Here is a 57671-nt window from a genome sequence, read left to right as displayed (position 1 = left end):
CCGGTGCGGGCGCGTGCCGCGCTCGCGCTCCACGAGGCCCTTCTTCTCGAGACGCGAGAGAACGGTGAGGACGGTCGTGACGGCGAGGTCCTTGCTCTGCACTTCGCTCTGCGCGAGACGATCTCGGAGCTCGTTGGCCGTTGCGGCGTCCGCTGTCGACCAGAGCTGGTCCATGACCGAGCGCTCGAGCTCCCCCAGGCTTGCCATCGTTGTGTCCTTCCGTGACGGGCGATGCGGGTCTCAGTTGGATGACATCGCAGGTGATGTCCCATGAGTCCCGCTATCCATTCTACGCGAGGTAGAAGAAAAAGTGTTCAAGAGCACGCGCGTCGTGCCCCTCCTCGGCCTAAGTGGAAGCTCCACGAGTTCTTGCGTGCCCTGCGAGTGTTCTACACTTTGTAGAAGTCAGTCTTCTACGAATTGTAGAAGACGGCTTTCCGCCCCCGACAGGAGCGCACATGGACGCCTTGGAAATCGCCCGCTGGCAGTTCGGCATCACCACCGTCTACCACTTCATGATGGTCCCGCTCACGATCGGCCTCGGCCTCGTCGTCGCAGTCATGCAGACCGTCTGGTTCCGCACCCGCAAGCCCGAGTACCTCCGGATGACGAAGTTCTGGGGAAAGCTCTTCCTGATCAACTTCATCATGGGCGTGGCGACGGGCCTCGTGCAGGAGTTCCAGTTCGGCATGGCCTGGAGCGAGTACAGCCGTTTCGTCGGGGACGTGTTCGGCGCCCCCCTTGCCCTGGAGGCGTTGCTCGCCTTCTTCGTCGAGTCGACATTCCTCGGGCTCTGGATCTTCGGCTGGAAGCTCCTCCGCCCGGGTCTCCACCTCGCCGCGCTGTGGTGCGCAGTCGCCGGCTCCGCCATCTCGGCCTACTTCATTATCGTGGCCAACAGCTGGATGCAGCATCCCGTCGGCGTCAAGGTCGTCAATGGCCACCCGGTCATGACGGATGCGTGGGCAGTATTCACGAACAACACCGCTCTCGTGGCCGTGCCGCACACGCTCCTGGGTTCGCTCGGCGTAGCCGGCGCGTTCCTGCTCGGCATCTCCTGGTACCACCTCTGGCAGCGCCGCAAGGACGGGATCGATACGGTGGGTGAAGACGGCCGCGTCATCCCCGGCGAAAACCCGGACCTTCCCGGACGCGATCGCATCGATCACCGAGTCTGGCTGCGAAGCCTGCGCATCGGGGCCGTTGTAGCGATGATCTCCTTCGCGGGAACAGCCGTCACCGGAGACATCCAGGGCAAGCTCATGTTCGTCCAGCAGCCCATGAAGATGGCGGCGGCAGAGGCAGCGTGCCACGACGGCACGAGCTTCTCGGTTCTCTCCGTGGGCGACGTCGGCTCCAAGGACTGCTCGAATGTCGCCGCCGTCATCGAAATCCCGGGCCTGCTCTCGTTCCTCGCCCACGGCGACTTCAACACCGACGTCAAGGGCGTGAACAGCCTGATCCCGCAGTATCAGGCCCAGTACGGGAAGAATCTGCCCAACAACCCGATCTACGGTGATCGCGCTGGCGAGGCGATCCAGTACGTCCCCGTCATGGAAGTCACCTACTGGGGCTTCCGAATGATGATCGGTTTCGGGGGGCTCGCCGCGCTCGCCGCCGCCGTCGCGCTCTACCTCACGCGCAAGGGCACGGTTCCCCAAGCCCGGTGGCTCATGCGGCTCGCCGTCGTCGGCATTCTCGCTCCTTTCGGCGCCAATGCCGCGGGCTGGATCTTCACGGAGATGGGCCGCCAGCCCTTCGTCGTCGCCCCGAATCCATCGATGGCAGGCAGCTTCGACCAGGTCTTCATGTTTACCGCCGCCGCCGTCTCGCCGGGCGTGAGCGCGGGGGAACTCCTGACCTCGCTCATCGTCTTCTGTGTGGTCTACGCAGCGCTCATGGTCGTCGAGGTACGGCTGCTCTGGCGCTACACGCGCGGCGGCGTAGCGTCCGCCATGCCTGAGCTCGCCGAGAAGCACGACGACGACGGCGAGCACAAGCAGTCCGACGACGTCCTGGCCTTCGCCTACTAAGGAGTGAGTGGATCATGAATCTCCCCACGGTCTGGTTCTGTGCGGTCGCCGTCCTCTGGATCGGCTACCTCTTCCTCGAAGGCTTCGACCTAGGCGTCGGCATGCTCATGAAGCTCTTCGCCCGCGACGATGACGAGCGCCGTGTCCTGCTCAACACTGTCGGTCCGGTCTGGGATGGCAACGAGGTGTGGCTCATCACCGCGGGAGGCGCCACGTTCGCGGCGTTCCCTCGGTGGTACGCATCCTTGTTCTCGGGCCTGTACCTTCCCCTCACGCTCGCGCTCGTCGCGCTGATCTTCCGCGCCGTCGCCTTCGAGTACCGGGGCAAGATCGCCTCGGCGCGCTGGACGGCCGCGTGGGACTGGGCGATCGTCTTGGGTTCCTTCTTCGCCGCGTTCTGCGTCGGCGCCATGCTTGCCCTCACGACGACGGGCCTGCCGCTCGACGCCAACGGCGACCGCGTCGGGGGAGCGTTCGCGTGGTTCAGCGGCTACGCAGCGTTGGGAGGCGCCGCCGTCGTCGGCTTTGCGCTCGTGCATGCGCTCGCGTTCCTCGCCCTCAAGACCGACGGCGAGATCCGGCTCCGCGCTCACCTCGCCTTCCGTCGCTGGATGCCTCTCGGTGTCCTCCCGCTCGTCGCGTGGGTGATCGCGATCCAGCTCCGGAGCGGCGCGTGGTGGAGCTGGACCCTCACAGCTGTGGCGGCCATGGCTGCCGTGGCCTCGTGGATGCTTGCGCGCCGCGGCTCCGAGGGGCGCGCGTTCCTCCTCATGGCGCTGTTCCTGGCCGCCGGTGCGGCGGCGATCTTCAGCGCCGTCTACCCGGTGGTGCTTCCCTCCACCTTGGATCCGGCCAACAATCTGACCGTCGCAACGGCCTCGTCCTCGCCGTACACCCTGGGCCTCATGTCGATCGTGGCCCTCATCGGTCTTCCGCTCGTGCTGGTCTACCAGAGCTGGACGTACTGGGTGTTCCGCAAGCGCATCACCTTGGGGAGCATCCCGGCAGCCCACAACGTCGTCCCCGCTTTCCTCACGCGCCTCGTGACGGGCCGTGAGGTGCCGGAACCGCCAGTGGGGGCCTGACTCATGCGCCCCCACATTCCCAACGGCCGGGCGACCAAGGCCGCGCTCGCGCTCCTGAGCGTCCTCGCCGTCGTCAAGGCTGCCGCGCTCATCCTCATCGCCCAAGGCGTCGCCTCTGGCCTCGCCGGGGCGTTCGCCGGACACACCGACTGGCGCGGGGCAGCCCTCACCGCAGCGGCAGGCGTGCTTCTCCGGGGCCTCTCCGAATGGGGGTCACTGCAGGCCGGGCGATGGGCGGCTGTGGGGGTCCGGGAGGACTTGCGGGCGCGGCTGGTCGGCGCGGCACTCGAGCGCGGCGGGAGCGTCGGCGGGGGAGCGGACGACGCCGACCGGCGCGTTGCGTCGTCGGCCGCGGCGACCGCGGTCCTCGCCGTGCGAGGACTCGACGGCCTCGATTCCTTCTACACCGCGTACCTTCCGGCCCTTGTCCAGTGCGCCGCCGTCCCGCTGCTCGTGGGTCTGCGGATCCTCGGCGCCGACTGGGTGAGCGCCCTCATCATCGCGCTCACCCTCCCGCTGGTCCCGATCTTCATGATCCTGATCGGCAAGCACACCGAGGACCGCGTCTCCGTGGCGCAGCAAGCCTTGGCCCGCCTCGGATCCCACCTCGTGGAACTTGCCCAGGGCCTCCCGGTCCTCGTTGGCCTCGGACGCGCAGCCGAGCAGCGCAAGGCCCTGCGCGCGCTCTCCGAGGATTTCTCGAACCGGACGATGGGAACCCTGAGGGTCGCGTTCATGTCCTCCCTCGCCCTCGAACTGCTCTCGACCATCTCGGTCGCGGTCGTCGCCGTGTTCATCGGAATCCGCCTCGTGAGCGGCGACATGCCGCTCGAGGCGGGACTGCTCGCCCTCGTGCTCGCTCCCGAATGCTTCCAACCGGTCCGCGACCTCGGGGCGGCCCACCACGCGAGCGAGGACGGGGCTGAAGCACTCCGGCGTGCAGAGGATGCGATCGCAGCTCCAGCCGGGACGCGTCTCTCAGCCGCTGACGCGGCCGGACGCGCGGACGCGGGCCAGGACGAGCGTCAGGACGAGGGGTTGCCGAACGGACCGGCCGAGCTCTGCGTCGAGCGGCTCACCGTCCGCTACGACGGCCGGGCACGCGCGGCCGTGCAGGGCTTGTCATTCACTGCGCCAGCGGGGGAGGCCACGCTGCTCGCGGGCCCGAGCGGTGCAGGCAAGACAACGGTGCTCTTGGCCCTCGCAGGCCTCGTACGGGATGGCGCAGGGGCGACGGTCAGCGGTCGGGTGTCGGGCGCCGAGGCGCGCCGCATCGCGTACGTCCCACAGCACCCGCAATTCACGGAGCCGACGGTCGCGGCGGAGCTCGAACTCGCCGCAGATGGACTCGCACCCAAGAGCATGGGATCCGCCGTGTACCGGGCCCTCGAGGCGGTGCGCTGCGCCGATCTCGCCGAGGCGAGTCCCGCCGAGCTGAGCCCCGGACAGCAGCGGCGCATCGCCGTCGCCCGCGGGCTCCTCCGAGTCGAGGCCGGCGCCACGCTCGTCCTCTTCGACGAGCCGACCGCACACCTCGACGCCCGCTCGGCGAGCGCGGTCGAGACGGCCATCGCGAGCCTGAGAGGCCGCGCCACGGTGGTGCTCGTAGCGCACGATCCCCAGACCGCTGCCCTCGCCCGGACGCGCATCGAGTTGGTTCCGACCGAAGGGATCGAGGACCACGAGTCGCCTGCGCCCTCCAGCAGGTTCGCGGTCTCGGAGCGCGACGTGGATGCCGCTCCGGCGCGGCGCGGCGAGGTCCCCGACTCCGAAGACCGCCCATGGCTTGGAAGCCTTTGGCGGCTCATCCGCCCGGATCTCAGCCGCTACGCCCTCGCAGCACTCTCGGGCGCCGGAGCCGCTGCCGCGGCTGCAGCCCTCGCCGGCCTCTCCGGCTGGCTCATCGTCCGCGCCGCGGAGCATCCGCCCATCCTCTACCTGCTTGCGGCAATGGTCGGGGTCCGCTTCTTCGGCATCACGCGGGCCGCCCTCCGCTACGCCGAGCGGCTTGCCACCCACTCGGCCGTGTTCTCGACGCTCACCCGCCTCCGAGACCGGCTCTGGGAGGCCCTCACGAGCAAGGGGCTGAGCGCCCGGCGTCTGCTTGTCCCCGGAGCCGCTCTCGAAAGCCTCGTCGCGGACGCCGAGTCCGTCCGCGACGAACTTCCGCGGATTCTCCAGCCAATCGCGACCGCCGTGCTCCTCGCCATCGGTGCCCTCGTCGCCGTCGGCATCCTCCTGCCGGCACAGCTTCCCGTTCTCGCGCTTGCCATCGTGGTCTCGGTCGTCGTCGCGCCGCTTGCGACTGCCTGGGCCGATCGCCGCGGTGCGCGCGCCACCCAGCAGGGCAGCGCGCGCCTTCTCGAGTCCATCGGACAAGCGCTTGCGGCGGCCCCTGACCTTGCTGCCAATCGACTCGTGGGACCCGTCCTGGCTCGCCTGCGCGCTGAGGACAAGCGGCTCACGGCGCTCGAGCGGCGCGGCGTCGCTGCGGAGGGGCTTGGCCGAGCGCTCGTGATTCTCGCGACCGGCCTCGCCGCTGCCGCGACGCTCGCCACACCAGCCACCGCAGGCGTCGCCACAAGCACGGCCGCAGCAGTCGTGCTCGTGCAACTCGCGCTCGCCGAGCCCCTCGCCGCCGCGAGCAGCGCTGTCCAGCGGATCCCGGCGCTCGGCTCGGCTCTTGCTCGGGTCGGGGCGACCTCCGACGACGACGCTCCGCGCCGCACCCGCAGCGGCGGGGGCGCGCCCGGCCCCGCGAATGCCGGCCTCTCAATCGATCGGCTCTCGGCCGGTTGGCCGGGCCAGCCGAACGTCTTGGCGAACCTCTCGGCCAAGGCCGCGCCGGGGGAGTGGCTTGTGGTTGCAGGGCCGTCGGGAAGCGGCAAGACAACGCTCCTCGCCGTCCTCCTCGGCTTTCTTCCGCCTCGGTCCGGGAGCGTGGAGGCCAGCGGCAGAATCGCCTGGTGCCCCCAGGAGTCGCACCTCTTCGATTCGACCGTTCGCGGAAACCTTGCGATCTCCCGAGACCGTACCGAGGTGCCGAGCGATGCCGAGCTGTGGGAGGTGCTGGACCGCGTGGGCTTGGGCGATCATGTCCGGTCTCTCCCCGGCGGCCTCGATTCCCGCATCGGGAGCAGGGGCTCAGAGCTCTCCGGCGGCCAGCGGCAACGGCTCGCTGTCGCCCGCACGCTCGTGGCGGATGCCGCCGTCGTGCTCCTCGACGAGCCGACGGCGCACCTCGACCCGCAAGCGGCGCAAGAGCTCATCTCGGGCCTGCACTCGGCGCTCGTGGATCGCAGCGTCGTCATGGTGACCCACCGCGCATCCGAGCTCAGGGACGGGGATCTGCTCGTGCGGCTGGATGCGCTGGACGACGGCGTGCGGAGGCTCGCGCTTGTTGGCTAGCCGCGGACGTCGTGCAGGTGATGTTCGACGTCGTGCAGGAAATACCGCGCGAGGGTCAAGACCGTGAATTCTGAGCCGTTGCTCCGCAGCCCGCGGCGCTCGTAGGCGTCCTCGGGGACCTTCGCGAAGGCATCTCTGGTCCGCGCGCCCTGGGCTGCCAGTTCCTCGCGCACCACCGCCGGGTCGGCGTCCGCGTACGCCTTCTCGACAGCGGCGGCGTCTTGGTCCCAGTCATCGAACCGCGCTCCGTCCTCGGCGAGGATAAGCGCGAGACGCCCCCGGAACACCTCGAAGACGTCACGCACGTGGTAGGCGTACTCCAGAGGTGACCAGGTAGCGGCATCCGGGCGTTCCAGTACGTCGTCACGGCCCAGCACGGCATCCCATCTCGGCAGGGCCGTGTCGAGCCTTCGTGCAACGTCCTGAGGCGTGAGGCTGTCGGCATCGAAGCCGCACTCGGGGCAGACGCGGTCCAAGACCCACGTCCAGTCTTTAGTGTCCGGAATGATCGCCATGACCGGAGTTTAGCCGTCCGGGGGAAGGGAGTGGCCGTGCTCACAATTCCGTGGAAGACCGTCCCCGCGTCCTCTCCTTTGATCACGAAAAGATAACGTTGGGTGCGTTCTGCCTTCGCTGACCCGACGCCTTGTCCAAACGAAGGCTGCTCGGGCCCCGATCCCTTTCGTTATGGGAATTCTCGTGGAGTCGTCGAGGCCGCCGTCCCGTCTCTTCGGAGCCAGAATCGACGCGGAGTGTGATTCCGCTCATTCTCCTTCCGGCTCATCCGAGGGTGCTCAATCACTTGCAGCTACTAGACTCGTTGGCTGCCCGACAGTGGGCGGCAAAGAGTCACAGCAAGACAGCCTCATCGATAAAGCCTCGAGAGAAGAGAGAATGCCGAGAGACCTCGACCAGACCGCCTCCGGTCGCGTGAGCGAGCCGGGAACCGACAAGTCGGCCTCAGACGAGAGGGCGCGGCGTGCGACGCCGCGGCGCCGCATCTCATTCCGGAAGCGCAAGCTCAGGGTCGACGACGTCAACGTCGTCGACCGCTCGATGCTTCACCGCGCGATCGGTGGGACCATCGTCGGCAACACCATGGAGTGGTACGACGTCGGAGTGTTCGGCTATCTCATCACGACGATGGGCCCGGTCTTCCTCCCGGAGGCGGACGCCTCCGTCCAGACGCTCTTCCTGCTCGGCACGTTCGCGGCAACCTTCGTGGCCCGCCCAGCCGGGGGAGTCTTCTTCGGCTGGCTGGGCGACAAGATCGGACGCCAGCGAGTGCTCGCCGCGACGCTCATCATGATGGCAGCGTCGACGTTCGCCCTCGGCCTGCTGCCCGGCTACGACCAGATCGGAGTGTGGGCGGCGGTCCTGCTCGTGATCGTGAAGCTGGTCCAAGGCTTCTCGACGGGTGGAGAGTACGCCGGGGCCACGACGTTCGTGAGCGAGTACGCCGCGGACCGCCGTCGCGGCTTCTTCGCGAGCTTCCTGGACATGGGCAGCTACCTCGGCTTCGCAGTGGGTGCCGCGCTTGTGTCCGTCCTGCAGATGACGCTTGGCTCGGCCGCCATGGGTGAGTACGGCTGGAGGATTCCGTTCCTCGCCGCGGGCCCGCTCGGGGCGATTGCGATCTACTTCCGCCTCCGCATCGAGGAGAGCCCGACGTTCCAAGCCGCACTCGAGGCGCAGGAGCGCTCCGTGCACGAACTGGCGGCCAACGACGAGGCTGCGACCAAGGGCCCTATCGGCATCGTCCGCTCCTACTGGCGGCCGATCCTTGTCGCGATGGTCGTCGTAGCTGCGGCCAACACCGTCGGCTATGCCTTGACGTCCTACATGCCGACGTATCTCACGGAGTCGAAGGGCTACGACGAGCTTCACGGCACCCTTCTCACGATCCCGGTGCTCGTCGTCATGAGCCTGTGCATTCCGCTCACGGGCAAGCTCTCTGACCGCATCGGCCGGCGCCCCGTCCTGTGGATCGGCGCCGTGAGCACGATCGTCCTGTCGATCCCGGCATTCCTCCTGATCGGCGTCGGCAGCGTCCCTGCCACGCTCGCCGGACTTGCCCTGGTTGCGTTCCCCGTGACGTTCTACGTCGCGAACCTCGCCTCGGCGCTGCCCGCACAGTTCCCGACCGCAAGCCGCTACGGCGCGATGGGCATCGCCTACAACTTCGCCGTCGCGATCTTCGGGGGAACGACGCCTTTCATCGTCGACGCCCTCATCAAGGCGACGGGCAACGACATGATGCCCGCGTACTACCTCATGGCCACCTCACTCGTGGGCGGTGCCGCGATCTTCTTCCTCCAGGAGTCTGCGGGGCGGCCTCTTCCGGGATCGATGCCGAGCGTCGAATCGGACGCGGAGGCGCTAGACGTCGTCGAGAACCAGGAAGAGGACCCGCTCATCGACCTCACGCACATGCCGCTCGCCGACGTGCCGGTCGTCGTTGCTGCCGACGGCGAGGCCGTCCAGCTTCCGCTCGACCACCCGGCCGCGGTTGCGGCCGCGGAACAGGCAGGCATCGATCTCGAAGCGACCGCGCTGGAGGCACAGGTCTCCGGCGAGGACCCGGTCGCCTCGGGTACCTCGGCCTAGGGGCGGAGGCTACCGCCGCTAGGGTTCGTACCGCTCATGCCGCGCGGACTGCGAGGTCGGTCCGGGTTTCGGGGATCACACGAAGCTCGGGCCGACCTCTTCTACTGGCTGTGAGAGCGGGACTCCGGAGCCGTCCCTTCGGCCGGGCTCGGTCGGCAAGGAGCGCGCGACGCCGGCGGTCGAGGAGGCCTTGGCAGGACCGTGCCCTGCCCAGGCGACGAGCAGCACGTCCTCGCCCTTGAGGTAACGGTGAGCCCGCACCCCTCCGGTCGCGCGGCCTTTCGCGGGGTATTCGGAGAACGGTGTGATCTTCGCGGTTCCGGGCGCGGTGCCGGGGAGGGCATCTCGGCTCCCCGCGATGGTGACGACGACGGCGCTCTCGTCACCTGATGCGACGACGCCGAAGTGCAGAGCCTTGTCCCCGTCCCCGAGTCGCATGCCTGCCATGCCGCCGGCGGTGCGCCCTTGGGGCCGGACGCTGGAGGCGGGGTAGTGGAGGAGCTGTGCCTGCTCGGAGATGAACACGAGGGAGTCCTCGTCGCTCGCCGGTGCGGCGCCGATGATGCGATCGCCTGGCTTGAGCGTGATGGCCTCCCAGTCCTCCCTGTTGAGGGGGTACTCGGGGCTCAGGCGCTTGACGATTCCCTGCTCAGTCCCCAGTGCCACGACGGTGTCGAGCGGTACGAGCGCGACGAGGGATTCGCCCTTCCCCAAGGAGACGAAGTCCTTCGCAGGGACGCCTCCCGCGAGGTTCGGAAGGCCCGCGGCCGGCGCGAGGACCGGGAGGTCGACCGCCTGAAGGCGGACCATGCGCCCCGTCGAGGTGACGGCACCCAGCTCGCCGCGCGCCGTCGTCCGCACGACTGAACGGAAGACGTCGTGCCGCACGCGTGGACCGCCCTCGGCGAGAGCGTCCGCATTCGCCGTGCGGGCGATGTTGCCAGACGCGGTAAGGATCGCCCAGCACGGTTCGTCCGCGATCTCCAGAGCCAGTGCTGTTGCCTTCCCAGAGGCCTTCTTCTCGCCGTCCTTCGCATTGTTTGCGGCGGCGAGGGCGCGCGCGGCCGCGGGCGCCTGATCCTCTGCGTCGAGAAGCAGCGTGCGCCGCGGAGTGCCGTACTTCGCGGCGATCTCGCCGAGCTCACCGGACACGAGTTGGCGAAGGAGCGTGTCGGAGCCGAGGATCGCTTCGAGCTCCGCGATCTCGCGGCGCAGCTCGTCCTGTTCCTTCTCAAGTTCGATCAGGGAGTACTTCGTGAGCTGCCGAAGGCGCAGTTCGAGGATGTAGTTGGCCTGGATCTCCGTGAGATCGTAGACCGCCATGAGCCGTGTGCGCGCCGCAGCGGCCTCGTCGGAGGTCCTGATGATCTGGATGACCTCGTCGATGTCCATAATGGCCACGAGGAGGCCCTCGACCAGATGGAGCCTGTCCTTGCGCTTGCCGAGCCGGAAGGCGGTCCGGCGCCGAACGACCGAGATCCGGTGCTCTGCGTAGACCCGAAGAAGCGGGAGGAGCCCGAGCGTCTGTGGCTGCCCGTCGACAAGGGCGACGTTGTTGATGCCGAAGGAATCCTCGAGCGGGGTGTAGCGGTAGAGCTGCTCCAGGACGGCGTGCGGATTGAACCCGTTCTTGAGCTCGATCACGAGGCGCAGGCCGTGGTTGCGGTCGGTGAGGTCGATGACGTCGCTGATGCCCTGGAGCTTCTTCGACCCGACGGCGTCCTTGATCTTCTCGATCACCTTCTCGGGACCGACCATGTAGGGAAGCTCAGTCACAACAAGCCCGGTGCGGCGGGCCGTGAGCTGCTCGACAGCGACAGTAGCGCGCGTCCGGAAGGAGCCGCGGCCGGTCCGGTATGCGTCCCGGATGCCGTCGAGGCCGACGATGCGGCCGCCTGAGGGCAGATCCGGGCCCGGGACGAGCTCCATGACCTCCTCGAGCGTGGTGTCCGGGTTCGAGATGACGAGCTGCGCCGCCGAAACGACCTCCGCGAGGTTGTGGGGCGCCATGTTCGTCGCCATGCCGACGGCAATGCCGGAGGCGCCGTTGACGAGCAGGTTGGGGAACGCTGCCGGGAGGACCTCCGGCTGCATGATCTGGTTGTCGTAGTTCGGCACGAAGTCGACAACATCTTCGTCCAGGTCGTCCGTGAGGGCGAGGGCCGCGGCAGCCATACGCGCTTCCGTATAGCGCGGCGCCGCGGGCCCGTCGTCGAGGGAGCCGAAGTTGCCGTGACCATCGATGAGCGGGAGACGGAGGGCAAAGTCCTGTGCCATGCGCACCATGGCGTCGTAGATCGCGGCGTCGCCGTGCGGATGGAGTTTGCCCATCACCTCGCCCACGACTCGGGCGCTCTTCACGTGGCCGCGATCGGGGCGCAACCCCATGTCGCTCATCATGTAGAGAATCCGGCGCTGGACGGGCTTGAGGCCGTCCCGGGCGTCCGGAAGTGCGCGGGAGTAGATGACCGAATACGCGTACTCGAGGAAGGACGTCTCCATCTCCGACGCGACGTCGATGTCCGTGATGTTCTCGGCCGGGACTTCGCCGAGTGGGAGCATATCGGAGGACTTCCCGGACGGGGTGGATCGACGTGCCAACGCTTGCTGAATCCTTACGTATGCGAAGAGGGCTGGGAAAACAGGGCCTGAACTAGGCTAAGCCTATGGCGGACGAGGGCACGGTCAGCGCATATCCCCAGCACTGGGAAGCCGATGTCGTACTCCGCGATGGAGGGACAGCCCACCTCCGGCCCATCCGTCCAAGCGACGCGGAAGCGCTCCAAGCATTCCACATGGGCCAATCGGAAAGCTCCATCTACCTTCGATTCTTCAGCTACAAGGCCCGCCTCACCGAGGCCGAGCTCAAACGGTTCACGGAGGTGGACTACCGGGATCGCGTTGCGCTCGTGATCACCATCGGGGACGAGCTCATCGGGGTCGGCCGATACGACCGGCTTACCGACCCGACCGAAGCCGAGGTTGCGTTCAACATCTCCGATCGGCATCAAGGGCGCGGGATCGGCTCGATTCTGCTCGAGCACCTTGCCGCCGCAGCGAGGGAATGCGGGATCCGCCGCTTCACGGCCGAGGTTCTTCCCGAGAACCGCAAGATGCTGGCCGTCTTCGCAGAGGCTGGCTACGCCCTCGACCGGCGGTTCGACGACGGCGTGGTGAGCGTCGAGTTCGAGATCGATCCGACGGAGAAGTCGCGGGCTGTGATGGAATCCCGCGAGCACCGAGCCGAGGCACTTTCGATCCAGGGGCTGCTCGCGCCACGGTCCGTCGCCGTGATCGGGGCGAGCCGCCGGTGGGGATCGGTCGGGCAGCAACTGCTCGCCCACCTCGTAGACGGAGGCTTCACGGGAAGCGTGTGCGCGATCAATCCCGAGGCGCTCGAACTCGGCGGCATGCTCACCTACGCGCGAATCGGGGACGTCCCCGGGCGGGTTGACCTTGCCCTCGTCGCGGTGGCGTACGACGACGTCGCGGCCGTGGTTGCCGAGTGCGCGGCAGCGGGTGTGCGCGGCGTCGTAGTCGCCTCGTCGGGGTTCGCGGAGAACGGTGAGCGCGGTCTGGCCCTCCAGCGTGAGCTCGTCCGCCACGCGCGCTCCCACGGCATGCGACTCGTCGGGCCGGGTTCGCTCGGGATCGCGAACACGGACCCAGATGTTCGCCTCAACGCCTCGATGGCTCCCGCGATGCCGCGGCAGGGCAGCCTCGGACTCTTCAGCCAGTCCGCCGCGATCGGCATTGCCCTCTACGCCGCCGCCGACCGCCGGAAGCTCGGCTTCTCCTCGCTCTTCTCGGCAGGGAACCGGGCGGACGTGTCGGGGAACGATGTGATGCAGTACTGGGAGGACGACGTCGCGACGAGCGCTGTTGGCCTCTACCTCGAATCGTTCGGCAACCCCCGCAAGTTCTCCCGCATCGCCCGCCGACTCGCCCGCAGCAAGCCGGTCATCGTGGCCAAGAGCGAAATCCTCGGCCTCCGTCTGCCGCCTGGTCACGCCGTCCGCACATCGCAAGCACCGCCCGAGGCCCTCGACGCGATGCTGCGGCAGGCCGGCGTCATCCGCGTCTCGACGCTCGAGAAGCTCGTCGACGTCGCGCAGATCCTCTCGGGCCCGCTCCCGCGCGGTCAACGAGTCGCCGTGCTCTCGAACGCCCCCTCGCTCGCGCGTGTCGTGGCGGACGGAGCCGAGGGATACGACCTGACGGTGACCGACACCGTCACCGATCTCGACCTCTCGGGCCGTTCCATAGCGCTTCCGGCCCTGAGGGCCCGCATCCTTGACCTCATCGACGCAGGTTCTGCCGACTCGATCGTCGTCGCCCTCGTTCCGACCGCGGGTGTGAAGCCTGACGCCATCGCGGAAATCCTTGCCGAATGCGCCGAGGCGCGATCGACGGCCATCCTCGCGGCGTTCACCGGAATCCTCGGGCATCCCGAGCGCGCAGAAGGAATGATCCCCGACCGCGGCGCCGAGGGTCTCGGCTCGCCGACCGTTCCCGCGTTCACCAGCGCCGGCGACGCTGTGGCGGCCCTCGCCGCCGTCGTCCGCTACACAGAGTGGCTCTCGCACGAGGCGAGCGAGCCTTTCGAGGCGACCCACGACGACGACGGCGCCGAGAACCTCATCGAGAGGGAACTCGAAGGCGTCACGGGCCCGGACCTCATACGGCTCGGCCCTCGGCAGGCCGCCGACCTCCTCTCGTGCTACGGGATCGGGGTGCTGCCGTCGCGAGCCGTCGAATCGGCGGATGAGGCCGTAGCGGCGGCCGAGGCCCTCGGATGGCCCGTCGCGCTCAAGTCGACGTCCTCGAGCCTCCGGCATCGGCTGGACCTGGGCACCGTTCGCCTGGACATCCGCGACGAACCGTCGCTCCGTTCGGCGTTCCGGTTCATGGAGCAGTCGCTGTCTGGCTACGGGGAACTCGCTGCAGGTCCGAGCGGGGCCCCGAGACTCGAAGTCCAGAGCATGGCTCCGCTCGGGCAGGCGTGCGTCGTGCGGGCGATCGAGGACCCCCTGCTCGGCCCTGTCATCTCGTTCGGTCTCGCGGGGGATGCGGTCGCCCTCCTCGACGACTGGGCCCACCGGGTTCCGCCACTCACGAAGCTGGACGTCTGCGACCTCGTGCGGGCACCGCGCGCCTCCGAGAAGCTCTTCGGGTACGAAGGCCTTGCGCCCCTCGACGTGGCTGCCCTCGAGAGCCTCGTCGGGAGGGTGTCGCTGCTCAAGGACCGGCATCCCGAGGTCTCCGTGCTCGAGCTCAAGCCCGTGGTGGTGAGCGAGCGTGGGCTCACGGTGCTGCATGCAGAGGTGTGGCTCGGGAACGCGGCGCACCGCACCGACAGCGCGCGCCGCGCAATGTCCGAACAGTAGCCTGCACGTGCCGATATCACACGGACGACCCATTTGGAGGGTCCCTCGCCCTGTCTGGGAGAATAAGGGTATGAGCCACACGCCGTCCTCCCATGTGCCGGGCCATGAGCCGGCCGCGCGATCCTTGAGCGCAGACCTCGAGCGCACGGGCTTCTACCCCCGGCTCGTAGCCGACGTCGTCCACGATGCCCTCGACGGGGCTTCGCCGCTCGCCCACCTCGTCCACCTCGAGACGCACTTCGAGCGAGCGGAAGTCCGGCGCCACATCACCGTCCTCGCGCTAACCGACGAACTGCTCGTCATCACGCATGTCGACGAGGCACCGCTCGAGGCGGACCCGCAGCGCACGACGGCCCAGGTGTCGACTGAGTCCATCCCGCTCTCCCAGGTTCGGACCGTCGTCCTGAGCTACGTCTTCACAGAACCCGCAGCCTACGAACCGGGCGATCCGGTCCGCGAGGTGACGCTCTCCATCGCGTGGTCCGGCGGTCAGCGTCTGGATCTCCTGCCGGCTTCCTGTGGGGACCCGAACTGCGAGGCCGATCACGGCTATACGGGCAGCATCGCCCAAGAGGACATCGTCCTGCGGATCAGCTCGGAGGCTGACGGAACTGAGGCCGTGAACACGGCCAAGCATTTCGCGCGGCTGCTTCGCACCGCGAACGCCGCAAGTCCCACCCGAGTGGTGCAGAGCCCGTCAGCGCCCCCTCCACCCGCCTCGCGCCCGCGGCTCGCCGGCCTCGGCGGCCGTCCCTCGCGGGGGCATGGGGGCCGCGAGTGACGGGAGCACCGGTTCCGGCGGCCCTTGAAACCCTGCCCGCCGCCCCTGACTACGGGCGCCGGAGCATCGCCGACGTCCTGCCGAGCTGTGCCGCGGCCCTCGGCGCGGACGGCTTCGAGAACCGACTCGGGCTCCCGGGCGCCCCGCGGGTCTGCGTCGTCATGGTCGATGGGCTCGGGCGATCCCTGCTGACCCAGCGCGCGGCCCACACGCCGTTCCTCCGTGGGAAGCTGCAGGCGGGGCAGGGGAACATCCCGACCACACTCGACGCAGCCTTCCCGAGTACGACCGCGGCATCCCTCGCGAGTTTCGGCACAGGGCTTCCCCCGGGCCAACACGGAATGGTCGGATATGACGTCTTGGCCCCGCACCTCGGACGCGTCGTGAACCAGCTCAACGGCTGGGACCCCGCCGTGGACCCCGACAGGTGGCAGCCGTTCCCCACGGTGTTCGAGCGCCTCGATCCCGGGATCCCGGTCGCGACCGTCAGTCTTCCGCAGTTCGAGGGCTCCCCGATGACGCGCGCCGCGCTTCGCGGGGGCCGCTTCATCGGCGCGGAGACGCTTCATGCACGGACGACGGCCGCCGCCGCGGCGCTCGCAGCCTCCCCACGTATGCTCCTGTACTTCTACCTCAACGAGCTCGACAAGGCGGGCCATGTCGCAGGCTGCGGATCACGAGCATGGGAGGAAGCACTCGAGGAGGTTGACGCGTCCATCCGCAGGCTCGATGCGCAGCTCTCGGCCAACACGCTCGTCCTCGTGACGGGGGACCACGGCATGGTCGACGTCGCCGAGGATCATCGGGTCGATTTCGGCGCGGAGCCGGAGTTGGTCGAGGGGATCAGGTTCACCGCGGGCGAGCCACGCATGGTGCACCTCCACCTCGAGGATCCGGCGGACGACGGCGCGTTGCGGCGCGTGCTCGAGAGGTGGCAGGAGCGCTTCGGCAAGCAGGCGTGGGTCATGACGAAGGGGCAGGCAATCGAGCACGGGCTCTTCGGGGACGTCCGTCCGGAAGTTCAGGAGCGCATCGGGGACATACTCGTGGCGCCCCATGGGGAGCTGGCCCTGTATGACGGACGGCGGGTTCGTCCTGCCGCCTTCTCCATGGTCGGGCAGCACGGCTCGCTCACCAAGGCAGAGCGACTCGTCCCGCTCGTCGCGTTCCGCGCGTCCGGCCCCGCGCAGTCCAAGCGGCGGCGCCGGGGCTGAGGACCTCAGGCTGTCGTTTCAGAAGCCTCCCGCTTCGGCAGCCTCCGGCGTAGGGTAGTTAGTACACGTCAACTAACTCTGGCGTATCCAAGAGCGGCTACCCGTCGACTGGAGGCTTCCATGAGCTCAAATGCCTTGACCGCATACCGCGCGCGGAGGGCGGCTCACGCAGAGCGCGACCTCGCGAGCCCCCACTACAAATGGATCGTCCTGTCCAACACGACGCTCGGCGTCCTCATGGCGACGATCAACTCCTCGATTCTGCTGATCGCCCTGCCCGACATCTTCCGGGGAATCGGAATCAACCCCCTCGAACCAGGCAACACGGGCCTCCTGCTCTGGCTCATCATGGGCTATCTCGTCGTTACCGCCGTACTGGTGGTGAGCTTCGGGCGTTTGGGCGACATGTACGGGCGCGTGCGGATGTACAACGCGGGCTTCGCGATCTTCACCTTCTTCTCAATCCTGCTCTCGGTCACGTGGCTCCACGGCACGGCAGGAGCGGTATGGCTCATCGCCATGCGCATCCTCCAAGGCATCGGCGGGGCGCTCCTCATGGCGAACTCGAGTGCGATCATCACCGACGCCTTCCCGGTCAATCAGCGCGGCCTAGGGTTGGGCCTCAACCAGGTGGCCGGGATCGCGGGCTCATTCCTCGGCCTGATCATCGGCGGCCTGCTCGGTCCTGTCGAGTGGCACCTCGTCTTCCTCGTCTCGGTTCCTGTGGGCCTGTTCGGCACCGTCTGGGCCTCGCTGCGGCTGCACGAGTCGGGTACGAGGCCTCGCTCCCATATGGACTGGTGGGGCAACCTCACGTTCGCCGTCGGCCTCATCGCGGTGCTCGTGGGCATCACGTACGGTATCCAGCCGTATGGGGGCAACGCCATGGGCTGGACCAACCCGGCGGTCCTCGTCGCGATCCTCGGAGGCGTCGCCGTCCTCATCGTGTTCTGCGTCATCGAGGTTCGGACGCCTGACCCGATGTTCCGGCTGGACCTGTTCCGTATCCGCGCGTTCTCGGCCGGGAACCTCGCCAGCCTCCTCTCAGGGCTTGGCCGCGGCGGCCTCATGTTCATCCTCATCATCTGGCTACAGGGAATTTGGCTACCGCGGCACGGTTACAGCTTCGAATCGACACCGCTCTGGGCGGGCATCTACATGCTCCCGCTCACGATCGGCTTCCTCTTGGCCGGCCCCACCTCTGGCTGGCTCTCGGATCGCTTCGGGGCACGGCTCCTGGCGACCGGCGGGATGGTCGTCGCGGCAGCGAGCTTCCTCTGGCTGCTCGTGCTGCCGGTGAACTTCGACTACTGGGTCTTTGCCTTGGCGCTCCTTGCGAACGGCATCGGCATGGGCCTCTTTGCCGCGCCCAACCGGGCGGGCATCATGAACAGCCTTCCGCCGGGGCAGAGGGGTGTCGGTGCGGGGATGAGCACGACCTTCCAGAACTCATCGATGGTGCTCTCGATCGGCATCTTCTTCTCGCTCATGATCGCAGGACTCGCGGGATCGCTCCCGCACACGCTGAGCTCGGGGCTCATGGCCCAGGGCGTCCCGGCCGCCGCGGCTGATCGGATCGCCGCGCTACCGCCGGTCGGCGTGCTGTTCGCCTCGCTCCTCGGCTACAACCCGGTGCAGACGCTCCTGGGACCGCAGGTGCTTGGGCATCTTCCCGCGGCCAACGTGCAGTACCTGACGGGCCGGGCCTTCTTCCCGTCGCTCATTTCCGGACCGTTCGCATCAGGGTTAGCAGTCGCGTTCGCCTTCGCCGTGGCCGCGTGCCTCATCGCGGCCATCGCTTCTGCCCTCCGCGGTGAGAGGTATGTGGATCCAGGGACCGGGACTGCCGGGTCTTCCGGGATGGCAGGAACAGCGAAGCCGGCAGGAACAGCGAAGCCGGTAGAAGCAGCGAAGCCGGTAGAAGCAGCGACCGGGGCAGGAACGGCAGGAACCGTTGAAACGGAAGGCTCTGTCTCTGGGTCGGAGGCGGAGCCGGAGACGGAGGCGGAGTCGGAGGAAGCCGGTGCCTCCGCTCCGGAGGGGAGGCACGGATGACAAACGGCTCGAGCCGTCGTGATGCCGAGACCGCGGCCCTCGCCGCGGAGCTGCGCACCGCCGTCAACCGGCTCGCGTTCTACCTCCGGCGGGACGCTGGGAAGCGCGATTTGACGCCTTCGCGGCTCGCAGCCCTCGCGGCGCTTGACCGGGGAGGCCCTCAGCGGCCCGGCGATCTCGCTGCGAGCCTTGGTATCAGCGCGGCCAGCATGTCCCGGCTTACGGAGGCGCTCGAGAGCGGCGGGTGGGTGCGGAGGACGCCCGACTCGGCCGACAGGAGGGCCTTCGTGCTGGCTCTGACGGAGGAGGGGACGGCGACGATCAACGACGTCCGCCGTGAGGGCACGAGTCAGCTCGCTGAGGAGGTCGCATCGCTTTCGGCGCCGGAACGCGCGGCGCTGGTAGCCGCGCTGCCTGTCCTGACAGGCCTGGCCGACCGGCACCTCGACGGACTTTCCCGCTCGTCGCCTGCGGCAGAAGCCCGAGCGGCTCTGTAGGCCCTCAAAGTTCGAGGTCCGGCTGGCCCAGCTGCCAGACAGAACTTGAGGTCTGGCAGCTGCTATTCGCTCTTGGTTCCGAACACGATCTCGTCCCACGTCGGGATCGACGACCGCTTCGAGCGGGAGGCGCGGCGGGCCGGCTCCGGAATCGTCTCCGTCTCGGCGGACGGCGTCTCCTGCGACTTCCCCGCGGCCTGATCGCTGGCTCCGGACTGAGGCGCTTCGCTGCCAGAGGGAGCAGATTCCTCTATCGCCGAACCGCGCTCGCCCGCATGATCGGAGTCCGGCGCCTCGGTCCCTCCGTCGGCCTTCCGGGCCTCATCCGTCCTGGGCACCGGGACGATCGTGACTTCCCGCGTCGTCGTGCTCAGCCCCGGGGCCAGCCGCAAGTGCGGGTCCTCCTGCGGGCGGTCCGGCTCATCCTCTCGAGGTAGGCGCGGGAAGATCGGGGCCACGCTGTCCCGCACCGGCTCGAGCCGGCGGGGCCGCTGCTCGTTGTCGCGCTCGTCTCCGCGGCCGCGCCGGTCCCGCTGCGCTCGATCGGCCGAACCACGATCGGCCGAACCACGATCGGCCGAACCACGATCGGCCGGCGCGAGCTCCGGCTCGCTCCGTTCGTTCGTCTCGCCGGGCCGTGGATGCGCTGCGGGGATCCCTTGCGTGAGCAGGAGCGCGAGGGCGTCCTCTGCGTCCTCGTCAATGCCCAGGCGCTGCCCGCGCCGGGCACGCAGCATGTCGAGGAGGTCCGACTCGGGGTCCCGTTGCTCAGGGTTCGGGTTCTCCGGGCGGGGCGCCTCCGGGGCCTCCACGTCGAAGGGGCGGTCGACGACGGAGAGCCGCCTCGGTGAGGTCGGGCCCTCGAGCGGTTCGAGCTCGCTCAGCTGCTGAGCCCAACGATTGGCGTTCGCCACGCTCCGGCGCACGGGGTTGAAGGTCCAGATCGCGGGAGGCTCCTCGCCGATCGCCGCAGGCGCCCCCTCCGGCAGGGCAAAGCGGGCGACGACGGTCCACAGGCCATCGCGGCGCCGCCACGAGTCCCACTCGACTGAGGACGGATTGACGCCGTGCACGCCAAGACGGTGTGCGACGACGTCACCCAGTCTCGCTGGCCCGTTGCCGAACTCGGCCGCGAAGGCAGAGTGGGCGGGAGGCGGCGGCCCAACCTCCGTGGCCTGAGCGAGCAGCGAGATGTGTTCGCGCTCGGCCAGAACCGGGCTCTCATAGCGGCGGATGCGGTCGATCGGGATGCCCGAGGATTCGGAAATGCTCTCCGCGGTCGCTCCAGCGCGGATTTCGGCCTGGATCTGGCGGGGCGAGAGGTTCGTCTCCCCGGAGGGCGCAGGTCGTTGCGGAGCTGGCCGCGCAACCGCACGGCGAAGCGCCTCGTCGACGCGGAGGCGGAAGAGCTCGCCCGAGGCAGCGCTCAGCAGAAGATGCTGCCCGTCGTCGTGAACGCCGACGAGGCGAAGTTCCTGCAGATTGTCCTGCGGTTGCTCCCGCATTGAAGCCTCCAGCGTTGCCTAGTCTTGACGGAAACTCTGCCATTGTCCGGCTTGGTTTGCAGCCTCATCGCTCGGTGTGCCGCGACTTCTCCGGCCACAATCCGGGGCCGAGTGGCGAAACTTGCGCCGATCGGGAACAATCTCCCCGTCACTGGGCACAAAATGGGGGCCGAGTGCGTTAGAGAGTGGACTACGTGGAGTGACCACGTGACTGATGCGAGTAACCGGAGCGTGAACGAATAACTATGGCGACCGACTACGATGCGCCGCGCAAGAACGAGGAAGAGCTCAACGAGGATTCCATCGAAGAGCTGAAGACGCGACGCACGGACAAGCAGTCCGCTTCGGTGGACGAGGATGAGGCCGAGGCCGCGGACAGCTATGAGCTGCCGGGCGCTGACCTCTCCGGCGAGGAGCTGCTCGTGCGCGTCCTGCCCGCCCAGGCGGACGAATTCACGTGCGCGTCCTGCTTCTTGGTGCGCCACCGGTCCCAGATCGCCCGTGAGAAGAACGGGCTGTACTACTGCAAGGAGTGCGAGGGCTAAGCCTTCAGCACGGTGGAATGCGAACGGGGCCGAGCAGATGCTCGGCCCCGTTCGCGTATCCGGCTTCAGGCTTGGCGTCCAGCGAGCGCTTCGACGAGCTTTGCAGGGCGCCGGGTCGAGACGAGCCAGTACGGCGTCGGATCCTCCGGGTCGTCGAGTTCCACGCGTACAACCGGGGAGATCCATCCGCGCATGCAGAGATACGCGCGGCCGTCGAGCCGCGTGCCGCGCTCCGCTGTGGCCTCGTCGCCCAGGAATGCCTCGACGGACGCCACGAACTCGCGTGGCAGGACTGCGCGGCCTGCCCGCAACTCGCCCCGTGTCACGACCACGGCGGGAGTCGTCGCAATGAGGATTCCGAACAGGACGAGGAAGACCAGAATGGCGCCGGTGTACCCCGCCGCAATGCTGATCGGGGCGAGCACGAGGATGCACGCACCCGCGATGCCGACGACGACGACCCAGACCCACCATGAGGGCCAGAGCTTTTCACTGTAGAGGGTCGCCGCGCTGTCGCGGGGCGCGGGACCAGAGGAGGGCGAATCAGGCATGGGTCCAGCTTTCCACCTCGTATAGGCGAGCACCAAAGCAGGAGGCGCGAGCAACCCGATAGAGTGGTCTGGTGACCGCAGCCGAGACGACTGACGACGCCACCGCCCGCACTGCCCTTGAATGGGAGCCCACCCTCGAGATCGAGGTGGTCATGCTCGACGACGGCCTCCCGGCGCCGTCGTACGCCCATCCGGGCGACGCCGGTGCCGACCTGTGCTCGAGGATCGACTTCACGCTCGAGCCCGGTGAGCGGCTTCTTGTTCCGACCGGGGTGAGCATCGCCCTTCCGTTCGGCTACGTTGCGCTCATCCATCCGAGGTCGGGCCTTGCGACCCGGCACGGCCTCACAGTCGTCAACGCTCCAGGCACGGTCGACGCCGGCTACCGGGGAGAGATAGCGGTGACTCTCCTGAACACGGATGCTCGTGAAGCCCTGAGCCTCCGTCGCGGCGATAGAATTGCGCAGATGGTGATCCAGCGCGTCGAGTACGCGCGCTTCGTCCCCGTCGGCTCCCTTTCGGAGTCGGCGCGGGGGACCGGTGGCTTCGGCTCCACTGGAGGATTCTCGGCGCACTAGCGCCTGCACGGACGGGAGGCGCGCGAGGGCGGCTTCGCGGACGGCTGACTGAAGGAGTTGTTGACGTGCTGTTCGGACGTGGCAAGAACGCCAAGCTGACCGCTGAGGATCCCTCGGTGCTCGGCACGCCCCAGCGAGAGGCCGAGCCGGACAAGAGCGGCTTCGGGCGCCCCTCCAAGGGGCCGTTCGATGCAAGCGAGAAGGACACTGCCGTCGGCTACGTCGACCTCGGCGCGATCCTCATCCGTCCCGTTGAAGGGCTCCAGATCCGCCTCGAAGTCGAGGAGGCAACGCGACGTGTCGTCGCAGTGACCCTTGACCTCAACGGCTCGAGCCTGCAGCTTCAAGCGTTTGCCGCCCCCAGGTCGGCAGGCCTCTGGGGAGAGATCCGGGCGCAGATCGCCCAGTCGGTGGCCAGTCAGGGCGGCACGGTGGAGGAAATCGAGGGAAGCTTCGGCCCCGAGCTCATCGCCAAGCTCCCTACGTCCACAGCCGATGGGCGGCGAGGCTATCGCGTAGCGCACTTCATGGGAGTCGACGGGCCCCGTTGGTTCCTGCGCGGCGTCATGTCCGGCAGCGCTGTCATGGACCGGGCGGGAGCGGAGGAGCTCGAAGAACTGTTCCGTTCAGTCGTCGTCGACCGTGGTGAGGCGCCGCTGCCGCCGAGCGAGCTCCTCCCTCTGCGCCTCCCGGTCGACCAGCCCCAGCAGGAGCAGGCCGACGCCCCCGGGTTCGCTGCGCCCGAGCGCGGCCCGGAGATCACGCATCTTGGGTGAGCGCTCCACGCCAGCCCCGCTTGAGTTCTCCCGTCTTCCGGAGCGTGGCGTAGTCGCGGGCGAGGGAGTGATCCGTTCCGTGACGTTCGTCGCACCCTCGGAGGCCCCCCGCTTCACCGCAATGATCGAAGACGCTGGGGCCGAAAGGCCCGGACGGGGCCCGGCGATACGTCTCGTATGGCTCGGGCGCCGCCAGATCCGCGGCATCGGGGCAGGCACGCCTATCCGATTCTCTGGAATGCTTTCCACCGTCGGGGGAGAGCCCACCGTGTACAACCCCCGCTACGAGATCCTCGCGAAGGAAGAGTGAGATGGAGCCCGAGGGACAGCCGCCGAAGGAACCGGGAGCCGCTGAGCTGGCCGCCGCCTATGCCGCCAGGGCAGGGCTCCATCGCCACGCGGACGGGCGGATCGACGTCCTCCGCAGCGCAGGCGGGGTACGCGGCGTCCTCGAGAGCATCCTGCCCGGACTCGTGTTCCTCGTGGCCTTCACCGCGGTGCGGGATCTCGTGCTCTCGGCTGTGCTCTCGCTCGCCGTGGCGGCTGTGTTCGTCGTCGTTCGGCTTTTCACGCGGACTTCTCTGACCCAGGCTTTCGCAGGCATCGTCGGCATCGCTGTCTCCGCTGCCCTCGCCCTCTTCACGGGCAAGGCGGAGAACTTCTACGTCTCGGGCTTCCTGACGAATGCGGCCTACATTCTCGCGCTCGCCATCTCGGTCTTCGTGAAGTGGCCGCTCATGGGAGTGGTCTTCGGTTTCCTGCGCAATGAGGGCGTCCACTGGCGCGGCGATGCTCAGCGGGCTCGGCAATATCGGCTCGGAACCTGGATCATGGTGGCAGTCCTAGGACTGCGGTTGGTCGTCGAGGTACCGCTGTACCTCATGGGCGACGCGGGCCTCGTCGCCCTTGGAGCCATGCGCCTGCTCCTCGGGGTTCCCCTCTACGCGCTCGGGATCTGGCTCGCGTGGCTCGTTACCCGGCCCGCGGCTCCCTCGCCTGAAGCCGCAGGGGACTAGCCCTCACGCGGCGGTGGTTCAGCCGTCGAAGAGGTCGTCCTCGCTCTCCTCCGCCGGAAGTTCCTCCGCTTCTTCGCCGTTGCCCGGCGAGAGGAGGCCCCGCAGCGCATCCTCGGCAGCGATGGTCGTGACGAAGAACAGCTCGTCCCGGTGATCTATCACGTCGTCGATGCTCGGCGTGATGGGGGACTGGTCGCGGAGGATCGCTACAAGGGCCGCGTCGGTGGGCCATTCGACTTGGCCGACGGTACGTCCTATGAGGTCAGAGTTGGCCGGCACGGTGAATTCGACCAGCGACGCGACCCCGGTCTGGAGCGTCAGGAGCCGCACGACATCGCCGATCTCGACTGCCTCTTCGACGAGCGCTGTCATGAGACGAGGGGTGTTGACTGCCACGTCGACGCCCCACGAGCCGTCGAACATCCAGTCGTTCTTGGGGTTGTTGACCCGGCCCACGGTGCGGCCCACACCGAACTCGGTCTTGGCGAGCAGCGAGACGACGAGGTTGACCTTGTCGTCTCCGGTCGCGGCAACGACAACGTCCGCGTCGTCGACCCGCGCCTCCTTCAGGGTCGAGATCTCGCACGCGTCGCCCACGAGCCACTTCGCGCCGCGGAGGCCGCTGCGGCCGATGACCTCGGGCTTGGGGTCGATGAGCAGCACGTCGTGGCGGTGCGCGAGCAGTTCCCGGGCGATGGACGAGCCGACGCTTCCGGCGCCCGCGATGATGACCTTCACAATCCCTCCTTGGCGGGCGGCGCCGCGAGAATGCGGGACACGTCGCCCGAGTCGTCGAGGCTCATCATGACGTGGACCGTGTCCCCCTCCTGATAGCTCGTGCTGGCGCTGGGGAGCATTCCTTCGCCGAAGCGCGTCACATAGGCAACGCGCACGGGGGCCGCCTTCTCGATGGCGGAGAGCGGTTGTCCGAGCCATGCGGGATCGAGATCCACTTCGGTCAGGACGAGCCGGCCGGACGCGTCGCGGAAGTCCCCCGCGATGCCGGCTTCTGGCAGGATGCGGCGCAGCACCTGGTCGGCGCTCCATCGCACCGCCGCGACCGTCGGGATGCCCAGTCGCTGGTAGATCTCGGCGCGGCCGGGGTCATAGATCCTCGCCACGACGTGCGGCACATGGAACGTCTCGCGGGCGACCCGCGTTGCGAGGATGTTGGAGTTGTCGCCGCTCGAGACGGCCGCAAAAGCGTAGGCATCCTCGATCCCGGCTTGGCGCATCGTGTCACGGTCGAAGCCGATGCCCGTGACCTTGCGCCCCCCGAAAGTACGCCGAAGACGGCGGAAAGCCCGGTCGTCCTGGTCGATGATGGCCACCGTGTGGCCCGAGTCCTCGAGTGTGTGCGCGAGGGAGACGCCCACACGCCCGCACCCCATGATCACGTAATGCGCCACCCGCGCTCCTTGCTCCCTCCGGCCAGAAGAAGGCCAACCCGCCTCCGCCGACGGGAGGTTCGAGTCCCAATGTATCGAATCCGCCTCCCGCTGCGGGGCCGCGGACTATGACTTGCCGCGCCCAGCGCATACCGTGTCCTCGTGCTGCAGATACTCAACGGGGTGAAACGGGTGCTCGTCGGGCGTCCGTTCCGCAACGACAGGATGAGCCATACGCTCCTGCCCAAACGGATCGCTCTGCCGATCTTCGCCTCCGACGCCCTCTCCTCCGTCGCTTACGCGCCGGACGAGATCCTCCTCACGTTGGCCCTCGCGGGCGTCGGATCGGTCGCGCTCTCCCCGTGGGTGGGAATCGCCGTCATGCTCGTGCTGCTCACCGTGGTCGCTTCGTACCGCCAGAACGTGCACGCCTACCCTTCCGGCGGCGGCGACTACGAGATCGCGACGACGAACCTCGGCCGCTTCGCCGGGCTCACCGTGGCTTCGGCGCTCCTGGTCGACTACGTCCTCACTGTCGCCGTGTCGATTTCCTCTGCGGCGAACTACCTCACGACCGCCGTGCCGTTCTTCCAAGGCCAGCAGGCGCTCATCGCCGTCGTCGGCGTCCTCATCCTCGCGCTCGTCAATCTGCGCGGCGTCAAGGAGGCCGGCACGGTCTTCGCGGCCCCGACATACATCTTCATGCTCTCGATCATCGGCATGACCCTCGTGGGGCTCGTCCAGTTCCTCACGGGCAATCTGCGCCAGTCCGTCAGTGCGGCGTTCGAAATCGTTCCGAGCGCCGAGTTCAGCCAAGGCCTCGTCGGGCTCGCGGGTGGGTTCCTCTTGCTCCGGGCATTCTCCTCGGGTGCTGCGGCGCTGACTGGGGTCGAGGCGATCAGCAATGGCGTCCCGAACTTCAGGCCCCCGAAGAGCGCGAACGCGGCCCGGACCCTCCTGCTCCTCGGCATCGTCGCTGCGAGCATGCTCGCGGGCATCCTGTTCCTCGCGAGTGCGACCCACGTCCACATGGCGCAGGATCCCTCGAGCGAGCTGACCCTCAACGGAGAGCTCCTTTCGTCGAGCTACGTGCAGTCGCCCGTGATCAGCCAGATCGCCGATGCCGTGTTCGGAAGTGGGAGCATCGCGTTCTACATCGTCGTTGCGGCAACGGGCGTCATCCTTGTCTTCGCCTCGAACACGGCCTTCAACGGCTTCCCGATCCTCGCGTCGATCCTCGCGCAGGACGGTTATCTGCCACGCCAGCTCCGTACGCGCGGCGACCGGCTCGCATTCAGCAACGGCGTCATCCTGCTCGCCGCGGGTGCTCTCGTCCTCATCGTCTCGTTCAACGCCGACGTCACACGGCTCATCCAGCTGTACATCGTGGGCGTCTTCGTGTCCTTCACGGCGAGCCAGTTCGGAATGATCCGCCACTGGACGCGAGAGCTCGGGCGGGTCAAGGACCGCTCGGTGCGGCTGCGCATGCGGCGTTCACGCGTCGTCAACTCGATCGGTTTCGGGATGACGGCGACGGTTCTTGTCATCGTGCTCATCACGAAGTTCGAGCATGGCGCGTGGATCGCGATCCTCGCGATGATCGTCCTTTTCCTCATCATGTGGAGCATCCGTGCCCACTACGACAAGGTGGCTCGGGAACTCGCCGTCGGCGACGACTCGTCGGCGCGCGCCCTGCCGAGCCGCGTCCACGCCGTCCTGCTCGTCTCGCACGTCCGCAAGCCGGTGCTGCGCGCTCTCGCCTATGCTCGTGCGTCGCGCCCATCTCGTCTCGATGCCGTGACGGTGGACATCAGCCCCGAGGAGACGGCCCAGACTGTCGCGGACTGGGAGAAGCTCGACATCCCAGTGCCGCTCACAGTGCTTGCGAGTCCGTACCGCGAGACGGTCACGCCGCTGCTCGAGTACATCGACAGCATGCGGCGCGAGTCGCCGCGGGATCTCATCGTCGTCTACATCCCGGAATACGTCGTCGGCAAATGGTGGGAGCAGCTCGTGCACAACCAGACGGCGCTGCGCATCAAGGCGCGGCTCCACTTCGAACCGGGCGTCATGGTGGCCAGCGTCCCGTGGCAGCTCAAGTCCTCGGAGGCGGCGCGGAGGCTGCAGGAACTGTGAATGACCTGGAACTCCGGCTCGGCCCCATAGCGCACGGCGGCCACACAGTCGCACGCCACGAGGGGCGGGTTGTCTTCGTGCGTCACGGGCTCCCGGGCGAGCTCGTGCGCGTCCGCCTCACGGATACGGAGCCTGAGCGGAGGTTCTGGCGCGGGGATGTCGTCGAAGTCCTCGAAGGCTCGCCCGAACGCCGTGAGCACGTGTGGGCGCCGGCAGATTCCCTCGCCGCGTATGCCGCGGGGAGCGTCCCTGTCGGGGGCGCCGAATTCGGGCACATCAACCTCGCCGAACAGCGGCGGCTCAAGGCTGCGGTCGTGCGCGAACAGCTCTCACGGCTCGCGCACGTCACGCTCGACGTCGAGGTCGAGGCCGTCCCCTTCGAGGCGACGTCCGACGGCGCGGCGCACGACGACGATGGGCTGCACTGGCGCACCCGCTGCAGTTTTGCGGTCGACGACGAGGGCCGGCTCGCGATGCACGCCCACCGCTCCGATGCGGTCGTCCCCATCCGAGACATGCCGCTCGCCGTCCAAGCGATCGAGCGTCTGGGCCTGTGGGACTTGGACCTGTCCGGCGTCGAACGCGTCGAGGTCGCGGCCCCGGCTTCTGGGGAGACCCCGCTCGTTGTCTTCACCCTCGCCGCGGATCTCGGGTCCGCGCGCCTGAGCGCCCTCGCCGAGGCCGTTGGTGACGCGGCCTCTGTGAGCGTGGTGTCGGCGCGAGGCGGTGCGCCGCTCACGCTTCATGGTCGAAGCGCGGTTTCCGAGCAGGTCGGCGAGTACCGCTACACGGTCACGGGAGAGGGATTCTGGCAGATTCACCGTCGCGCCCCGGAGGCACTCATGGCTGCGGTGCTCGACGCCGTGGGGCCCGAACTCGACGAGGGCGCGGCTGCCGCCGATCTCTATGCTGGTGCCGGTCTCTTCACGGCTCCGCTCGCTGCCCGCGTCGGCACTTCCGGCTCGGTGCTTTCGGTCGAGGGTTCCCCGGGGACGAGCCGCGACGCGCGGCGCACGTTCAAGCGGCAGCGGCAGGTCGACGTCGTCCAGGGCCGCGTTGAGCGGGTGCTGCGGCAGCGCGCTGGGCAGCGGCTGGACGCCGTGGTCCTGGACCCGCCCCGCGCTGGCGCGGGGCGGGAAGTCGTGCGGCAACTCGTGGAAGCCGCGCCTCGGGCCGTCGCCTACGTGGCCTGCGACCCGGCCTCGTTCGCGCGCGACCTCGGCTGGCTCCTCGAGGCGGGCTGGAGCCTCGAGTGGGTGCGGGGGTTGGATTTGTACCCGCAGACGCACCACGTAGAGACGGTCGCATTGTTGAAGCCCGGCTCGTAGCCGATTCGGATCAGGGCGGGGGAGGGTACGGACGGTCGCATTGTTGAAGCCCGGCTCGTAGCCGATTTGGATCAGGGCGGGGGAGGGGCGGACGGTCGCATTGTTGAAGCCCGGCTCGTAGTGAATGCTCCCATCGCTTGCCGCAGATCCCGGAACTAGGATGGCACTGGCGCCGAAAGCCCGTCCGCGTCGGACGCAAGCTAGCTTAGGCTTGCCTAACTAGCAACGGTCCTTGCGCGCGGCAAAGATGGCAATGTTGCGAGAGGAGTGGTGCATTGAGCACTGTGGACAGCTTCGGGTCCAAGGGCGTACTTAACGTCGGTGACACCGATTATGAAATTTATCGGCTGAGTGCGGTAGAGGGCTCGGAGTCCCTCCCGTTTAGTCTCAAGGTTCTGCTCGAGAACCTTCTCCGCACCGAGGACGGTGCCAACATCACCGCGGATCACGTTCGCGCCTTGGCTGGGTGGGATCAGAACGCCCAGCCGAGCACGGAGATCCAGTTCACGCCGGCTCGAGTGATCATGCAGGACTTCACGGGTGTCCCTTGCGTCGTCGACCTCGCCACCATGCGTGAGGCGATCAAGGACCTCGGCGGCGACCCCGAGCGCGTCAACCCGCTCGCCCCGGCCGAACTCGTGATCGACCACTCCGTCCAGATCGACGTCTTCGGCAATGCCGGTGCGATCGAGCGGAACATGGAGATCGAGTACCAGCGCAACGGCGAGCGGTACCAGTTCCTCCGCTGGGGCCAGTCGGCTTTCGAAGACTTCAAGGTCGTTCCGCCGGGCATGGGAATCGTGCACCAGGTCAACATCGAGTACCTCGCCCGCACCGTCATGACCCGCGAGGTCGAGACTCCCGAGGGCAAGGTCCTCCGTGCGTACCCGGACACGCTCGTGGGCACCGACTCGCACACCACGATGGTCAACGGTCTCGGTGTTCTCGGCTGGGGCGTCGGCGGCATCGAGGCCGAGGCGGCCATGCTCGGCCAGCCCGTGTCGATGCTCATCCCGCGCGTCGTCGGCTTCAAGCTTTCGGGCTCTATCCCCGCAGGCGCGACGGCGACCGACGTCGTCCTCACGATCACGGAGATGCTCCGCAAGCACGGCGTCGTGGGCAAGTTCGTCGAGTTCTACGGCGAGGGCGTGGCCGAGGTCCCGCTCGCCAACCGCGCGACGATCGGCAACATGAGCCCCGAATTCGGCTCGACCGCCGCGATCTTCCCGATCGATCAGGTCACGCTCGACTACCTGAGCCTTACCGGCCGGCCGGAGGAGAACATCGCGCTCGTTGAGGCGTACGCGAAGGAGCAGGGACTCTGGCACGATCCGTCGCGCGAGCCCCGCTTCTCGGAGTACCTCGAGCTCGACCTCTCGACCGTGGTCCCGTCGATCTCCGGGCCGAAGCGGCCTCAGGACCGAATCGAGCTCTCCGACGCGAAGGAGCAGTTCCGCAAGGACCTGCACAATTACGTCGAGGTCGGGAACGGCCACCCGGCGGCCGGCACTGTCGACGAGACGATCGACGAGTCCTTCCCGGCGTCGGATTCCCCGTCGACCACCCAGGCTGATAGCCACGTACAGGACATCGCTCGTCTCGCCAACCCGGTCGAGTCGGCGGCGAGCGGTGCGTTCGGCCGCCCCTCGCAGCCCGTCCACGTGAAGATGGACGACGGCCGCGAGTTCGAGCTCGACCACGGTGCCGTCTCGATCGCCTCGATCACGTCCTGCACGAACACGTCGAACCCCTCCGTGATGCTTGCCGCCGCGATCCTCGCGCGCAACGCGGTCGAGAAGGGCCTGACCTCCAAGCCTTGGGTCAAGACCTCTGTGGCACCGGGCTCCAAGGTCGTGACGGACTACTACGAGAAGTCGGGCCTTGTGCCGTATCTCGAGAAGCTCGGCTTCTTCACGGTCGGCTACGGCTGCACGACGTGCATCGGCAACTCCGGCCCTCTCGAGGCGGAGATCTCCGAGGCGATCCAGACAAACGACCTCTCGGTCACGTCGGTCCTCTCGGGCAACCGCAACTTCGAGGGCCGCATCAATCCTGACGTGAAGATGAACTACCTCGCGTCGCCGCCGCTCGTCATCGCCTACGCCCTCGCCGGCACCATGGACTTCGACTTCGAGTCGGAGCCCCTCGGTCAGGACCAAGACGGGAACGACGTGTTCCTCAAGGACATCTGGCCGAACCCGACCGAGGTCCAGCAGGTGATGGACGCCTCGATCGACCAGGACATGTTCACGAAGTCGTACGCGACGATCTTCGACGGCGACGAGCGGTGGCAGTCCCTGCCGACGCCGACCGGCTCGACGTTCGAGTGGAACGACGAGTCGACATACGTTCGGAAGCCCCCGTACTTCGAGGGTATGACGGCGCAGCCGGAGCCTGTCTCCGACATCGAGGGCGCGCGCGTTCTCCTCAAGCTCGGCGACTCGGTGACAACCGACCACATCTCTCCGGCCGGCTCGTTCAAGTCGGACACGCCTGCGGGACAGTACCTGCTCGCGAACGGCGTCGAGCGGAAGGACTTCAACTCCTACGGCTCGCGTCGCGGCAACCACGAGGTCATGATCCGCGGTACCTTCGCGAACATCCGCATCAAGAACCAGCTCCTGGACGGCGTCGAGGGCGGCTTCACGAAGGACTTCACTCAGGACGGCGCCCCGCAGGCCTACGTCTACGACGCCGCCGTGAACTACGAGAAGGCCGGCACGCCGCTCGTCGTGCTCGCGGGCAAGGAGTACGGCTCCGGATCCTCGCGCGACTGGGCCGCGAAGGGCACCGCGCTCCTCGGGGTCAAGGCCGTCATCGCCGAGAGCTACGAGCGCATCCACCGCTCGAACCTCATCGGCATGGGTGTGCTGCCGCTGCAGTTCCCCGAGGGCGAGTCAGCAGCGACCCTCGGGCTCACGGGCAACGAGGTGTACTCCGTGGAGGGCATCACGAAGCTCAACGAGGGTTCGACGCCGCAGACCGTCAAGGTGACTGCCACGGCCGAAGACGGCGGCACGAAGTCATTCGACGCCGTCGTCCGCATCGACACACCCGGTGAGGCTGACTACTACCGCAACGGCGGGATCCTGCAGTACGTGCTGCGGCAGATCTCCGCGAAGTGAGGCGTCTGGCGGAGCTCTGACGAGCCGCCTGCCGCCACATGCCCTGAGGGCCCCCACAGCTGTGGGGGCCCTCAGCCGTTCGCGTGAACCGGGCCCCTGCTGGGGAAGGGGCTACAGTGGGTTGAGCAGTTTTCGAGCAAGGAGTGGCCCTTGGGCATTCTGGAGAGCATCCGCGGACCGAAAGACCTCGACCGCCTCACCTCCCAGGAGCTGACGGATTTGGCCGACGAGATCCGTCGCTTCCTCATCCGCAACGTTGCACAGACCGGGGGCCATCTGGGCCCGAACCTCGGCGTCGTCGAGCTGACCCTCGCGCTCCACCGGGTCTTCGATTCGCCGCGCGACAGCATCATCTTCGACACCGGACACCAGTCCTACGTCCACAAGCTCATCACCGGCCGGCAGGACTTCTCGTCGCTGCGTCAGCAAGGGGGCCTTTCTGGGTACCCCTCCCGCGCTGAGAGCGAACACGACATCGTCGAGTCCTCGCACGCGTCCTCGTCCCTGTCCTGGGCGGACGGCATCTCCAAGGCCCACAAGCTGACAGGGCAGGGCGACCGCCATACCGTCGTCGTGGTGGGCGACGGCGCCCTCACTGGCGGTATGGCATGGGAGGCGCTCAACAACATCGCGGCGGACAAGGATCGGCGCATCGTGATCGTCGTCAACGACAATGGCCGCTCGTACGCTCCCACGGTGGGCGGCTTCGCGGACTACCTCGCCTCCCTGCGCCCCGCGATCGACGCCGTGCGGGCAGCTCCCGCCTACGAGGGAACCCTCGCGTTCTGGAAGAAGCGCCTGCAAGAGGGCGGGCCGGTGGGCCGGTTCACGTACAGGGGCCTGCACGCCGCCAAGAAGGGCGTCAAGGACTGGTGGGCACCGCAGGGCATGTTCGAGGACCTTGGGCTCAAGTATCTCGGCCCGGTCGACGGGCACGACGAGCGGGCCCTGGAGAACGCGCTCACAGCCGCCAAGCACTTTGCCGGGCCGGTGATCGTCCACGCCATGACGGAGAAGGGGCGCGGGTATGCGCCCGCACGGGCCGACGAGGCGGACCAGTTCCATGCGGTCGGCGTCATCGATCCGCTGACCGGCGTTCCCCTGACGTCGGGCGGCGCCGCCTCCTGGACGAGTGTCTTCGCCGAAGAGATCGCCGCGATCGCGGACGAGCGTCCCGATGTCGTCGGCATCACCGGTGCCATGCTCATCCCGGTGGGCCTGCACAAGTTCGCCGAGCGCCACCCAGACCGCGTCTTCGATGTCGGCATCGCCGAGCAGCATGCGATGACGAGCGCGGCGGGTATGGCCTTCGGCGGCCTCCATCCGGTCGTTGCCGTCTACTCGACCTTCCTCAACCGCGCCTACGATCAGCTGCTCATGGATGTGGCCCTCCACAAGGCCGGGGTGACGATCGTCCTGGACCGCGCTGGGGTCACGGGGCCGGACGGTGCGAGCCATCACGGCCAGTGGGACATGGCCCTCGTGCAGAACGTCCCCGGCCTTCACCTTGCCGCGCCGCGGGATGCCACGAGGCTCCGCGAGGAATTGCGGGAAGCGATCGCCATCTCGGATGCGCCGACCGTCGTGCGGTTCTCGAAGGGGAGTGTCGGGCCGGAGACGGAGGCCCTCGAGCGTCTCGCCGACGGCGTCGATGTGCTGCGCCGCACTGGAACCGAGCGTGGCAAGGACGGAGATGTGCTCCTCGTCGCGGTCGGCGCGATGAGCGATCTCGCGCTCGACGTCGCCGAGCGGCTCGACCATCAGGGGATCAGCTCGACGGTCGTTGACCCGCGATGGGTCCTGCCGGTCCCGAAGAGCGTCATCCGGCTCGCGGCCCAGCATCGGATTGTGGTGTGCCTCGAGGACGGGGTAAGGGCCGGCGGCGTCGGCTCACGTATCCGGCAGGAGATGAGGGCTGTCGGCGTCGACACGGCACTCAATGAGGTCGGCCTCCCGGTCGAGTTCCTCGACCACGGAACACGGTCCGAGGTCCTTGCACGGGTCGGCCTGACGGCGCAGCAGATCACGCACGATATCGTTGCGCAGGTTCTCGGCATGAAGGTTCCGTTCGCCCGCCCCTTGCCCGGGCAGTCGGCTCCGCGCACCGGTAGCCTTCCAAAGCTGTGATCCGCGGCTCCGGCGTGCCCTTCGCGGACCACAGCCCTGCCGACTTCCCGCGCCCGGGCGATCTCGTCGTCGCCCGCAACCGCAAGTGGGACGGCTCGGTGCATTGGGTGGTCCCGGGGGTCCACCTTGGCGAGGACGAACACGGTTGGTGGACCTATCAGGGGCGGGGAGAATTCATCTCGCGCCCCGGCATGGCGCTCTATACGCTCACCGACGCTGTGCTGCTCGTGCCCCGAGACGGCGACTACGCCGCTACGTTCTACGATGAGGCCAACCCCGGCGAATTCCGCGTCTATGTCGATCTCGCGTGGGACCTCTCGTGGCGGCGTATCAGGCAGGACCCTGACGGCACGGTCGAATTCCACATGATCGATATGGATCTCGACGTCATCCGCGCCGCGGGGCGGGGGGTTTTCGTCGACGACGAGGACGAGTTCGAGGAGCACCGCGCGAGCATGGCCTATCCGGACGAGCTCGTGCGGGCAGTGAGGGCCGAGTGCGCACGGCTCGTCGAGCGCGTGCGCGATCGTGTGGGACCGTTCAGCGGCGTCGCCGACGCATGGCTCGCCCAGGGAAGAAAGGACTTCACATGAGTTTCCTGCGTGTCTACCGCAGACGGGACGACGCCACGCTCGAATTCCGGGAGGCGTGGTACGACGACGAGGCGGCCCAGTTCGTCGTGAACCACGGCGTCGTGGGTCATGTCTCGACAACCAAGGAGACGAACGACGTCGACGCTGCCGCCGCCGAGGGTCTTCTCGACGCCTTCGCCTCCCAATGCGAGGAAGACGGCTTCGCGGAGGTCCCGGAGGCGGATCAGGATCGGGTCGCGGCCCAGTTCGCCCTGAAGAGCCAAGCGGGAACCGAGCGGGACCGCTTCCTTGAGCAGCAGGCCGTGCGCGCGCTCACGGGGCACCTCGCGTGGCGGGGACTCGGGACGGTCGAAGAGAGCTCCATCGGGGCAGGGCGCCTGACGATCTTCATGCGGACGGTCGACGCGGCCAAGGCCGTGACTGCCATCAAGACGTGCCTGCGCGAGAACACGAGTGACTTCACCAAGCTCTCGATCGCTGTTGCGAGAGCCGATGCGCCCGAGGACTTCAAGCTCAGGCACGCTCCTACCGGAATCCGCAGCTTCTCGCTCTAGCTCCATACGGCCCTTCGCCCGGCTGGCAGTCCTGTCAGGGGGCGCGAGTAGGCTGGCGCTATGACTGACTACCGCCGTTTGGGCCGTTCGGGCCTCACCGTGTCCACCGTCGGCTTGGGTTGCAACAATCTGGGCCGTGCCAACACTCCCACCGAGACGCAGGAGGGCACCGACGCGGTCGTCCACGCAGCCATCGACGCGGGGATCACCCTGTTCGACGTTGCCGATGTGTACGGCAAGACGCCAGGGCTGAGCGAGGAGATGCTCGGCCGGGCGCTCAAGGGCCAGCGCGAGGACGTCGTGGTTGCCACGAAGTTCGGCATGGACATGCACGGGGCGAACGGCAAGGACTTCGGGGCACGTGGTTCGCGCCGCTACATCAAGCAGGCGATCGAGGCGTCCCTGCGCCGGCTCGACACCGACTGGATCGACCTGTACCAGTTCCATACGCCGGACCCGGAGACTCCCATCGAGGAGACCCTTTCCGCGCTCGACGACCTCGTCCGTGAGGGGAAGGTCCGCTACATCGGGCACTCCAACCGGACTGGCTGGCAGGTGGCAGAGGCAGAGTTCACGGCGCGGATCGGTGGCTACACCCCCTTCATCTCGAGCCAGAACCACTACAATCTTCTGGACCGGCGAGCCGAACTCGAGGTGACGCAGGCGGCTGAGGCCTACGGCCTGGGAGTGCTTCCGTACTTCCCGCTTGCCAACGGGCTCCTCACGGGCAAGTACTCGCGCGGCGTCGCGCCCGAGGGCTCACGGCTCTCCCACACCCGCACCAACCTCGTTCACGACGCGGACTGGGACCAGCTCGACAGGTTCTCCGCCTTCGCGGAAGAGCGCGGCCTGACCGAACTCCAGGTCGCGTTCTCGTGGCTCGCTGCGCAGCCGTCCGTGGCCAGTGTCATCGCGGGAGCGACGAGGCCAGAACAGATCCGCGAGAACGCGGAGGCGGCGTCGTGGCAGCCTAGCCCAGAAGACCTTGCCGAGCTCGACGAGATCTTCCCGCGCACGCCGAAGGTCGCGCTCTTCTGAGCGCACACGCACTCAAGCACGGCAATGCATGACGCAGCCCGCCCCGTAATGCACGAGGCGCGTCGGGAACCCGTGTCCATTCTCATGGACTGCGACACGGGCATCGACGACGCGCTCGCGCTCGTCTATCTGTGCAGCCAGCCACACGTCGAACTCGTCGCTGTCACGAGCACCCCGGGCAACGTCGACGCCGAGCAGGTGGCGCGGAACAATCTCGCGCTTCTCGACCTCTGCGGGCGATCCGACGTTCCAGTCGCCGTCGGCGCCCAGGCTCCTCTCGGCATCCCTCTCGTGACGACCCCTGAAACGCACGGTCCCCAAGGCATCGGCTACGCGGAACTCCCGGTGTCAAGACGCGGCATCGAGCGACGGGACGCCGTCGAGCTCTGGGTCGAAGCGGCTCGCGCCCGCCCAGGGGAGCTCACCGCGCTCCTGACTGCGCCACTGACGAACTTCGCCCTCGCCCTCCGGGCCGAGCCTCGTCTCCCCGAGCTCCTGCGCGGCGTCGTGATCATGGGCGGGGCGTACTACTACCAAGGGAACACGACGCCGACGGCCGAGTGGAACACGCACGTGGACCCGGAAGCCGCCGCCGAGGTGTTCCGGGCGTTCGCGGGGCAGCCGGAGGAGCGGCTGCCGATCGTGTGTGCTCTTGAGACGACGGAACGCATCGAGATGCGACCAGAGCATGTTGCGGCGCTTGCGCGCGCTGCCGGATGTGCGAAACCCGAGCTGGTGGATCCGGACCATGCGCCGGGGCTGCGAAGCCAAGCGTCGAATCCGCTCGTCCGGCACCTGAGCGACATGCTCCGCTTCTATTTCGAGTTCCATCGCGACTACGACCAGGGCTACGTGGCCCACGTCCATGACTACTTCGCAGCGAGCGTCGCGGCCGGGACGGCCAATTTCTCGACGCGAACCGCCACGGTGCACGTCGAAACAAGTGCCCCTCGGCTCCTCGGCACGACTATCGCCGACTACCGGGGCCTGTGGGGCGAGGCACCGAACGCGCGGATCGTGTGGAGCAATCAGCCGGACGAGGCCTTCAAGGAACTCGTGGCGGCCGTTGGTGGGCTCGCGGCTGGGCTAGACTTTTGAGGGTTCCCGTGCATACGGGGTCGCCGAGGTGACATAGGCGAATCAAACATCCAGCAACTCCTAACCGAAGGACAGCGCCCCCATGTCGCATCCCCTGACGGTCGAGGCGCCGCGCCGCTCGCCCCTGAGGACTACGCTCACCGTCCTCGGCGCCGTGGCCGTCGCCGCGACCTACGCCTTCCTTGTCGTGTCCCAGCCGGCCGACGTCGCCAACGGCCCGACGGCGGCTGGCGCCCTCGTCGCGCTGACCGGCTTCGGCATCGCCATGGTGCTGCTCTTCGCCGGCATCCTCCCGTCCCTTCCGACGACGACGCTTGCGCTCATCCCCGTCGCACTCGTGCTCAACATCGTCCTCGGCCAGTTCGTCGGCAGCACCCTCATCCCGATCTACCTCGACTCGATCGGCACCGTGCTCGTCGGGTTCCTCGCAGGCTCCGCCGCGGGCGCCGCGACCGGCCTGCTGAGCACGCTCGTCTGGTCATTCTTCAACCCCACCGTGCTCCCGTTTGCTGCGGGAGCGGCGGCGATCGGTGCTCTGGCAGGCCTCGCGGCCCGGCTCGGCGTCGTTCGGCGCTTCTACCTCGTGCCGGTAGCGGGTCTCGTCACAGGCTTTGTCGCAGCGGCCATCGCGGCCCCTATCGCCGTCATCGTCTTCGGCGGCACCGCCACGGGCGCCACGGGTGCCGTCATTGCACTCTTCCGTGCGGCAGGGCAGAACCTCGTCCAATCCGTCACAACGGGTGCCTTCACTTCCGATCTCCCCGACAAGCTCGTCACGTTCTCCGTGGCGGCCGCGCTGGCGTATGCCCTGCCACGCCGGAGCACCCAGCGCTTCGAGTTCGTGCGGCGTCACCGTGTCCTGGCGGGAGCAAAGCACGCCACCGGCCAACGCGCCGACGGTGAGGCTGCGACGGCTGCATGACCGGCCGCATGACTTGAGCCGCCCTGAAACCGGCCCGGCAGGCCTCGCATTCGGCGAGAGCGGCGGAACAGGCCGTTTGAACCCCCTCACGGGCCTGGCCTTCGCCGGCTCCGCAGTGGTCGCGTGCCTTGCGTGGGCCTCGTGGGTCGTTTGGGCCGGTGCACTCGCTGCGTCTCTCGTGGCCGCGGCGAAGGCCGGAATCCTGCGGCGGGTGGTCGCGGCGGCCTCGGTCGTCGTCGTCCCGTTCGCCCTCTGGGCGCTCGTGATCCATGGGCTGTTCTTCCCGGAAGGCCGAACCGTGCTCCTCGAGATCGGTCCCGCACGAGTGACGTCGGAGGGGCTCGCCTACGCGGGAGCCTTCGTCCTCCGTACCGCGTCGCTCGTCGTCGTCATGCTGGCCTTCTCGCTGTGGGTCAGCGTTCCCACCCTGCGTGCCGCCCTCGTGCGCAGGGGCGCGCCAGCGCAGCTCGGCTACGTTCTGGCGTCCGCGCTCGGACTCGCGGCGACGGTGGCCGAGCGGCTTCAGCGCATCCGAGAAGCCCAGGAGGCACGCGGTCTCATTGTGCGAAGCGGGCCCGCGGGGCGGGTGCTTGCCGCGCGGCTGCAGGTCGTGCCCCTTGTCCTCCAACTCGTCGACGAGGCGGGGGAGCGCGGCGCCGCTCTCGAGGCCAGGGGATACTCCCTTCCCGGCCGGCGCACCTCCTACCTGGACGAGCCAGACTCGCGCACCCAGCGGGTCGTTCGTTGGGCTCTGGCTGTCGTGTGCGCCGGCGTTGTGGCGTCCGTCGTCATTCCCGCCGTCGTCGGCGTCCTGACGGGAGCGAGGCGATGAGTTCTCTTGCATTGGGGGCTCACGTCCGCAGCTTCGCGTACGACGACGGCTGCGAGCCCCTCCTGCGGAACGTGCGCCTTGAGCTCGTCCCCGGCTCGCTCACAGCTGTCCTTGGTGCCTCGGGCAGCGGCAAGTCGACACTCGCGAAGGTTCTCGCCGGTTGGGCCATCGCTGGCGGGCATGGCAGGCTCGACGGCACCCTTCAGCTGGGTCGGAGCGGCACCGCGGAACGGCTCGACTTCCGCGGCTTGCCCGATGATCCCCGGTTGCGGCTTGGCGCGTGGGGCCAGCATGTGGCCTACGTGCCGCAGCGCGCCGCAGACCTTCTCACGGGAGCGGCCGCGACGGTGGGGGAGGAACTGGCCTTCGCGCTCGAGCAGCGCGGCACGCCCCGGGCGGAGATGCTCGTGCAGGTGGATTCGGCGGCGCGCGCCGTCGGACTCGGCGAGTTCCTGCTGAGGGACCCGCGCCGGCTTTCGGGAGGCGAGCAGCGGCGCCTCGCCATCGCGTGCGCGCTCGTTGGCCGCCCGGACGTCGTCCTGCTCGACGAGCCGAGTGCGTCGCTGGACGCCCAGGGCCTCGTTGCCCTGTCACAGCTCGTTGACACCCTTCGGACCGCAGGGGCGGCCGTCGTCGTGTTCTCGGCGGCGGATGACCCGATTGCGCGAGCCGCCGGGCATTGGCTCCTCCTCGAAGGAGGTGCCGTGGCCGCGGAAGGGCCGCCGGACGAGGTGGAAGGGAGCGCCGCGTTCACCGCTTCCGGAGTGCTGCGCGAGGGTGCAGCGACTCCCCGAGCGCCCCGGCTCGTTGGGGGAGACGCCGACGCTCCTACACCGCTGGCCGAGCTCGACCGCGTCACGTTCGTGTACCCGGACGCACATCACGCCGAGCGCCGGCGGCACCGCGAAGTCTCCGGACCCAGCATGCCCGTGCTCGATGAGGCGAGCTTCGCTGTCCTCCCGGGCGAGGTGGTGGCTCTCACCGGCCCGAACGGAGCTGGCAAGTCGACGTCCCTGAGGCATCTCGCTGGCCTCCTGCGGCCACAGGGGGGCAGCGTCCGGATCGGAGGCCGCGACATTCTCGCGGAGCCGGCAGGCCGCGTCGCCGCAACTGTCGGCACTCTTTTCCAAGAACCGCGGGACCAGCTGTTCGAGCGCACGGCCCTGCGCGAGGTTGCATTCGGACTCGCGGGGCACCGAAGGGGCTTCCTCGGAGCGTCGCGAGACGAGGCGCACACCCGGGCGCTCGAAGCGCTCGACGCCGTCGGCCTCGTTCGGCACGCGGACGCACACCCCTACGAGCTCTCCATGTCGGAGCAGCGGCTCCTCGCCCTCGCAACGGTGCTTGCGCGGCAGCCCCGCGTCCTGCTCCTCGATGAACCGACCGTGGGCCTCGACCGCTTCGGGCTCGCCCGGCTCCAAGCGGCGGTTCGCCGGGCTGCCGAAGGGGGAGCCGCCGTCGTCCTCTCGACACACGCCCTTGCGTGGGCGCGTCGGCAGGCTGACCGCGGCCTCGTCTTGGCCAAGGGCCGATTTGAAGAGGCATGAGCTTCGAAGAGGCATGAGCGTCGAAGAGGCACGAAGCGTCGAAGAGGCATGAGCGGCATAGGCGCGTCCGGTAGTGTCGGAGGCTGTGGCCTGGAGGGCTGGAGGAGGCAGGGTGCGGTCGGCGTGGGAGCGGTGGGAGAGCTTCTGGGTTGGCGGAAGGCAGCGGGGCGCCGTCTTGCGCTGCTTCGATGGCGCGCTCCTCATCACTCGTACAGCCTTTGACGACGGCGTCGGGTCACCGTTCATGTGCGAGTCCCTTGTGCGGTTGAGCCCCAACGGCGATACCTGGAGCGGGTTCCGATACGGGCAGGAACCAGGCGGCCTGCGCAGCGGCGCCTGGCGCGAGGAGTGTGGGCACGGCGCCGACACGTTGCCTTCGAGCGGCGAGTACCTCCTTGTCGAGCGCCTTGTGCGCAGCGGGCGGGAGACGGGAACCTTCCGTCGGGTCGACGAGGCCAATCCGAGTGCACCCGCCGCGCCAGCCGAGGTGCACCGGCGCGGCGTTGAGACGATCGACCTTCCCGAAGGCCGCAGCCTCCGCGCCGAGCGATGGGAGGTGCTTGCAGGCGGGGTGCGGGCAGGCGCGTGGTGGGCGCACGACGGCGAGCTCGTCCGCAGCGCGTTCGGCGGCGCGCTCACGTTTGCATGCCGCGAGGCGACGGCCCTCGAGGGGCTCGACCAGCCACTGGGCGACTTCCTCCGCGGCGGCTTCGGCAAGAGCTGACCCCTCGTGGGCCGAGAAAGGGCCACTCGTGGGTGGAGAATCCCCGACGAGTGGCCACTTCTTTTGCGACGAGCGGCCCCTCTCGCGCGTGTCAGGATTCCGCGTGGAACCTTCTGCCGTTGACCCGCTCGGACGCACCGACCCTGTCGAGGTACGGCGTGATGCCGCCCAGATGCATCGGCCAGCCGGCACCGAGGATCATGCACAGATCCACGTCCTCAGGGCCCGCAACAACATTCTCGGCGAGGAGCAGCCCGATCTCCTCGGCCAACGCATCCTGGCACCGCCTCAGCACCTCTTCCCCCGTCGAAGGGTTGTTGCCGACGCGAAGGAGGGCGCGCGTGGAGGCGGGGATTTCCTGGCCGCCGTCCTCCGTCGGGGCCCAGAGGCCTTTGATTCCTGCGTCGATCAGCGCCTGCTGGTTGGCTGAGACGTGGAAGCGGTCGCCGAACGCGGCGTGCAGCGACTCGGCGACGTGCTGCGCGACGGGAAGCCCGACCATCGCGGCGAGCGTGAACGGGGACATCGGCAGGCCCAGCGGCTTGAGCGCGGAGTCGGCGACCTCTGCGGGAGTGCCTTCGTCGAACGCAGCCGTGACCTCGCCCATGAGCCGGAGCAGAACACGGTTCACCACGAAAGCGGCGGCGTCCTTGACGAGGACCGCGGTCTTCCTGAGTGACTTCGCGAGGACGAAGGCAGTGGCGAGGACGGCGTCGTCGGTCCGGGGCGCACGGACGACCTCCACGAGCGGCATGACGGCGACTGGGTTGAAGAAATGGAAGCCCACAACGCGCTCGGGGTGTGCGAGGCCTTCCGCCATAGCGGTGACGGAGAGCGAGGAGGTGTTGGTCGCGAGAATGCACTCGGGCGTGACGACGGCCTCAAGCTCCGCGAACACCTTCTGCTTGACGGAAAGCTCCTCGAAGACGGCCTCGATCACGAAGTCGGCATCGCCGAAGGCGGCCTTCGAGACAGATCCCGTGACGAGCGCTTTGGTCCGGTTTGCCGCGTCAGGCGAGATGCGTCCCTTGGCGAGCAGCTTGTCTACCTCGCTCTGAACGTACGCCACGCCTTTGTCGACCTTCGGCTGGTCGATGTCGGTCATCACGACGGGGACCTTGAGCTGGCGCGCGAACAGGAGGGCGAGCTGGCTGGCCATGAGGCCCGCGCCCACGACGCCCACCTTGGTGATCGGCCGCGCGAGCTTCGCGTCGGGTGCCCCCGCCGGACGCTTCCCGCGGCGCTGCACTAGGTCGAGGAAGGCGTAGACGGTATCCCGGAACTGCGGCGTCTGGGTGAGCTCCGTCAAGGCTTCGACTTCGAGTTCCGCGGCCTCCTTCTGGCTTGCGAGCTTGCCTGCCTCGAACACGTCCAGGACGCGGCCGGGAGCCGGGGCGGCGTCCCCCGTGCGAGCGGAAACGAACGCCCGCGCCGTCTTCGCGGCGGCATCCCAGCGCTGGGCGACGTCCGCGTCGACCGCAGGGTCCGCGGCATGCGGCCGGGCCGGGGCCAGTGCGCCAGAGAGAATCTCCCCGGACCACTCGAGTGAGCGCTCGAGGAAGTCGGCGGGCTCGAAGAGCGCGTCGGCGATTCCGAGTTCGAAGGCTTCGCGGCCACCGATCGTCCGGTTGTTGCTCAGAGGGTTCTCGATCATGACCTTGAGCGCGGCTTCTGGGCCGATCAGACGCGGAAGGCGGTACACCCCGCCCCATCCCGGCACGAGACCGATGAAGGCCTCGGGCAGGCCTATGCCCTTCGCAGCGGAGGAGACGGTGCGGTAGGTGCAGGCAAGTGCGATCTCAAGTCCTCCGCCGAGTGCGACCCCATTGATGAACGCAAACGTCGGCACTCCCAGATCGGCAAGCAGGCCGTACGCCGCGTGCCCGAGCCGGGCCATCTGGGCGCCCTGCTGAGGGTCCCGGAGCTGCTTGACGGTCGTCAGGTCCGCCCCGGCGACGAGGAAGTACGGCTTTCCCGTGACAGCCACCGCATTGATCTCCCCTGCCGCCGCACGATCGCGGAGACCCTCGAGCGTTCGGCCGAGTTCGATCAGCGTGTTCGGCCCGAGAGTGGTGGGTTTGGTGTGGTCGAGCCCGTTGTCGAGGGTGATGAGCGCAAGCTTGTGCGCCGCCGCACCCGGGAGGACGACGTCCTTGACGAGCGAGTGGGTGATGGCCTCGTTCGCAACCTGCGAGGCGAGGGCGTCGAACTGGTCGAAGACTGAGGCGTTCATTCACTCGCCCTTCTGGTAGTCGGGGTGATTGGGGTTCTCCCAGATGACCGTCCCGCCCATACCGAGCCCGATGCACATGGTCGTCATTCCGTAACGGATGTCGGGAGACTCGGCGAACTGGCGTGCGAGCTGCGTCATGAGGCGCACGCCGGAGGATGCGAGGGGGTGGCCGACGGCGATCGCTCCGCCGTAGCGGTTGACGCGATCGTCATCGTCTGCGATCCCGAAATGGTCGAGGAAGCTGAGGACTTGGACCGCGAACGCCTCATTGATCTCGAAGAGGCCGATGTCATCGATCCCCAGCCCGGCCTTCGCGAGCGCTTTTTCCGTCGCCGGGACCGGCCCGATGCCCATGACCTCGGGCGCCACCCCGGAGAAGGCAAACGAGACGAGCCGCATCCTCGCCGCGAGCCCAAGCTCCTCCGCCGCCTCGGCCGAAGCGAGCAGGCACGCTGTGGCTCCGTCGTTGAGGCCGGCTGCATTGCCAGCCGTGACCCGTCCGTGTGGCCGGAACGGCGTCCGGAGCGTGGCGAGGTCTTGGAGGGTAGTCCCGGGTCGCGGGGGTTCGTCTGCCGTGGCGAGGCCGAAGCCTTCCCCAGGTCGGTGGGTCGCGACCGGTACTAGGTCTCGTTGGATCTTTCCGTCGGCGTAGGCGGCCGCGAGCTTTGCCTGGGAACCGACCGCATAGCGGTCGGCGCGCTCCTTGGTGATTGCAGGGAACCGGTCGTGGAGGTTCTCTGCGGTGCTGCCCATCGTGAGGGCGGTGGGGTCCACGAGGCGTTCGGCCATGAAGCGCGGATTCGGATCCGTTCCCTGCCCCATAGGGTGGTTCCCCATGTGTTCGACGCCCCCGGCGATCACGACGTCGTATGCACCGAAAGCGATGCCGCTCGCCGTCGTCGTGACTGCGGTCATAGCCCCAGCGCACATGCGGTCGATCGCGAATCCCGGGACGGTGCGCGGCAGGCCCGCGAGCAGCGCGGCGCTGCGCCCGATAGTGAGGCCTTGATCGCCGGTCTGCGTCGTCGCGGCTATGGAGACCTCGTCGACGCGATCGGATGGCAGAGACGGGTTGCGGCGCAGGAGTTCGCGGATCGTCTTGACGACGAGGTCGTCCGCGCGCGTGCCGTGGTACATGCCCTTTTCTCCGGCCTTGCCGAAGGGTGTGCGGACGCCGTCGACAAAGACGACGTTGCGGATTTGCCTGGGCGATGACATGGGCGGCTCCTACGGCTAGCGTGGCTTCTGGTGGACGTCGAGCGCCCAAGCCCATGTTACTGGCGAGTAACTTGAGGGGCAATCCCCACCGCGCTCCGCCCGAGCATTCACTCGCCCGCCGGTTGGGCCTTCTTCCTCGCAGTGAGCGGCTCCGGATGCTCGAACGACTCGAGGATCGTGGGAAGGACCCGCTCGATCTGCCAGTCGCGAGCGCCGAGTTCGTGCAGAGCGTCGGCTAGCGATGCAGCGGTCAGCGGCGCGGGCGGTCGCCAGGCGATGCGGCGAAGATGGTCAGGAGTGAGGAGGTTCTCGGTAGGCATGCCCAGCGCTTCCGCGACGGCGGCGACGCGCGGGCGCACGGTCTGCAGGCGAGCAGCAGCCTCGGGATCCCGGTCCTCCCAGACGCGTGGCGGCGGCGGGGCGTTGGTGGCGAGATGCAGTGGCGGAAGCTTCTCGGGCGGCAGGCTCCGTGCGGCCGAGACCGCGCGCAGCCAGCGCGGTGCCTCTCTCTGGGCCGCACGACCGTGGAAGCCCTTGGTTGCGAGCAGCTGAGGGACGGTCGTGGGCATGGCACGGGCGACGGCGACAATCGCCGCGTCCGGGATGAGCTTCCCGGGCGCGATGTCCCGCTTGCGCGCAAGGGCGTCCCGTTCCAGCCACAGCTCACGCACCGCGGCGAGCTGACGCCGGTCGCGGATTTGATGGACGCCTGAGGTCCGGCGCCATGGGTCAGGCTTGGGATCGGGAAGGCCTGCCTTGAGGATTGCCTCAAACTCCTCTTCTGCGAAGCCCAGCTTTCCCTGGTCCGCTAGGAGTTCGGCCAGCTCGTCGCGCAGTTCAACGAGCACTTCGACGTCGAGCGCCGCGTAGCGCAGCCAGGGTTCGGGAAGGGGGCGAGTCGACCAGTCCGCCGCGGAGTGTTCCTTCGCGAGGCCGAACCCGAGCAGCTGTTCGACGACGGCGGCGAGGCCCACACGCGGAAGTCCGGCGAGCCTCGCTGCAAGCTCCGTGTCGAAGAGCCGATCTGGCCACATGCCCACCTCGGCGAGGCAGGGGAGGTCCTGAGTCGAGGCGTGCAGAACCCACTCCACGCCGCGCAGGGCATCTCCGAGGATGCTGAGGTCATCGAATGGTTCAGGGTCGATGAGCCATGTGCCCGCGCCCTCGCGCCGAATCTGCACGAGGAATGCCCGCTGCCCGTATCGGAAGCCAGATGCCCGCTCCGCGTCGACCCCCGCAGGGCCTGTCCCAGCGGCGATGGCCCGTGCTGCCCGCTCAAGGCCTTCCCGCGTATTGATGACAAGGGGGACGCCCTCGCGAGGCGCGTCGAGCTCGATGACGGCGGGGACGGGGTCCGCGAATCCTTCGACGTGGAGGTGGGCGGACCCGTTTTCCGATCCATTGGACGTGGGCGATGCTTCCGTTCGGCCGGGTTCCGAACCGGCCTGTGTGGAGCCCTGGGACTGTGCGGTCATGATTCCCCGAGTCTACGCCCGGGTATCAACGACGGCGGCGAGGCAGGGGGGAGACGCCGTCGGGAAGTGGCGGAAGCCCAGCGAACGTGCACACCATGTCCGCCCAGGCCTCGAGATGGTTCTTCACAGCGGAGCTGAGGGGGGTCCAGGATGCGCGCAGCTCGATGTCGATCGACTCCCGGCGCCCCTCGAGGGTCCCAAAGCTCTCCGACAGGACCCGCGTTGCCGTCCCGCCCGCGGCCGTATAGTCGGCGCCGTGCTTCTCGAGTGCCTCGACAAGCCACGTCCACGCGACGGAACCGAGCAGCGAGTCCTCCGCCATCTCGGGCTCGAGCCGGGCGCGAATGTACGTCACAACGCGGAACGTGCCCTGCCAGACTGTCGGCGACTCTGGGTCGTGCAGCAAGATGAAGCGACCGGTCGCGAGCTCCGGCGAGGCGGCCGACTCGATGCCTCCGTCCGGGCTCGCGCTCTGGCTTGCGGGGTCGAGAACCTCTGCCTCGAGCGCCACGGCATAGGGTGCCAGCCGGGCCGGCGCCGGGATTTCCTGGAGCCGGAGCTCGGGGCGGCCGACGGCGGCGCGCAAGGAGCGCAGGGCACTCAGGAAATCCGCAGGCAACTGAGCTAATGCGGTCACCCTCACAGCGTACGTCGAGGGGCCCCGGCAAGAGCCTTATGGCACGCGGGCGAGTTCCTCCCGCAGGGCCGCCGCGAAAGCATCTACATCGGCCTCGGTCGTATCGAACGAGCACATCCACCGCACCTCGCGGCGCGAGGCGTCCCAGTCATAGAACCGGAAACGCTCACGGAGGCGGTCGGCCACTCCTGCCGGCAGGATCGCGAACACGCCGTTCGATTGCGTCTCCTGCGTGAGCTCCACACCCTCGAGGCCCTCGACTGCGGCCCGGAGGCGGGCTGCCATGGCGTTGGAGTGCGCGGCGGAACGGAGCCAGAGATCGCCCTCGAGCAGCGCGAGGAACTGGGCCGAGACGAAGCGCATCTTCGACGCGAGCTGCATGTCCATCTTGCGGAGGTAGTCGAGACCGTGGGCGGCCTCGGGCGCCAGGGCGACCACGCACTCTCCGAAGAGCATGCCGTTCTTGGTCCCTCCGAAGGAGAGGATGTCGATTCCGGCATCGCGCGTGAAGGCCGTTGCCGGGACACCGAGCGCCGCCGCCGCGTTCGCAAGGCGTGCCCCGTCCATGTGGACCCTCATCCCGAGGGAATGCGCGTGCTCGGTAATGGCGCGAGTCTCCTCGATCGAGTAGAGCGTGCCGAGTTCAGTGGTCTGGGTGATCGAGACTGCAAGCGGCTGCGCACGGTGCTCGTCGCCCCAGCCCCAGGCCTCGCGGTCGATGAGTTCGGGCGTGAGCTTGCCGTCCTCGGTCGGAACAGCGAGGAGCTTCATTCCGCCGACCCGCTCCGGGGCCCCGTTCTCGTCCACGTTGATGTGCGCACTGGCGGCACAGATGACCGCCCCCCAGCGGGGAATGAGCGACTGGAGGGACAGGACGTTGGCACCTGTCCCGTTGAAGACGGGGTAGGACTCGACGCCGTCGCCGAACAGCCTGCGCATCTCCTCCTTGAGGCGGAGGGTGTAGTCGTCGCTGCCGTACGAGGTCTGGTGCCCGCCGTTCGCAGCAACGAGGGCTGCGAGCACCTCTGGGTGGGCGCCCGAATAGTTGTCAGAGGCAAAGCCGCGCACTGTGGTGTCGTGGAGCGGCCAGCCAGCCGGGCCGTCGGTCACGGTGCTGGCAGAGGCGGTGGAATGGGCAGGATGGATCGAAGTCACTGACACAGTATTGCCTAATCGTTGGATCGTCTCAGGTGCTGAGGTCGAGCCGCGCGCCATTGAGCGCGGCGGCGTTCTCGGAGAACAGGGCGACGAAGCGGGCCGCGAGGGTATCCACGTGCGTGTATCCCGGGAACCTTCGTTCAGGCTGCGCGGCGAGCATGCCGTTGTCGAGGAGCGCTTTGACGGCGAGGACGACGGCGGCACTCGTCAGGGGAGCGGGGTCGCCTTCGCGCTCGGACTGGTCGGAGGCGAAGCCGCGCGCCATGGCGCGGGTCCAGGCCTCGGCGGCGGCTTTGGCCGCCGCATAGTTGGCGTAGCCCGCTCTCGGCTTCTCGATGAGCGTTGAGGACACCATGGCGAAGCGACCCCGAGGCGACGTGAGCAGAGCTTCGTAGAAGGCCCTGCTCGTGTTGCGGACGGTCGTGATGGCGCTGCGCGCGAGGAAGTCCCAGTCCTCGTCTGACTGGTCCAAGAGCGAATGGCCGCCGCGCCAACCGCCCACGAGGTGGGCTACGCCGTCGACCGCGCCGAACGTCCCGGTCAGCTCGGAAGCCAGCGCCTGCACAGCGGCGAAGTCGGTGAGGTCGCACTCGCGCTGGGGGACGGCGCCGTCGTGCGCGTCCCCTCGGGGGCCGAAAGCTGCCTCGAGGCGCTCTGCACTGCTGCCTACGGCGATGGCTGTCGCCCCAGCGCCCTGAAGCGCGCGCACGGCAGCGATCCCCGAGGCCGAACCGGCCCCCGCGACGACGACGATTGCGCCCTGCGCGCCCTGGACGCCCGGGTTCACGCCGTGGACCCGGGAAGGGGCGTCTCACCCGTGATTCCGGCGGTGGATTCGATGACAGCGCGCATCTTCTTCTCCAGGGCCTCGTAGAACATCGAAAGGGGGAACTCGTCGTCGAGCACCTGGTCAGTGATCTCGCGGGGCGTCCCGGCGAGGGGGAGAGCGTCGGGGCCCTTCGCCCACACCGAGGCCGGGTTGGGGGTGACCGTTCCCGAGACGAGCTCGTAGGCTGCGAGCCAGTGTGCCACCTTCGGGCGATCGATGGAACGCCAGTACAGCTCGTCGATCGCGTCGCCCAGCGCGCTCACGACGGCGGGAACCTCGGCCCAGTCGATCGTGAGCTTCGTATCCGTCCAGTGCAGCACCCTGTGCTGGTGCATCCAAGCGAACAGCAGTTGGCCGCCCAGTCCGTCGTAGTTGCGGACCCGGGTTCCCGTGATCGCAAAGCGGAAGATGCGGTCGAAGATCACCGCGTACTGGACGAGCTTGGCGTGCCGACGCGCCTCGGGCGTCGCGGCGTCGTCATGCTCGATCTTCACGGATTCGCGGAAGGCGGTGAGATCGCAGCGCAGCTCCTCGAGGGAGTACAGGAAGAAGGGCATCCGCTGCTTGATCATGAACGGGTCGAACGGGAGGTCGCCGCGCATGTGGGTCCGATCGTGGATGAGGTCCCACATGACGAACGTCTCCTGTGCGAGCCCCTGGTCCACCACGAGTTCGGCAGCGTCCGCGGGCAGCTCAAGGTTCGTGACCTTCACGGCGGCGTCGAGGACGCGCCGGAAGCGCGCCGCCTCGCGGTCCGCGAAGATCGCGCCCCACGTGAAGGTCGGCACTTCGCGCATCGCCACGGTTTCGGGGAACAGTACGGCCGAATTCGTCGCGTAGCCCGGAGTGAAGTCCAGGAAGCGGATCGGCACGAAGAGCTTGTTGCTGTAGGCGCCTGCTTCGAGCTCTGCGACGAAGTCCGGCCACACGACCTCGACCAGGACGGCCTCGACGAGGCGGTCGCGGCTCCCATTCTGGGTGTACATCGGGAAGACAACGAGGTGCTGAAGACCGTCCACACGGTTCAGCTGGGGCTGGAACGCGACGAGGGAGTCGAGGAAATCGGGCACCCCGAAGCCCGTCGCGGCCCACCGACGGAAGTCGCCGACGGCGAGGCGCAGGTACTCCGCGTCGTGCGGGAAGCGGGGGGTGAGGGCCTCGATGCCGGCGACAAGCTGCTCGACGAGCTCCGCGGCGAGAGCGTGGTCCGACTGCTCGGGGACCGAGCCGTCGTGGGCTTGGAGGGGCTGGAGGCGGACTGCTGCTGACTTGAGGGAGAGCCATGCCGGATCCGCCGCGGGGAGCCACTCCTGGCTGCCTTCGGCCGGGGCGGCATTGGTGTGGGTATCGGGCGCTGTAGTCGTCACGGCGGACTCGCTTTCTCTCGCTGGGAAGCAGGTATGTGTTGCTAATCCGAGAGTAGCCATGGAGAAGGATCGCTAAAGCTGAAAAGCCCCGAGCAACAGAAAGTCTATTGCTCGGGGCCTTCTTCGTTCAGCGAGGCGACAGCGCCGGGCGAGGGGTCGCTTCGCCGGCTATTGCTTCTCGTCCGGCACGAGAGTGAGCGAAATCGAATTTATGCAGTAGCGCTGATCCGTGGGGGTGTCGTAGCCCTCGCCTTCGAAGACGTGGCCAAGGTGCGAATTGCACGCTGCACACCTAACTTCGACGCGGTCCATCCCGTATGCCCGGTCGTGAAGGTACACGACCGCGTCATTGGCGAGGGGCGCCCAGAAGGACGGCCATCCGCAGTGGGAATCGAACTTCTCGCGGCTCGTGAACAGTTCCGCCCCGCAGGCGCGGCACCGGTAGCTGCCCTTCGTGTGGGTGTCCCAGTACTCCCCGGTGAACGCACGCTCGGTGCCCGCCTCACGCAGCACGTGGTACTCCTCGGGCGTGAGCCGCGCGCGCCATTCCGCGTCGCTTCTGGTTCCGGGAGCCGGGTCGGCGTTCTGATCCGCTTGACGGGTAGCTGACGGGGTTGGCTCGAATGAAGCTTCCATACTGAGCACAACGCTCAGGAGTCGCCGATGAATCCCGTCCCCGCGTACAGATGCAGGACGGGGATGCCCAGCTTGCGCTGGGCCTGATTGGCCCAGTCCGTATGGAAGGTGTCCTCAACGGCGTGGGGGAGAGTGACTACCACTGCCTGGGTAGCGCCCGACGCGCTGGCACGGTCAGCGAGGGCGGCCACAGGATCTCCCTCGACGAGCGTTCCCGTAGTCCCGGCTCCGAGGCCTTCAAGGGCCGCGAGCGAACCGTTGAGCGCAGTCTCGGCGACGGCGCGTTCGGTCATCGGGTCCGTCTTGCTCGTGATCTCCTCGAAGGCCTTCCCGAATTCCAGCATTGAGAGATGGTCGAGGAAGTCCACGACGAGGCGTCGCTTGCGCCCGGAAGGGACGAGCACCTCGAGTGGGGCGTCGGTACCCTCGACGAGTTCGGACACCGCGGTCCGCTCGGCTGGGCCCAAGGCGACTTCGGTCAGGATGAGGATCGGCGCCGTCATGGGTTCAGACTAGCGGCCAGCCCCGGAATTCCCCACAGGCACGACCGGGGGGTCGCTGCCGTCGGTACCCGCCCCGGCTGTAAGAATGGCCGTATGTCCCGAGCACGGAGCGCGCCCCAGCAGCATGAGTCCGACGGCGCCCTGCCCCGCAGCTTCTGGGCCCTCCTCGGCGCCGGCGTCGGCCTCGGGACGGCCTCCGCGGTGGCCGCCTCGAGTTCGGCCCTCGCCGCCTACTTCGCCCGGCGCATCGTGACCCCTGAACGCGTGCGCGTCGAGGACCAGGAGGTTTTCGCCGTCCAGGGAACGGGGGCCGGGAGGCGAATCATCCTCAAGGCAACCCCCGAGACAGTGGTCGACGGCGAATACAGCTTCTTCTTCGACGCAGGTGCTGGTCATGCTCGCCTCGGGCCGATTGAGGATTACGTGCCCGGCGAAGGGACAGTGACCCGGCCGGTCGTGGCGGAGTACAGCGGCGACCTCGAGCGAGCCGTGAGGGGGCGCTGGAGTGGCGTCGTCTACAGCTCGCCCCAAGACCTCGGCTACGACTTCGAGGACGTTCTCGTCGAGACCGAGCTCGGTCCCGCACCGGCTTGGCTCGTGCCCGCTTCGCACGACACCTCGAAGACGTGGGCCGTCATGGTCCACGGGCGCGGGGCTACCCGGCAGGAGTCCCTCCGCGGCCTGATTCCAGCCCGTCAGCTCGGGCTCACAAGCCTTGTCGTCTCCTACCGGAACGACGGGGACGCGCCGGCCACGGCGGACAGACGGTACGGGCTCGGAATGACAGAGTGGCGCGACGTCGAGTCGGCAATCGGCTACGCGCTCGAGAACGGCGCGACCGACGTCGTCCTCTTCGGCTGGTCCATGGGCGGAGCTATCAGCCTCGCCGCTGCCGATCTCTCATCGCTCCGCCAATACATCAGGGCGCTCGTGCTCGACGCCCCCGTCGTCGACTGGGTCGACGTCCTAGCCCACCAAGCGCAGAAGAATCGGATCCCCCGCGGCGTCGGCCGTCTTGGGCAGTTGCTCCTCGCGCATCCGTGGGGGCGGCGGATCACGGGACTCGCGGCGCCCGTGGACTTCCGCGCCATGGACTGGGTCGCACGCGCCGTCGAACTCCGCACTCCCACGCTGATCCTGCACAGCGTCGACGACGAATTCGTCCCGTTCGGCCCTTCAGCGCTCCTCGCTGGACGCAATCCCGAGATGGTGACGCTCGAGACGTTCCGGAAGGCGCGCCACACCAAGGAATGGAATGTCGACCCGGAACGGTGGGAGAGGGCGGTCGTCTCCTGGCTCGCCGAGATCCTCGCACCCCGGCCGAGCCCAGGAAGCGGGACTCCTCGTCGCTCAGCGGGCTCGGAGTCTCGCAACTGACGCGCCCGTGAGGCGGACCAGATCGGCCGGGGCGAGTTCGATATCGAAGCCCCGGCGACCGCCGGAGACGAAGATCGTCGCGTGTTCGAGCGCAGAATCGTCGACCGCGGTCGGCGAGGCCTGCCGCTGGCCGAGCGGCGAGACACCGCCGAGCACATAGCCCGTGCGGCGCTCGGCGGCCGCCGGATCCGCCATCGCCGCCTTCTTGGCACCGAAGGCCGCGGCAGTCGCCTTGAGGTCGAGGCTCCCGCTCACGGGCACGACGGCGACGCACAGCTTCCCCGAGACGTCCACCATGAGGGTCTTGAAGACGCGTGCGGGAGAAATGCCGAGCACCTCCGCGGCCTCAAGACCGTAGCTCGGGGCGGAGGGATCATGCTCGTAGGGATGCGCGCTGTAGGGCACTCCGGCAGCGTCCAACGCCGCGGTCGCCGGCGTTCCCGGGCCACCTGCTGAGGAGGACTTGGCCGAACGGCGCCCCTTGGCCACGCCCTGCTCAGGCCGTCTGGCCGAGGTGGCACTCGCCGGCCACCTTGCGCTTGATGCGCACGAGCATTGCGGTCATGCCCCGGAGGCGCAGCGGGGAGACGGCGCGATCGAGACCTAGCTCGTGGGCAATGTCGTCCGGGACTGCGAGGATCTCGCGCGCGCTCAAGCCGTCGAGGCCCTCGAAGAGGATGCTCGCGAAGCCGCGAGTCGTCGGGGCCTCCTTGGGCGCCGTCAGGAAGAGCCTCACAACTTGGGACGCGGCGTCGGCCGCGGGCTCGGTCTCGATCGTGATGAAGACCGGCGACTGGCACTCCACTACCTGCTCGAGCCGCTCTGGGTGGTCCTGGTACCGCTCGGGCAGTTCGGGGAGCGACTGGGCGAACTCGAGCAGCAGCTGAAGGCGCTCACGTTCCTCGAGCGCTTGGAACTCGTCGATGATCTCCCCAAGAGGAGCAGGGATCGTGGTATTCGTCGTCATATTCCTTCCAGCCTACGCCGGGCCGTTTGGCCCTCGCCGCCACATGTTCGGTCCTTGCCGCGATACAGCAGCGCGGCGGCCCCATGGAGAGACCGCCGCGCTTGATGCGAGCACTTGGGTGTGCCGCGCCTCAGGAGAGCGGCCAAGTCCCTCGTTCTTCACCCTTAACAATCGGAACGCGTACCGCATTTCCCCACTCGGTCCAAGAGCCGTCGTAGTTGCGGACGTTGTCGAAGCCGAGGAGGTACTTGAGGGCGAACCACGTGTGGCTCGAGCGCTCGCCGATCCGGCAGTACGCAACTACCTCGTCTCCGGCATTGAGCCCGGCCTCACCCAGGTACAGGTTTTCGAGCTCCTCGCGCGACTTGTACGTACCGTCCTCGGCAGCCGCACGAGCCCACGGGATCGACGCAGCGGTCGGGATGTGGCCGCCGCGCAGAGCGCCCTCTTCGGGGTAGGCAGGCATGTGGGTGCGCTTGCCGGTGTACTCGTCGGCGGAGCGGACGTCGATGAGCGGCTTGCCGAGGTGGGCAAGGACGTCGTCCTTGAAGGCGCGGATCGGAGCGTCGTTGCGCTCGACGACGGGGTAGTCGCCCTCGATGGGGGTAGGTACGTCGGTCGTGAGCTCGCGCCCCTCGGCGATCCACTTGTCGCGGCCGCCGTCGAGGAGGCGGACGTCCTCGTGGCCGAACAGTGTGAAGACCCAGAGGGCATAGGCAGCCCACCAGTTCGACTTGTCACCGTAGATCACGACCGTGGTGTCGCGCGAGATGCCCTTCGACGCGAGGAGCTTCGCGAACGCGGGACCGTCGACGTAGTCACGCGCCACCTCATCGTTAAGGTCCGTGTGCCAGTCGATCTTGACGGCGCCCGGAATGTGGCCGGTCTCGTAGAGCAGAACGTCCTCGTCGGACTCGACGACCGCGAGCTTGCCGCCTTCGAGCGCGCCGTCGGCGAGCTGGGCAGCGAGCCACTCCGTCGAGACGAGGCGCTCGGGATGGGCGTAGGCAGCGAACTTCTCGTTCGTGTCGAGAGGATAGCTCATGGCATGGCCTTTCGCTCGGCTGAGCCAGGGACGCGCGCCATCGACGCCGCCCCTGAAATGTCCCTTCCAGCGTAGTCAGCCCGCGCCGCAAGAGTGAGGGTCGTCGTCGCCGGCTGTCATGAGGCGCAACATGACGTCCGGGCGCGCGATATCCTTGCCACTGGCCCTCAGACCGATGTAATGCCCTTTCGGGCCCGAGACGGACGGATTCCTTGGCGACTGTCACACACCTGACCACCCGCACGCCCAAAGTGTCCGTGGACGAGCTCCTGGCCGGCTTTCACCCCTCACCGCGCTTCGGTGAAGTCTCCTTCGACAGCTACCGACCGGACCCGGCTCAGCCCTCGCAGGCCGCGGCTGTCAGGTCCCTCCAGGACTTCGGCGCATCGATCGACGGCGTCCGCAACAGCGGAGGGCTCTTCTCCCGGATCTTCGGGGGAAACGGGAACAAGGCGAAGACGCGCGCCGGCGTCTACCTCGATGGTGGCTTCGGCGTCGGAAAGACGCACCTCCTCGCATCGCTGTGGCACGCGTCGCCCGGCCCCAAAGCGTTTGGAACGTTCGTCGAATACACGAATCTGGTCGGGGCACTGTCGTTCCGCAAGACCGTCGAGGCCTTGAGCTCCTACCGCCTCGTGTGCATTGACGAATTCGAGCTCGACGACCCGGGCGATACCGTGCTCATGTCCCGCCTCATGCGGGAACTCGCGGACGCCGGCGTAAAGCTTGCAGCAACCTCGAACACGCTTCCGGGAGCTCTCGGCGAAGGCCGCTTTGCCGCCGTCGACTTCCAGCGCGAGATCCAGGTCCTTTCGGACCAATTCGACGTCGTCCGGATCGACGGCGAGGACTACCGACACCGTGGGCTTCCGGCAGCCCCCGCGCCCCTTCGCACGGAAGACCTCGACTCCCGGATCAACGCCGAGTTCGACGGCGGCCTCGTCGCCGTTGACGATTTCGGCGCGCTCATGAAGCACCTCGCGGGCGTTCATCCGAGCCGCTACCGCCAGCTGATCGACGGGATCGACGGCGTTGTCTGGAAGGACGTGCACACCATCGAGGAGCAGGCCGTCGCGCTGCGGTTCGTCGTCCTTGCGGATCGCCTCTACGACAAGGACGTGCCGATCCTCGCCTCAGGCGTCCCCTTCGACCAGCTCTTCACCGAGGAGATGATGTCGGGCGGATACCTGAAGAAGTACTTCCGCGCCGTGTCCCGCCTCACCGCCCTCGCCCGAGAAGCCCAGGCTAGCGAGCTCTCGTGAGCCGCGGCTGAGGCTCCCGGACGCGGAAATGCCGGTCCCGCCTCTCAGCGGTACCGGCATCCCTGTGACGTATCGTGGGTCGGTCCGGCGTTGCGCCGGCTAAGTCCCTAGGACGGTGTCTCTAGGACTGGCCCCCGAGCATTCGGGAGAGAACCTCGATCCGATCGAGCTTCCTGACGCTGATACCGGCCCTGTCCATGATGGCGTCGCTTGAAGACACGGCCACCTCCTTTCACTCAGGGAGCTACTGTGCTCCACCACGAACGATGGTAGCCACGTGTCGCGCCCAATCCAACACCCCTTCGGCGTCGGGGTTTCCGAGGAGGTGCCGGGCACGGCGGACACGTGGCTACGTGTTGACTGAGAGCGGGCCCCGTCGGGTTCGTGACGCGAGGCAGGAAAGAGACAGGAAAAAAGGCAAGAAAAAAGGCGCCTCAAGGGCGCCGTGTGTGGGCGATACTGGGATCGAACCAGTGACCTCTTCCGTGTCAGGGAAGCGCGCTACCGCTGCGCCAATCGCCCAAGTCCCTCTTCCCGCGAACCGGACTCCCGCAGGAGCCCTTCGTTAAGAAGAAGAGAGCGGACGACGAGATTCGAACTCGCGACATCCACCTTGGCAAGGTGGTGCTCTACCAACTGAGCTACGTCCGCAGGGGAAGCCGTAAGGCTTCTCCGTGGGCGATACTGGGATCGAACCAGTGACCTCTTCCGTGTCAGGGAAGCGCGCTACCGCTGCGCCAATCGCCCGAATCCCGGTGGCCGGGAATCAGGAATGCACCGAGGTGGGGACGGGATTCGAACCCGCGTATACGGCTTTGCAGGCCGCTGCCTCGCCTCTCGGCCACCCCACCGTGTTGGCATCCATGAGGATGCTTCCGACAGTGTCCTGCGAGCGGACGACGAGATTCGAACTCGCGACATCCACCTTGGCAAGGTGGTGCTCTACCAACTGAGCTACGTCCGCAGGGTTTTCGCTTGGCCGCACTGCCCTCAGTACCCGATCCGTTCATCCAAACTGTCGGGTCGCTGGTTGGGCCTCAGGCCGCGCTTCAACGAGTAAAGACTCTATAGGAACCGGGGTCGATGCACAAATCGTGGCCTGCCCGCCCGCGCCGTCAACCGCACTTGAACAACATGCATGCAATTTGCTTTTCGAGGGATGGGATCGAGGGCTGAGCGTGCACGAAGGAGGATTTGAGATCGGCCCTTGCGGTGGGCTAAAGTCGTAGAGCGCTCGGCGACGGGCGAAACGGGCGATTGGCGCAGTGGTAGCGCGCTTCGTTCACACCGAAGAGGTCACTGGTTCGAACCCAGTATCGCCCACGTATGGACCCCTGGACGCTGTCCGGGGGTCCTTGTGTTTGGTGGCTTGTTTGACGGTGGATCTTCAGTGCGGATCTCTAATGTCGGACCGGTGTGAAAAGGTGCCCCTATGACAGTTCCCGGCCTTGCCGCAGAATCTCCCAACGGCCTCGGCAGGATGTACCGACGCTCCCTTTCAGCCGCTCCGAGCG

At 67.9% G+C, this 57671-nt stretch carries 47 protein-coding genes and 6 tRNA genes (1 of these 53 running past the window's edge); 29 read left to right on the top strand and 24 right to left on the bottom strand.

Annotated features, from left to right (window positions below):
• A protein-coding gene (locus LK10_RS09820; protein ID WP_043122994.1) for a BlaI/MecI/CopY family transcriptional regulator crosses the window boundary here: on the bottom strand, nt 1-207 show its 5' portion. The gene continues 156 nt to the left of window position 1, outside the view; 207 of the gene's 363 nt are visible here — the first part of the coding sequence; its start codon is at nt 205-207; its stop codon lies off the left edge, out of view.
• Between the two features lie 251 nt (nt 208-458).
• On the opposite strand from LK10_RS09820, the gene LK10_RS09815 reads away from it, so the two are divergent.
• Genes LK10_RS09815 through cydD form a run of 3 tightly spaced genes read left to right on the top strand, consistent with a single transcriptional unit; the run spans nt 459 to nt 6526 of the window.
• Nucleotides 459-2033 (top strand): cytochrome ubiquinol oxidase subunit I, encoded by a 1575-nt coding sequence (locus tag LK10_RS09815; RefSeq protein ID WP_043122991.1) that lies wholly within the window; start codon nt 459-461, stop codon nt 2031-2033.
• A gap of 14 nt (nt 2034-2047) precedes the next feature.
• Nucleotides 2048-3118 (top strand): cytochrome d ubiquinol oxidase subunit II, encoded by a 1071-nt coding sequence (cydB, locus tag LK10_RS09810; protein ID WP_043122989.1) that lies wholly within the window; start codon nt 2048-2050, stop codon nt 3116-3118.
• 3 nt (nt 3119-3121) lie between these two features.
• A complete protein-coding gene (cydD, locus tag LK10_RS09805) occupies nt 3122-6526 on the top strand; it encodes a thiol reductant ABC exporter subunit CydD (protein WP_043122986.1) in 3405 nt (1134 codons plus the stop codon).
• On the opposite strand, the gene LK10_RS09800 is transcribed toward cydD, so the two are convergent.
• The gene (locus tag LK10_RS09800) at nt 6523-7041 is read right to left on the bottom strand and encodes a DinB family protein (protein WP_043122984.1); all 519 of its coding nucleotides are present in this window, start codon (nt 7039-7041) and stop codon (nt 6523-6525) included. The two genes, cydD and LK10_RS09800, sit on opposite strands and share 4 nt — an antisense overlap.
• A 379-nt stretch (nt 7042-7420) precedes the next feature.
• On the opposite strand from LK10_RS09800, the gene LK10_RS09795 reads away from it, so the two are divergent.
• On the top strand, nt 7421-9133 hold the full coding sequence (locus tag LK10_RS09795) for an MFS transporter (protein ID WP_081998428.1): 1713 nt from the start codon (nt 7421-7423) through the stop codon (nt 9131-9133).
• A 75-nt stretch (nt 9134-9208) separates the two neighbouring features.
• Here the strand turns inward: LK10_RS09795 and LK10_RS09790 are convergent, their stop codons facing one another.
• Nucleotides 9209-11695 carry a DNA gyrase/topoisomerase IV subunit A gene (locus LK10_RS09790; RefSeq protein ID WP_156144125.1) on the bottom strand — a complete coding sequence of 829 codons (2487 nt, stop codon included), beginning with the start codon at nt 11693-11695 and terminating at the stop codon, nt 9209-9211.
• 104 nt (nt 11696-11799) lie between these two features.
• On the opposite strand from LK10_RS09790, the gene LK10_RS09785 reads away from it, so the two are divergent.
• From LK10_RS09785 to LK10_RS09765, 5 genes are all read left to right on the top strand, one after another.
• Nucleotides 11800-14520, top strand: a complete 2721-nt coding sequence (locus LK10_RS09785; RefSeq protein ID WP_043122980.1) for a bifunctional acetate--CoA ligase family protein/GNAT family N-acetyltransferase — start codon at nt 11800-11802, stop codon at nt 14518-14520.
• Nucleotides 14521-14590: 70 nt separating this feature from the next.
• Entirely contained in the window at nt 14591-15301 is a 711-nt protein-coding gene (locus tag LK10_RS09780; RefSeq protein ID WP_052207176.1) for a DUF5998 family protein, read from the top strand.
• Nucleotides 15298-16515 carry an alkaline phosphatase family protein gene (locus tag LK10_RS09775; protein ID WP_043122978.1) on the top strand — a complete coding sequence of 406 codons (1218 nt, stop codon included), beginning with the start codon at nt 15298-15300 and terminating at the stop codon, nt 16513-16515. Before LK10_RS09780 ends, LK10_RS09775 begins: the two co-directional genes overlap by 4 nt.
• A gap of 120 nt (nt 16516-16635) precedes the next feature.
• A complete protein-coding gene (locus LK10_RS09770; RefSeq protein WP_081998427.1) occupies nt 16636-18570 on the top strand; it encodes an MFS transporter in 1935 nt (644 codons plus the stop codon).
• Nucleotides 18567-19067 (top strand): MarR family winged helix-turn-helix transcriptional regulator, encoded by a 501-nt coding sequence (locus LK10_RS09765; protein WP_052207175.1) that lies wholly within the window; start codon nt 18567-18569, stop codon nt 19065-19067. Before LK10_RS09770 ends, LK10_RS09765 begins: the two co-directional genes overlap by 4 nt.
• A gap of 62 nt (nt 19068-19129) precedes the next feature.
• Here the strand turns inward: LK10_RS09765 and sepH are convergent, their stop codons facing one another.
• Entirely contained in the window at nt 19130-20572 is a 1443-nt protein-coding gene (sepH, locus tag LK10_RS09760; RefSeq protein WP_052207174.1) for a septation protein SepH, read from the bottom strand.
• Between the two features lie 245 nt (nt 20573-20817).
• On the opposite strand from sepH, the gene LK10_RS09755 reads away from it, so the two are divergent.
• The gene (locus tag LK10_RS09755) at nt 20818-21117 is read left to right on the top strand and encodes a DUF4193 domain-containing protein (protein WP_043122976.1); all 300 of its coding nucleotides are present in this window, start codon (nt 20818-20820) and stop codon (nt 21115-21117) included.
• A gap of 65 nt (nt 21118-21182) precedes the next feature.
• Here LK10_RS09755 and LK10_RS09750 read toward each other — a convergent pair whose 3' ends face one another.
• Nucleotides 21183-21668 (bottom strand): DUF3093 domain-containing protein, encoded by a 486-nt coding sequence (locus tag LK10_RS09750; RefSeq protein ID WP_043122974.1) that lies wholly within the window; start codon nt 21666-21668, stop codon nt 21183-21185.
• 71 nt (nt 21669-21739) lie between these two features.
• Between LK10_RS09750 and dut the strand changes: the two genes are divergently transcribed.
• From dut to LK10_RS09730, 4 genes are all read left to right on the top strand, one after another.
• A complete protein-coding gene (gene dut, locus LK10_RS09745; protein ID WP_052207173.1) occupies nt 21740-22246 on the top strand; it encodes a dUTP diphosphatase in 507 nt (168 codons plus the stop codon).
• A gap of 65 nt (nt 22247-22311) precedes the next feature.
• Nucleotides 22312-23022, top strand: a complete 711-nt coding sequence (locus LK10_RS09740) for a DUF3710 domain-containing protein (RefSeq protein ID WP_043122968.1) — start codon at nt 22312-22314, stop codon at nt 23020-23022.
• 79 nt (nt 23023-23101) lie between these two features.
• Nucleotides 23102-23332 (top strand): single stranded DNA-binding domain-containing protein, encoded by a 231-nt coding sequence (locus LK10_RS09735; protein WP_231567710.1) that lies wholly within the window; start codon nt 23102-23104, stop codon nt 23330-23332.
• Between the two features lies 1 nt (nt 23333).
• Nucleotides 23334-24038: a DUF3159 domain-containing protein gene (locus tag LK10_RS09730; RefSeq protein WP_052207172.1), complete on the top strand. Its 705-nt coding sequence runs from the start codon at nt 23334-23336 to the stop codon at nt 24036-24038.
• A gap of 18 nt (nt 24039-24056) precedes the next feature.
• Here LK10_RS09730 and LK10_RS09725 read toward each other — a convergent pair whose 3' ends face one another.
• Both LK10_RS09725 and LK10_RS09720 read right to left on the bottom strand, forming a co-directional pair.
• Nucleotides 24057-24776, bottom strand: a complete 720-nt coding sequence (locus LK10_RS09725) for a potassium channel family protein (protein ID WP_043122966.1) — start codon at nt 24774-24776, stop codon at nt 24057-24059.
• Nucleotides 24773-25447, bottom strand: coding sequence for a potassium channel family protein (locus tag LK10_RS09720; RefSeq protein WP_043122964.1), 675 nt, complete (start codon nt 25445-25447; stop codon nt 24773-24775). The genes LK10_RS09725 and LK10_RS09720 overlap by 4 nt, the downstream gene beginning before the upstream one ends.
• A 141-nt stretch (nt 25448-25588) precedes the next feature.
• Here LK10_RS09720 and LK10_RS09715 point away from each other — a divergent pair, with 141 nt between their 5' ends.
• The 12 genes from LK10_RS09715 (at nt 25589) to LK10_RS09660 (ending at nt 41450) form a co-directional block, all read left to right on the top strand.
• Nucleotides 25589-27562, top strand: coding sequence for an APC family permease (locus tag LK10_RS09715; RefSeq protein ID WP_231567709.1), 1974 nt, complete (start codon nt 25589-25591; stop codon nt 27560-27562).
• Nucleotides 27559-28890 (top strand): class I SAM-dependent RNA methyltransferase, encoded by a 1332-nt coding sequence (locus LK10_RS09710; RefSeq protein WP_043122961.1) that lies wholly within the window; start codon nt 27559-27561, stop codon nt 28888-28890. Before LK10_RS09715 ends, LK10_RS09710 begins: the two co-directional genes overlap by 4 nt.
• A 275-nt stretch (nt 28891-29165) precedes the next feature.
• Nucleotides 29166-32015 carry an aconitate hydratase gene (locus LK10_RS09705; protein WP_043122960.1) on the top strand — a complete coding sequence of 950 codons (2850 nt, stop codon included), beginning with the start codon at nt 29166-29168 and terminating at the stop codon, nt 32013-32015.
• Nucleotides 32016-32165: 150 nt separating this feature from the next.
• Nucleotides 32166-34142 (top strand): 1-deoxy-D-xylulose-5-phosphate synthase, encoded by a 1977-nt coding sequence (gene dxs, locus LK10_RS09700; protein ID WP_043122959.1) that lies wholly within the window; start codon nt 32166-32168, stop codon nt 34140-34142.
• Nucleotides 34139-34735 (top strand): DUF402 domain-containing protein, encoded by a 597-nt coding sequence (locus LK10_RS09695; RefSeq protein ID WP_231567708.1) that lies wholly within the window; start codon nt 34139-34141, stop codon nt 34733-34735. Before dxs ends, LK10_RS09695 begins: the two co-directional genes overlap by 4 nt.
• Complete coding sequence (locus LK10_RS09690; protein ID WP_043122958.1) at nt 34732-35289, top strand: hypothetical protein; 558 nt, start codon at nt 34732-34734, stop codon at nt 35287-35289. The genes LK10_RS09695 and LK10_RS09690 overlap by 4 nt, the downstream gene beginning before the upstream one ends.
• A 60-nt stretch (nt 35290-35349) precedes the next feature.
• Complete coding sequence (locus tag LK10_RS09685) at nt 35350-36327, top strand: aldo/keto reductase (protein ID WP_043122957.1); 978 nt, start codon at nt 35350-35352, stop codon at nt 36325-36327.
• 84 nt (nt 36328-36411) lie between these two features.
• Nucleotides 36412-37425: a nucleoside hydrolase gene (locus LK10_RS09680; RefSeq protein WP_156144124.1), complete on the top strand. Its 1014-nt coding sequence runs from the start codon at nt 36412-36414 to the stop codon at nt 37423-37425.
• Between the two features lie 82 nt (nt 37426-37507).
• The gene (locus LK10_RS09675; protein ID WP_052207170.1) at nt 37508-38347 is read left to right on the top strand and encodes a hypothetical protein; all 840 of its coding nucleotides are present in this window, start codon (nt 37508-37510) and stop codon (nt 38345-38347) included.
• Between the two features lie 13 nt (nt 38348-38360).
• Nucleotides 38361-39179, top strand: coding sequence for an energy-coupling factor transporter transmembrane component T family protein (locus LK10_RS09670; RefSeq protein ID WP_052207169.1), 819 nt, complete (start codon nt 38361-38363; stop codon nt 39177-39179).
• Complete coding sequence (locus LK10_RS09665; RefSeq protein WP_043122947.1) at nt 39176-40726, top strand: ABC transporter ATP-binding protein; 1551 nt, start codon at nt 39176-39178, stop codon at nt 40724-40726. Before LK10_RS09670 ends, LK10_RS09665 begins: the two co-directional genes overlap by 4 nt.
• A gap of 112 nt (nt 40727-40838) precedes the next feature.
• Nucleotides 40839-41450 (top strand): hypothetical protein, encoded by a 612-nt coding sequence (locus LK10_RS09660; RefSeq protein ID WP_043122945.1) that lies wholly within the window; start codon nt 40839-40841, stop codon nt 41448-41450.
• 91 nt (nt 41451-41541) lie between these two features.
• Here the strand turns inward: LK10_RS09660 and LK10_RS09655 are convergent, their stop codons facing one another.
• The 9 genes from LK10_RS09655 to LK10_RS09615 form a co-directional block, all read right to left on the bottom strand.
• Nucleotides 41542-43683, bottom strand: coding sequence for a 3-hydroxyacyl-CoA dehydrogenase NAD-binding domain-containing protein (locus tag LK10_RS09655; RefSeq protein WP_043122943.1), 2142 nt, complete (start codon nt 43681-43683; stop codon nt 41542-41544).
• Nucleotides 43684-44901 carry a thiolase family protein gene (locus LK10_RS09650; RefSeq protein ID WP_043122940.1) on the bottom strand — a complete coding sequence of 406 codons (1218 nt, stop codon included), beginning with the start codon at nt 44899-44901 and terminating at the stop codon, nt 43684-43686. It abuts the gene before it with no gap.
• Nucleotides 44902-45008: 107 nt separating this feature from the next.
• Nucleotides 45009-46376, bottom strand: a complete 1368-nt coding sequence (locus LK10_RS09645) for a ribonuclease D (RefSeq protein ID WP_043122936.1) — start codon at nt 46374-46376, stop codon at nt 45009-45011.
• A gap of 25 nt (nt 46377-46401) precedes the next feature.
• Nucleotides 46402-47013 carry a DUF3000 domain-containing protein gene (locus LK10_RS09640; RefSeq protein WP_043123214.1) on the bottom strand — a complete coding sequence of 204 codons (612 nt, stop codon included), beginning with the start codon at nt 47011-47013 and terminating at the stop codon, nt 46402-46404.
• Nucleotides 47014-47049: 36 nt separating this feature from the next.
• A complete protein-coding gene (locus LK10_RS09635) occupies nt 47050-48123 on the bottom strand; it encodes a threonine aldolase family protein (protein WP_043123211.1) in 1074 nt (357 codons plus the stop codon).
• A gap of 76 nt (nt 48124-48199) precedes the next feature.
• The gene (locus tag LK10_RS09630; RefSeq protein ID WP_043122934.1) at nt 48200-48958 is read right to left on the bottom strand and encodes an SDR family NAD(P)-dependent oxidoreductase; all 759 of its coding nucleotides are present in this window, start codon (nt 48956-48958) and stop codon (nt 48200-48202) included.
• A complete protein-coding gene (locus LK10_RS09625) occupies nt 48955-50367 on the bottom strand; it encodes a DUF6421 family protein (protein ID WP_043122932.1) in 1413 nt (470 codons plus the stop codon). Before LK10_RS09625 ends, LK10_RS09630 begins: the two co-directional genes overlap by 4 nt.
• Nucleotides 50368-50535: 168 nt before the next feature.
• A complete protein-coding gene (gene msrB, locus LK10_RS09620) occupies nt 50536-51003 on the bottom strand; it encodes a peptide-methionine (R)-S-oxide reductase MsrB (RefSeq protein WP_052207168.1) in 468 nt (155 codons plus the stop codon).
• A 14-nt stretch (nt 51004-51017) separates the two neighbouring features.
• Complete coding sequence (locus tag LK10_RS09615) at nt 51018-51506, bottom strand: hypothetical protein (RefSeq protein ID WP_043122927.1); 489 nt, start codon at nt 51504-51506, stop codon at nt 51018-51020.
• Nucleotides 51507-51599: 93 nt separating this feature from the next.
• Between LK10_RS09615 and LK10_RS09610 the strand changes: the two genes are divergently transcribed.
• Nucleotides 51600-52883 carry an alpha/beta hydrolase family protein gene (locus LK10_RS09610; protein WP_043122925.1) on the top strand — a complete coding sequence of 428 codons (1284 nt, stop codon included), beginning with the start codon at nt 51600-51602 and terminating at the stop codon, nt 52881-52883.
• Here LK10_RS09610 and ybaK read toward each other — a convergent pair.
• The 3 genes from ybaK to LK10_RS09595 form a co-directional block, all read right to left on the bottom strand.
• Complete coding sequence (gene ybaK, locus LK10_RS09605) at nt 52857-53288, bottom strand: Cys-tRNA(Pro) deacylase (RefSeq protein ID WP_408021450.1); 432 nt, start codon at nt 53286-53288, stop codon at nt 52857-52859. The genes LK10_RS09610 and ybaK overlap by 27 nt on opposite strands.
• A gap of 91 nt (nt 53289-53379) precedes the next feature.
• Nucleotides 53380-53850: a SufE family protein gene (locus LK10_RS09600; protein WP_043122921.1), complete on the bottom strand. Its 471-nt coding sequence runs from the start codon at nt 53848-53850 to the stop codon at nt 53380-53382.
• A gap of 130 nt (nt 53851-53980) precedes the next feature.
• A complete protein-coding gene (locus tag LK10_RS09595) occupies nt 53981-54895 on the bottom strand; it encodes a sulfurtransferase (protein ID WP_043122919.1) in 915 nt (304 codons plus the stop codon).
• 212 nt (nt 54896-55107) lie between these two features.
• On the opposite strand from LK10_RS09595, the gene zapE reads away from it, so the two are divergent.
• On the top strand, nt 55108-56157 hold the full coding sequence (zapE, locus tag LK10_RS09590) for a cell division protein ZapE (protein ID WP_043122917.1): 1050 nt from the start codon (nt 55108-55110) through the stop codon (nt 56155-56157).
• A 450-nt stretch (nt 56158-56607) separates the two neighbouring features.
• Here zapE and LK10_RS09585 read toward each other — a convergent pair.
• The 5 genes from LK10_RS09585 to LK10_RS09565 form a co-directional block, all read right to left on the bottom strand.
• Nucleotides 56608-56679, bottom strand: a tRNA-Val gene (locus LK10_RS09585).
• A 56-nt stretch (nt 56680-56735) separates the two neighbouring features.
• Nucleotides 56736-56808 (bottom strand) — tRNA-Gly (locus LK10_RS09580).
• A gap of 24 nt (nt 56809-56832) precedes the next feature.
• Nucleotides 56833-56904: transfer RNA gene (locus LK10_RS09575), tRNA-Val, on the bottom strand.
• 33 nt (nt 56905-56937) lie between these two features.
• Nucleotides 56938-57008 (bottom strand) — tRNA-Cys (locus tag LK10_RS09570).
• 40 nt (nt 57009-57048) lie between these two features.
• Nucleotides 57049-57121 (bottom strand) — tRNA-Gly (locus LK10_RS09565).
• 287 nt (nt 57122-57408) lie between these two features.
• On the opposite strand from LK10_RS09565, the gene LK10_RS09560 reads away from it, so the two are divergent.
• Nucleotides 57409-57480: transfer RNA gene (locus LK10_RS09560), tRNA-Val, on the top strand.
• Nucleotides 57481-57671: the final 191 nt, after the last annotated feature.

It is taken from the genome of Sinomonas humi, assembly GCF_000802235.1.
In the GTDB taxonomy this organism is placed as follows: Bacteria; Actinomycetota; Actinomycetes; order Actinomycetales; family Micrococcaceae; genus Sinomonas; species Sinomonas humi.
This window is presented reverse-complemented; position numbering and strand designations above follow the sequence as displayed.

Coding starts and splice junctions, on each gene's coding strand:
- LK10_RS09815 (WP_043122991.1), top strand. CDS start 459: ATGGACGCCTTGGAAATCGCCCGCTGGCAGTTCGGCATCACCACCGTC.
- cydB (WP_043122989.1), top strand. CDS start 2,048: ATGAATCTCCCCACGGTCTGGTTCTGTGCGGTCGCCGTCCTCTGGATC.
- cydD (WP_043122986.1), top strand. CDS start 3,122: ATGCGCCCCCACATTCCCAACGGCCGGGCGACCAAGGCCGCGCTCGCG.
- LK10_RS09800 (WP_043122984.1), bottom strand. CDS start 7,041: ATGGCGATCATTCCGGACACTAAAGACTGGACGTGGGTCTTGGACCGC.
- LK10_RS09795 (WP_081998428.1), top strand. CDS start 7,421: ATGCCGAGAGACCTCGACCAGACCGCCTCCGGTCGCGTGAGCGAGCCG.
- LK10_RS09790 (WP_156144125.1), bottom strand. CDS start 11,695: ATGCTCCCACTCGGCGAAGTCCCGGCCGAGAACATCACGGACATCGAC.
- LK10_RS09785 (WP_043122980.1), top strand. CDS start 11,800: ATGGCGGACGAGGGCACGGTCAGCGCATATCCCCAGCACTGGGAAGCC.
- LK10_RS09780 (WP_052207176.1), top strand. CDS start 14,591: ATGAGCCACACGCCGTCCTCCCATGTGCCGGGCCATGAGCCGGCCGCG.
- LK10_RS09770 (WP_081998427.1), top strand. CDS start 16,636: ATGAGCTCAAATGCCTTGACCGCATACCGCGCGCGGAGGGCGGCTCAC.
- LK10_RS09765 (WP_052207175.1), top strand. CDS start 18,567: ATGACAAACGGCTCGAGCCGTCGTGATGCCGAGACCGCGGCCCTCGCC.
- sepH (WP_052207174.1), bottom strand. CDS start 20,572: ATGCGGGAGCAACCGCAGGACAATCTGCAGGAACTTCGCCTCGTCGGC.
- LK10_RS09755 (WP_043122976.1), top strand. CDS start 20,818: ATGGCGACCGACTACGATGCGCCGCGCAAGAACGAGGAAGAGCTCAAC.
- LK10_RS09750 (WP_043122974.1), bottom strand. CDS start 21,668: ATGCCTGATTCGCCCTCCTCTGGTCCCGCGCCCCGCGACAGCGCGGCG.
- LK10_RS09730 (WP_052207172.1), top strand. CDS start 23,334: ATGGAGCCCGAGGGACAGCCGCCGAAGGAACCGGGAGCCGCTGAGCTG.
- LK10_RS09690 (WP_043122958.1), top strand. CDS start 34,732: ATGAGTTTCCTGCGTGTCTACCGCAGACGGGACGACGCCACGCTCGAA.
- LK10_RS09685 (WP_043122957.1), top strand. CDS start 35,350: ATGACTGACTACCGCCGTTTGGGCCGTTCGGGCCTCACCGTGTCCACC.
- LK10_RS09680 (WP_156144124.1), top strand. CDS start 36,412: ATGGACTGCGACACGGGCATCGACGACGCGCTCGCGCTCGTCTATCTG.
- LK10_RS09675 (WP_052207170.1), top strand. CDS start 37,508: ATGTCGCATCCCCTGACGGTCGAGGCGCCGCGCCGCTCGCCCCTGAGG.
- LK10_RS09665 (WP_043122947.1), top strand. CDS start 39,176: ATGAGTTCTCTTGCATTGGGGGCTCACGTCCGCAGCTTCGCGTACGAC.
- LK10_RS09655 (WP_043122943.1), bottom strand. CDS start 43,683: ATGAACGCCTCAGTCTTCGACCAGTTCGACGCCCTCGCCTCGCAGGTT.
- LK10_RS09650 (WP_043122940.1), bottom strand. CDS start 44,901: ATGTCATCGCCCAGGCAAATCCGCAACGTCGTCTTTGTCGACGGCGTC.
- LK10_RS09645 (WP_043122936.1), bottom strand. CDS start 46,376: ATGACCGCACAGTCCCAGGGCTCCACACAGGCCGGTTCGGAACCCGGC.
- msrB (WP_052207168.1), bottom strand. CDS start 51,003: ATGGAAGCTTCATTCGAGCCAACCCCGTCAGCTACCCGTCAAGCGGAT.
- LK10_RS09615 (WP_043122927.1), bottom strand. CDS start 51,506: ATGACGGCGCCGATCCTCATCCTGACCGAAGTCGCCTTGGGCCCAGCC.
- LK10_RS09610 (WP_043122925.1), top strand. CDS start 51,600: ATGTCCCGAGCACGGAGCGCGCCCCAGCAGCATGAGTCCGACGGCGCC.
- LK10_RS09600 (WP_043122921.1), bottom strand. CDS start 53,850: ATGACGACGAATACCACGATCCCTGCTCCTCTTGGGGAGATCATCGAC.
- LK10_RS09595 (WP_043122919.1), bottom strand. CDS start 54,895: ATGAGCTATCCTCTCGACACGAACGAGAAGTTCGCTGCCTACGCCCAT.